Genomic DNA, 56,418 nt, shown 5'->3' with positions numbered 1-56,418 from the left:
AACGGAGGGACTAAGGGCCCGGGAAGCCTTGGCCGCCGCTTGCCGTAATCCATCCTTTAGCCGCATGCCCCGAATGGGCACGCACGTCACATGGAAGTGCTGAGCAGCCGCATACTCCTGCGATCGGCCGACCGGGCCGCGAGCCGCCGCTTCTACCGCGACGTCCTGGGGCTGGCCGTGAGCCGGGAGTTCGGGCCGGCCGAGGACCCTGGGGTGGTGTTCTTCCTGGGGCAGGGGCTCCTCGAGGTCTCCCCGCGCGCCTCCGGCGCAGAACAGGAGGGCGCGGCGATCTGGTTGCAGGTGCGCGACGTCCAGAGGGAGCACGACCGGCTGGTGGAGGCCGGGGTACGGGTGTCCCGGCCGCCCAGGCTGGAGCCGTGGGGGCTGATGGAGATGTGGATCGAGGATCCCGACGGGCTGCCGATCGTGCTGGTCGAGATCCCCGAGGGCCACCCGCTGCGGCGTGACCACCGCTCCTTCACGCCGCGCCCCGCCTGAGCCCGGCTCCGGCCGCGCCACGCGCCTGTGATCTGTTGAATTGAAGAATTTTTCATATTGCGAATATGCTGGCTCCGCCGACGGAGGAGAGGACGACATGCACGAGTTCACGGCGGAGCTGCGCGCCCGGCTCGCGGAGGCGCGAGAGGAGCTACGGCGGGCGCGGGAGAGCGGTGACGAGCACGGCGTCCAGGTCGCCCTGGGCCGTCTGGACAACCTGAACCGCCTGGCCGCCGACCACGGGATCAGCCCGGAGGCGGCGGGGGGAGAGGCGGAGTGAGCCCGATGCCCGTCCCGCTCTACCAGGCCAAGGCCGACTTCTTCCGCACCCTGGGACATCCGGTGCGCATCCGCGTGCTCGAACTTCTGCGGGACGGCCCCCGCCCGGTCCGCGAATTACTCAACGAGATCGAGGTGGAGGCGTCGAACCTGTCCCAGCAGCTCGCCGTGCTGCGCCGTACCGGCCTCGTCAGCGCGGTCAGGGAGGGCGGCTCGGTGGTCTACTCCCTCGCCACCCCCGACATCGTGGACCTGCTCGCGGCGGCCCGGCGGATCCTCACCGACATGATCACCGGCCAGGGCGAGCTGCTGGCCGAGCTCCAGGCGGAGGCGGCCGAGTGACCGGCGTGGCCAGGCAGTTGTACGGCCGGGTCGCGGGGCTGCTGCCCTCGCCCGCCGACTGGCGACCGGCCCGCCGCAGCCCGGGCCGTGACCTGATCGCCGGGCTTACGGTCGCGGTGGTGGCCCTGCCGCTCGCGCTGGCCTTCGGGGTCGGCTCAGGACTGGGCGCGCAGGCGGGCCTGGCGACCGCCGTCGTCGCGGGCGCGATCGCCGCGGTCTTCGGCGGCAGCAACCTCCAGGTGTCGGGCCCCACCGGGGCCATGACCGTCGTCCTCGTGCCGATCGTGCACAGCCACGGCCCGAGTGGGGTGCTCGCGGTCGGCCTGCTCGCCGGGATCGTGCTCGTCGTCCTCGCGCTGGCCCGGGTCGGCAGGTACGCCCGCTACATGCCGACTCCCGTCATCGAGGGCTTCACGGCGGGCATCGCCGTCGTCATCGCGCTCCAGCAGGTGCCCGCCGCGCTCGGCGTGACCGGCGAGGGGGAGCGGGTGTGGCAGGCGGCCGGGAACGCGGTGGCGAACTTCGCGCGAGACCCGAGTCCGGTGCCGATCGCGATGGCGCTCGTGGTCGCCGGGGCCATGCTGCTGGGCGCGCGGTGGCGGCCCGCGGTGCCGTTCTCGTTCCTCACGGTCGTGGCCGCAACGGTCGTGGCCGAGGCCGCCGGGCTGGACGTCGCCCGCATCGGAACCCTGCCGGCCGGGCTGCCCGCGCCGTCGGTGAGCTTCCTCGATCCGGGCGCCGTCACCTCGCTTCTCCCCGCGGCCCTCGCCGTGGCCGCCCTCGGGGCGCTGGAGAGCCTGCTGTGCGCCTCCGTCGCCGACGGCATGAGCGTGGGGGAGCGGCACGACCCCGACCGCGAGCTGTTCGGGCAGGGCCTGGCGAACGTCGTCTCCCCGCTCTTCGGCGGCATCCCCGCCACCGCCGCGATCGCCCGCACGGCGGTGAACGTCCGCTCGGGCGCGCGGTCCCGCCTGGCCGCCCTCGCGCACGCCGTCGTGCTGGCCGTCATCGTGTTCGGCGCGAGCGGCCTCGTCGGGCGGATCCCGCTGGCCGCGCTGGCCGGCGTGCTGCTGGCCACGACGGTCCGCATGGTCGAGGTCGGCTCGCTGCGCGCCATCGCCCGCGCCACGCGGGGCGACGCCGCGGTGATGGTCCTCACCTTCGCCGTCACCGTCGCCTTCGACCTCGTCACCGCGGTCGCGGTCGGCGTCGGCGTCGCGATCGTGCTCGCCCTGCGGGCCGTCGCGCGCAGCGCGCAGATCGAGCAGGTCCCGCTGGAGACCGGCGACCACGGCGACGAGGAACGGCGCCTGCTGGCCGAGCACATCGTGGCCTACCGGTTCGACGGCCCGCTGTTCTTCGGCGCGGCCCACCGCTTCCTGCTGGAGCTGTCGGAGGTCGCCGACGTGCGGGTGGTCATCCTGCGGATGTCGCGGGTGTCCACGATCGACGCCACCGGCGCGGGCGTCCTCGGCGACGCGATCACGCGGCTGGAGGGAAAGGGGATCACCGTGCTGCTGTCGGGCATCCGGCCGGGCCACGACGAGGTCCTCGACGGGCTGGGAGTGGCCGATCACCTCCGCCGTGACGGGCTCGTCTTCCCGGACACGCCGGCCGCGATCGCCCACGCCAGGACACTGCTCGGACTCCGGTCCGCGCCGCCGCCGGCCCCGGTCTCCGGGGCGCGTCACCCGGACGTTCCCGCGCCGACGGTGTGATCGGCACGCGACTGCCCGTAGGCTTCCGAGTGGAAGAACGTTAGCCTTAATTTCCTACCAGATATGTGGGAGACTGGGGTGATGAGCGCCTGGCCCCGCGAGACACCGGTCACCGCCGCCGTCGCGGCCGCGCGCTGGGTGCGGTCGGCGGCGGCCGACGACGAGCTGGGACGGCGATGGCGGGCCAACCCCGATCCCCGGGGGCGGTCGGCCGGAGCCGGCGACGCCTCGTCCCTCTACGCCGGTGCGGCCGGCGTCGTGCTGTTCTTCCTCGAACTCGCGGCCGCCACCGGTCACGAGGTGTACCTGGAGGACGCGCTCGCGGGCGCCCGCAGGCTCGCCGTCACCTGGCCCGAGCAGCGCGACCCGACCTTCTACCACGGGCTCGCCGGTCTGGTCTTCGCGATGGCGGAGACGGGGTGGGCGACGGGCGACGAGGAGGTCTTCGGGGCGGCCCGCGCCGCCGCCGACCGCCTCGTCCGCGCCGCCCGCCCGCTGGGCGACGGCATCGGCTGGACCGGTGACCCGGCGCAGCGCGGCGACGGGGGGATCGTGCTCGCGCTGCTGCACGCGGCCGGCATCCTCGGCGTCCCGGCGTACGAGGAGGTGGCGATCGAGGCGGGGGAGCGCATCGCGGCTCTCGCCGTCCCGGGGCACCGCTTCGGCGGCGACGCCGCCCCCGACCTGCCCGTGGACGCCGTCACGCCCGGGTTCCTGTCCGGAACGGCGGGCACGGCGTTCCTGCTCGCCCGCCTCTACGGCGTGACCGGCGACGCCCGGTTCCTCGCGGGGGCCCGCAGAGGGGCCGACTTCGTCCGCACGGTCAGCGTGGTCACCGACAGATGCGCGCTCGTGCCGCACCACATCCCGCAGGGGCGGCGGCTCAACTACCTCGGCTTCTGCTCCGGCTCCGCCGGGGTGGCCCGCATGTTCCACGAGCTGCACCGGGTCACCGGAGACCCGGGCGATCTCGACTGGATGGAACGGCTCGCGCACGGAATCATGCAGAGCGGTGTGCCCGGGGCGCGGCCCTCGGGGCACTGGGACGTGGCCTGCCTGTGCTGCGGCACCGCCGGGCTGATCGAGTGTTTCGTGGGCCTGTACGCCGCCACGGGGCACGAGCCGTACCTCGGCTTCGCGCGCACGCTCGCGATCGACCTGATCGGGCGGGCGACCGCGGGCGACGAGGCCGGCTTCCGCTGGTATCAGGCGTATCGGCGGCTGCGTCCCGGAGAGGTCACGGCCGACACCGGATACATGGTGGGAGCCGCCGGCATCGGGACGGCCCTGCTGCACCTGGACGCCACGGAGCGCGCCGCCGCGCCGCGCCGGCTGATCCTCCTGCCGGACAATCCCTTCCCGGCCATCCCGATCCCCGCCGCCGTCCTGCGCGGTGACCAGGCATAGCCGCCTGGCGGCGAGCAGGGCGCGGGAGCTGAAAATTTCACCTGCCCGCGGCGGGTACGCCCAGCTCAGCGGGGGTGACGCGCGGCGCGCCGTTGACTTAACCGGTATAGTTCACGACGCTTCGCTCCGGTCTTCTATGGAAGGACGGAGCATGCGACGGAGAGGCGCGATCCTCACCGCACTGGGGCTGCTGGCCGCAGGCGGACTCGCCTTGGGCAACACGCCGGCGGCCCAGGCCGCGGTGGCGTGCAAGGTCACCTACACGGCCAGTCAGTGGCAGGGCGGCATGTCCGCCAACCTGAGCATCCAGAACCTGGGCGACGCCCTGAGCAACTGGACGCTCACGTTCACGTTCCCCGACAGCGGTCAGAAGGTCACCCAGGGGTGGTCGGCCACCTGGAGCCAGTCGGGCAGCACCGTGACCGCGACGGCGATGGACTGGAACAAGTCCCTGTCCACCGGCGGCTCGACGAGCATCGGCTTCAACGGATCCTGGTCAGGAGGCAACCCGGCGCCGGCCGACTTCGCACTGAACGGCGTCGCCTGCAACGGCAGCACGCCGTCGCAGTCCCCGTCGCCTTCCCCCTCGCCCTCGCGCTCGCCCTCGCCTTCCCCCTCGCCGAGCCCGTCGCCGAGCCCCTCGCCTTCGACGTCGCCCAGCCCGTCCACGGGGGCGGCCCCGAAGCTGAAGGTGTCGGGCAACAGGATCGTGAACGCCGCGACCGGCACGCCGTACCGGCTGCTGGGCGTCAACCGGTCGGGCGGCGAGTTCATGTGCGTCCAGGGCCGTGGCATCTGGGACGGCCCGGTCGACAACGCGGCGATCGACGCGATGAAGGCCTGGAACGTCCGGGCGGTCCGCGTCCCGCTGAACGAGGAGTGCTGGCTCGGCCTGAGCAACATCCAGTCGTCGTACGGCGGCGCCGCCTACCAGACCGAGGTCAAGGCGTACGTCGACCGGCTGGTCGCCAAGGGCATCACCCCGATCGTCGAGATGCACTGGAACTACGGCCAGTACACCGGCAACTCCTCGGGCTGCTCCGACGTCCACGCCTCCTGCCAGAAGCCGATGCCGGACGCGCAGTACGCCCCGCAGTTCTGGACGGGGGTGGCGAACGTGTTCAAGGGCCGTGACGAGGTCGTGTTCGACCTGTTCAACGAGCCCTATCCGGAGCGCGCGACCGGCAGTGCCGCCTCCGGGTGGGCCTGCTGGCGCGACGGCGGCACCTGCTCGGGCATCCCCTATCAGGTGGCGGGCTTCCAGTCGCTGGTGAACGCGGTGCGGGCCACCGGCGCGACCAACATCATCATGCTGGGCGGCCTGGCCTACTCCAACGACCTGTCGCAGTGGTTGCAGTACAAGCCCGCGGACTCGCGGAACAACCTGGCCGCGGCGTGGCACGTGTACAACTTCAACTCCTGCGTCAGCACCTCGTGCTGGGACAGCCAGCTCGCGCCGGTTGCCGCCCAGGTCCCGCTGGTGGCCGGGGAGATCGGTGAGAACACCTGCTCGCACGGGTTCATCGACCAGGTCATGAACTGGTTCGACGCGAAGGGTGCGTCCTACCTCGGCTGGACCTGGAACGCCTGGGACTGCTCCACCGGTCCGTCCCTGATCAGCGACTACAACGGCACCCCGACCGCCTTCGGAGCCGGGCTGCGGGCTCGCCTCCTGTCGTCCTGATCCCGAAACGTGGCGTGCCCTCCTTCCCTTCAGCCCCCCTGGGAAGGGGGGGCTCGTCACCTCTGACTTTGCCACCTCATGGGCGGTTAGTCCAAAAAGTAAAATTTTCGTCCGAGATGTCGAGATTTGGGGTGTTCTTGGCTTAGTGTCCGGTTACCCAGCCGTGACCAGTCAGGAGATCCCCCATTTCCAGCTACGCGGACCCCAGCAACGCCCTCCGGGAGCAGGCAAGCCCGGCAGTGGGCGAGACGCACCACGCGGCCGCCGTTCCCCAGCAACGGCAGGACGCCCCTGCCCGCCCCGCCCCGGCGGGCTCCCAGCACATCCCCGCCGACGGCGCCGACGAGGCCACCGCGCCCGTTGTTCCCCACGTCGGCTGCCCGACCGCCGAAGGCAAGACCGTCCTTTACTCCGGCAAGACGACCGCGTCGTACTTCTGGGACGACGGGTCGGGCGTCAACGGCGACACCGGCGCCCCCGCGTCGGGCAAGCCGATGCAGAAGGGCCTGGCCGCCAGCCCGAGCTGGCCGATGGGCACCAAGGGCTACGTGGTCTACCAGGGGAAGAAGGCCGAATTCTTCGTCGGTGACCGCGGCCCCGGCGTTCCCTCGAGCAGCGGGGTCATGCTCGACCTCGACGGCAAGACGTTCGCCGAACTGACCGGCGGCTCCTGGGACCACGACTCGCTCACCGTCGAGGACGCGAGCGGGCTCGGCCACATCCCCGTCAAGTACGTGATCACCGAGTGGGGCAAGGGCCTTGGCAAGACCGGCGCGCCCAAGCCGTTCTCGACGGGCGCGTACGGAGTCAAGGACCACCCGAAGCCCCCGCCGCCCTGCCCCACGGCGGCTCCCGCTCCCTCCGCCGCTCCGGCCGCTCCGCAGGACGCTGCTCCGGCCGCGCCGCAGGACTCCGCTCCGGCCGCCGGGGACCAGGAGAGCCAGGCCCCCGTGGCTTCGCCCTCCGTGGCGCCCTCCGAGGCGCCCGCCCCGCCTACCACGCCTGCCTCGCCGGGCGCGCAGGCCGAGGCGGCGGCGGCCCAGATGTTCCCGCTCTCGGATACGGCACGGGCGACCGCCGCCGCGACCGCCGAGACCGCCCCGAAGGCCGCCACCAAGGCCGCCCCCGAGGCCGCTCAGAAGACCGGCACGGGGACCGCGAAGGCGGCGAGGTCCGGCGAGGTGCTGGCCTCCCCGGCGTTCACCCCCGCGTCGGCCGTGGACGGACAGCCGGATGAGGCGGCCGTTCCCGCCTTCTCGGTCGCGATCGTGGTCTGCGCGCTCGTCGCCGTGGGCGCCAAGGCCGCGCTGAGCCGTCCCGCCCACGCCGCCACGCACCAGCAGGGCCGCCACCGCAAGTCGTAGGGACTCCGGCCGCCCCGCCACGCCGAGGGCGGCCAGGGGGAGCGGTGCGGCCTCACGAGGGCCGGAGCTCCCCCCGCGAGGCCGGCGGACCTTTACCGCTTGCGGCGCTTGAGCGCTCCGGCCACCCGCTTGAGCACGCGGTCCCACTCCGAGCCGAACGGGTTGTCCTGCACCAGATAGGTCCAGGTGGCCGTGGGCCTCTTGAGGCCCTGCTCCGCGAGGTCCCGGGTGACGTCGGCCTTCTCGAAGGTCTCCTTGGAACGCCGCTCGACCTCGTCGAGCATCGCCCGATAGGCCGGAACGGCCTCGCGGTTGAACTCGTCGAGCGGGTTCAACCGCCCGAGGGCCCGCAGGTGGATGCCCTCGCGGAGGTCGGCGAGGAAGCCGAGGTGCTCGGTCCAGCAGCGATCGAGGTGATACAGCACGATCTGCCGGGCTGCCCGCTCGACCACCTCCTCGCCCGCCGTCTCGCACAGCTCGCGGTAACGCTCCGGGCAGGCCTGCTCCAGGGCCCGTGCCCCGGTGTCGCCGTACAGGACGCGGGCGCGCTGCTCCAGCACCTCCGCCCGCTGGCGCTCCTGCAGCCGGGTGTAGCGCCAGGTGTTGCGGTGGATCTCCAGGTTGACGCCCTCGGCCACGCGCTGGGCGTGCGCCACCAGCCCGGCGGCGTTCGCGTCCCGCACCACGCCGTCGCGGCCGGCCGCGGGCAGCGACTGGTCCGGTGCGTACGCGGTGAGGAGCGTGTCCTCGCCGCTGACGAAGAACACCGAGCCGCCGGGGTCGCCCTGCCGCCCGGCACGGCCCCGCAGCTGGTCGTCCAGCCTGCTGCTCTCGTGCTTGCCGGTGCCGATGACGTAGAGCCCGCCGAGCGCGGCGACGTCCTGCTCCTCGTCCGGGTCGCCCGCGCCGAGCCGGATGTCGGTGCCGCGCCCGGCCATCTGGGTGGAGACCGTGATCACGCCGCGCCGGCCGGCCTTCGCGATGATCTGCGCCTCCTCGGCGTCGTTCTTCGCGTTGAGCACGGCCGCGCTCAGCCCCCTGGCCTCCAGGGACTCGGCCAGGCGCTCGGACTCGGCGACGTCGAGCGTGCCGACGAGGATCGGCTGCCCGGTGGCGTGCCGGGTCTCGATCTCCTCCAGCAGCGCCCGCTCCTTGTCCTCCAGCGTGGCGAAGATCCGGTCGGGCTCGTCCACCCGTACGCACGGCTTGTTGGGCGGGATGACCGCGACCCTGAGGTCGTAGAACTCGCGCAGCTGCTCGGCGACGGCGATGGCGGTGCCGGTCATGCCGCACACGCGCGGATAGCGGCGGATGAGGCTCTGCACGGTGAGCGAGTCGAGGATCTCGCCCGTCTCCGACGCCGGCAGGTGCTCCTTGGCCTCGACGGCCGCCTGCAGCCCGTCCGGCCAGCGCTGCAGCACGGCGACCCGGCCGCGCGAGGTGTTGATCAGATGGACCCGGCCGTCCCTCACGATGTAGTCGACGTCCCTGGTCAGCAGCGCGTGGGCGTGCAGGGCGAGGTTGACCTGGGTCACCACGCCGGGGTGCTCGTAGAGATCGATCCCGAGGGCCTTCTCGACCGTGTCGGTGCCCTTGGGGGTGAGGAAGACGCTGCGGCCCTCCTCGTCGATCGTGTAGTGGTAGCCGCGCGACAGCCGCCGCACGAGGGCCGCCATCTCGGGCAGCGCCGTGCCGGGGTCGGCCGCGCCGGCCAGCACGAGCGGCACGCGGGCCTCGTCCACCAGGACCGAGTCGGCCTCGTCGACCAGTGCGACCTCGGGGGCGGGCACGACCAGTTCGGCCGGGTCGGTGCGCAGGCGGTCGCGCAGCACGTCGAACCCCAGCTCGCTGACGGCTCCGTACGTGACGTCGCAGGCGTACGCCGCCCTGCGCTCCTCGGGAGCCGAGGTCTCGGCGATCCACCCGGCCGTGAGGCCGAGCGTCTCGTACAGCGGGCCCATCCACTCGGCGTCCCGGCGGGCGAGGTAGTCGTTGACCGAGACCGCGTGGACCCGGACGCCGCGCAACGCGAACCCGGCCGCCGTCAGCGCGCCGACGAGCGTCTTGCCCTCGCCGGTGGCCATCTGCACGACGTGGCCCTCCAGCATGGCGAGCATGCCCACGAGCTGTACGTCGTACGGCCGCTGGCCGAGCGCCCGGTGGGCGGCCTCCCGCATCACCGCGCAGAAGTCGGCGGAGCCGACCCAACCGGGATCGACGGCGGCGGGGCGAAGATCGGCGCGCCGGGTGACCTCGCTCTCCAGCTCGCCCGCCGCGGCCACGACCCGCTGGAAGGGGGCCAGATCGACGCTTCCTGGTTTGTCCAGAAACCGCCTGATCCATTCGCCTACCCGTGCCACATCCGCTCCAACGACTCGCTTGCCGGACTGGTTCCACATGCCCGGTTCATGGTCCCACTATCGGCGTCGATTTCCGCGAGGGGCTACCTGACACTCCCTGACAGGTATACGCGACACGATGGGGTTCATGACAACGACCGCGAAGCTCATCGCCGTGACCATCGACTGTGCCGAGCCGAAGAAGCTCGCCGAGTTCTACTCCCAGGTCACCGGATTCCCCGTGCAGTACGCCGAGGAGGAGTACGCCGGGATCGGCGACGGCGCGACGAGCATCTACTTTCAGCGCGTGCCCGACCGGAAGGCCCCCTCCTGGCCCGGCCCCGACAAGCAGTTCCACCTCGACTTCCGGGTGCCCGACGTGGCCAAGGCGGTGGAGGAGTACATCGCTCTCGGGGCGACCAAGCCGGAGTTCCAGCCGGGCGACTGGGTGGTGCTCGCCGACCCGGAGGGCCACCTTTTCTGCGTGTGTCCCGAGAGGTCCTGAAGCCGGCGGGGCGGCAGCGAACGCCGGTCAGAGGATCACCAGTGGGGTGCCCGTAAAGCCCCACTTATGTCGCGGGCTCCCGGGGCGCGTGCCGCGTCCCACTAAGCTTGCGTGGTGATTTCTCGACACACCGGCGGGCGCGCATGACCTGGGTGGGAGTGGCCATCGCCCTGGTCGGCGCGCTGGGATACGCCCTGGGCGCGGCGCTGCAGCAGTTCGAAGCGGTGAGCGAGGGGGCGACCCTCGCTCTCGTCAGAAGGCCCCGCTGGTGGATCGGCGGGGTCATCGGTTTCACCGGGGCGTCCCTGCACGCGGTGGCGCTCAGCCTGGCTCCGCTGGTCGTCGTCCAGCCCGTGAGCGTGGCGACCCTCGTGTTCGCGGTGCCGCTCGCCGCGACGCTGCACGGCAGACGCCCGCGCCGGGCCGAGATCGCCGGGTCGATCGCGGTGGCGGTCGGCCTGCTCGGCCTGATGCTGCTGGTCCCGGCGCACAACGTGACCCCGGTCCTGTCCGACGCGCACGCCCTGGAGCTGATCGGCTGTGTCGCGCTGGTGGTCGCCGTCACGTTCACCGCGGCCCGCCGGCTGAAGGGCCCGGCGAAGGCGCTGCTGATGGCGGTCGGCGCCGGAGCGGTCACCGCTACCGTGTCCACCTTCGTCCGGGTCGTCGGCGGAGGGCTCCAAGGAGACCTCGGCCACCTCCTCCACTGGTTCACCCTGGCCATCCCGGTGCTGCTGGTCTGCGCCGTGGTGCTGCTGCAGAAGTCGTACGCCGTGGGCTACTTCGGCATCGCCTACGCCGGGGTCCAGGTCGTCGACCCCATCACCTCGGTGACCGCCGGAGCGGTGCTGCTGGGCGAGTCGCTGCCCACCGAAGCGGGCAAGGCGGTCCCCGCGCTGCTCGCCGCCGGGCTGCTCATCGCCGGGACGGTCACGCTCGGCCGCCTCACCCCCGACCAGTCCAAGCCTGCCGCCGTACCGGCCGAGCCGGACAGGATCGGCGGCTCGGTGGTCGCGTCCGAGGCGGCCTGACCTCCTCAGCTCCGGGGCGACCAGGCGAAGACCCGGTCGCCCTGACGCGACGCGACGTCGGGCCCCAACCGGCCCACCGCCCGCATCGCGCCGTCGCGCAGGGCGACCGCAAGCGGGTTGCGCCACCGGGTGAGCCGGCCGATCGACCGCGACCGCCGCACGATCGGCGTCGTCCGCGCCAGCCGTTCCCTGCTGTAGACGGCGAGCCCCGCGGCTGGGTCGCCGGGGGAGACGCGGTCGGCGAGCACGACGGCGTCCTCCATGGCCTGGCAGGCGCCCTGCCCGAGGTTGGGCGTCATGGGGTGGGCCGCGTCGCCCAGCAGCGCGACCCGTCCCGCGTGGAAGGCGGGCAGCGGGGTGTCGAGGCTGTGGATGTCGTGGCGGAGCACGGCCGCGGGGTCGGCGGCGTCCAGCAGCGCCGGGATCGGGTCGTGCCAGCGGCCGAACAACCGGAGCAGTTCGTCCCTCTCGTCCGCCGCGCGCAGGCCCGGTGGGACCGCCGCGGTGGCGTAGCAGTACACCTGACCGCCCGCGAGAGGCATGACCCCGAAGATCAGCCCGCGTCCCCAGGTTTCGGAGGCGAACACAGTCTCGGACGCGCCGGTCTCTCCGGCCAGCGGCACGATCGCCCGCCAGCTCGTCACGCCCGCGTAGACCGGTTCGGGATGCCCGGGGAACAGCGCGGAGCGGGTGCGGGACCGGATCCCGTCGGCAGCCACGACAAGGTCGGCCTCGATCGTCTCCGCCGTCCCCCGCACGGCGACGCGGCCGGTCGCGGGGTCGACGGACTCGACCCGGCTGTTCACCCGCAGCGCGCCCTGCGGCAGGCGTCCGGCGAGGATGCCGACCAGTGCCGCGCGGGTGAGCAGCACGATGGGGTCGCCATACCGGGCGGCGGCGTCCTCGGCGGTGGTCCGCGCCAGCCATCGGCCGTCCGGCAGCCGGATGCCGCCCCGGCCCTGGATGGCGGAGAGCTTCCTCACCTCGTCCCCGACCCCGATCACGTCGAGCGCCCGCAGCGCGTTGGGCGCGACCGCCAGCCCGGCGCCCACCGGCTCGATCGAGGCCGCCCGTTCCAGGACCGTCACCTCCCAGCCTTTGTGCGCCAGCGCGAGGGCCGCCGTCAGCCCGCCGATGCCCGCTCCCACCACCACCGCGTGCGCCATGCCCGCCTCCCGTTACTACACCTGTAGTGAGCGTACTACAGGTGTAGTCCGCCCCTACGATGAGGGGGTGAGCAGTCAGCGTGCGGTCGTCGTCGCGGACGCGGCCATCGCGATCCTGGCCGAGCGGGGGATGCGCGGCCTCACCCATCGGGCGGTGGACGAGGCCGCGGGGCTGCCGCCGGGCTCCACCTCGAACCACGCGCGCACCCGGGCGGCGCTGCTGGAGCTCACGCTGGCCCGGCTCGCCGAGCGCGAGGAGGCCGTGTTCACCGCCGCGACGCCACCGGACGGCGGGATGCCCGAGGGCGCGGGCGAGGTGGCCCGGCTGGCGGATCTCCTGGCGAGGACGATCCACGCGGCGATCACCGTGCATCGGGAGACCACGATCGCGCGGTACGAGCTGGCGCTGGAGGCGAGCCGGCGCCCCGAGCTGCGCAAGATCTACGACGAGGTGGGGCGCCGGTTCCGGGAGCAGGCCGCCGCGGTGCTGGCCGCCGCCGGCTCGCCCGATCCGGTGCGGCACGGGCGGCAGATGGTCGCCTACGTCGAAGGGATGCTGTTCGACGCGATCGTGGGGGCGGGGGACGAGCCGACCCTCGACGAGCTCGGCGCCGCCTTCAGGGAACTGCTCCGCGTCGTCTCCGGCCGGTGAGCCCCGGCGGCCTCGCCGAAGCGTCCGGCCGCCGGCCGCCGGTCTCCCCCAAAGCGATCGCGCGGATACCCGGGGTCACCGTCCTGCGGGCCGGTACACGGTGGTGATCACTCCCGACCCGGTCGCCGTCGACTCGACCAGCCGGAAGGCCGGCAGGTCCGAGCCCGAGTCCGGGAACAACCGGCGGCCGGAGCCGAGCACAAGCGGGTAGACGAGAAGAACCAGTGTGTCGACGAGGTCGCGCGACAGCAGTGACCGGACCAGGACCCCGCTGCCGAACACCACCAGGTTCTCCGGCACTTCCTCCTTCAGACGGCTCACCGCGTCAGCGGCGTCGCCTCCGAGGAGCACGGAGTTCTCCCAGGCGAGGGGTTCGGTCAGGGTGGTGGACGCCACGTACTTCCGGGCGCGGCCGAGAGCCTCGCTGAACGGGTTCGGCGGCTGCTTGGGCCAGTAGCCCGCGAACTGCTCGTAGGTCGTCCGGCCGGCCAGCAGGGACCACGCGCTCGTCATGTGACGGCTCATGACCTCCTGCATGGCCGGGTCCTGGTGCCGGCTCGCCCAGCCGCCGTGCCGGAAGTCTCCGCGCAGGTCCTCCTCGGGGTTCCCGGGCGCCTGCATCACACCGTCAAGCGTCAGGTGCTCGATCGCGATGACCTTGCCCATGCCGTGTCTCCCTCACCGTCGTCCGTCGGTCTCACCCCTACACGAACGACAGGCCGCCGGATCGACAGGCGCAGAGGGTGTTACTGCCGGGCGGCAAGGAGGCGGGCGCGGTGGGCCGGCCACTCGTCGTCGAGGATCGAATACAGAGGGCTGTCGCGCCAGGTGCCGTCCGCGCGGCGGTACTGCCGCCGGAGCACGCCCTCCCGGACGCCGCCGATGCGCTCGATGGCCGCCTGCGACCGCAGATTGCGGATGTCGGTCTTCAGCACCACGCGGACGAACCCCAGGGCGAAGGCGTGGTCGAGCAGCAGGACCTTGCACTCGGTGTTGACGCCGGTGCGCCAGTAGGCCCTGCCGTACCATGTGGAGCCGATCTCCACGCTCTCGTCGAAGCCGCCGACGTCCCAGTAGCCGGTCGAGCCGATCGCCCGGCCGGTCTCCTTGAGTACCACCGCGAACTGGGTGGTGCGCGGGTCGGCGAGCAGCGTGTCCACCAGGCGGCGCGTGTCGTCCTCGGTATGCGGCATGGGTTCCGGCCGGTGACGCCAGACCTCCTCGTCCTGGGCTGCGAGGAACAGGTCGGGGGCGTGGCCGGGGGCGAGCGGCTCAAGGCGTACGACGTGGCCGTCGAGCACGGCCGGCGTGGGCATCTTCGCGGTCATGCGCCCGACGTTAGCGCCGGTCCGGCGGGCGAGCGGATGGCCACTTCGGGCGGAACGGCGAGGACCACTTCGGGGTGACCGTGTCGACACACATACCGTCTGGTCGGTACGCTGACGGCGTGACTCCTGACCCGCCCGGCCTCGATCTCACCCGCCTCGCCGAGCACCTCCAGCGCGAGGGCCTGACCGAAGGGCCGCTCACGGCGGAGCTGATCGTCGGCGGCAAGTCCAATCTGACGTACGTCGTCAGGGACGGCACGCGCACGTACGTCGTGCGGCGGCCGCCGCTCGGGCACGTCCTGGCGACGGCGCACGACATGGGCCGTGAACATCGGGTCATGAGCGCGCTCCAGGACACCGGCGTCCCGGTGCCCCGCACCTACCACCTCTGCCGGGACCCCGAGGTCGTCGGCGCGCCCTTCTACGTCATGGAGCACGTCGAGGGCGGGCAGCCGCCGCTCACCCCCGACCTCGCCCACGGGCTGGTGGACGTGCTGGCCGCGCTGCACTCGATCACCCCCGAGAGAGTGGGCCTCGGCGACTTCGGCAGGCCCGACGGCTTCCTCGAGCGGCAGGTCGCCCGGTGGAAGCGGCAGCTCGACGCCTCGCGCAGCCGCGAGGTGCCCGGCATCGACGACCTCTACGAGCGGCTCGCCCGCGACGTGCCCGTCTCCGGCTCGCCCGCGATCGTGCACGGCGACTTCAAGCTCGGCAACACGCTCATCGCGGGCGGCGAGGTGCGGGCCGTGCTCGACTGGGAGATGTCCACGCTCGGCGACCCGCTCACCGACCTCGCGCTGTTCCTCCTCTACGGCGAGGTCTCCTCGCTCGACCGGGGCGCGGCCGGGGAGGCGCCGCCCGGCTCCGAGCTCGCCGCCCACTACGGGGAGGCGTCCGGCCGCGACCTGTCCCGGCTCGGCTGGTACGTCGGCCTCGCCTGCTTCAAGCTCGCGGTGATCGCCGAGGGCATCCATTTCCGATACACGAAGGGGCTCACGGTGGGGGAGGGCTTCGCCGAGGTCGGCGACCAGGTCGCCCCGATCGTCGCCCGCGGGCTGATGGAGGTCTGAATGGACTTCGGGTTCGACGCGACCACGAACCGCTATCGCGACCGGCTGCTCGATTTCATGGACGAGTGCGTCTATCCGGCCGAGCACGCCTTCCACGAACAGGCGGCCGGCAGCGGATGGAGCCCGCCGCCGATGCTGGAGGATCTCAAGGCCGAGGCCCGCTCGCGCGGCCTGTGGAACCTCTTCCTCCCGGGTGTCCACGGCGCCGGACTGACCAACATCCAGTACGCCCCGCTCGCGGAGGTCATGGGCAGGTCGCCCGCCATCGCGCCGTCCGCCACCAACTGCGCCGCCCCCGACACCGGCAACATGGAGCTGCTGGCGGAGTTCGGCAGCGAGTGGCAGCGCAAGGAGTATCTGGAGCCGCTGCTGGCCGGAGAGATCAGGTCGGCCTTCGCGATGACCGAGCCCGACGTCGCCTCCTCCGACGCGACGAACATCGCGACCTCCATCAGGAGGGACGGCGGGGAGTACGTCGTCAACGGCCGCAAGTGGTTCATCACCGGCGCGATGAACCCGAACTGCAAGATCTTCATCGTGATGGGCAAGACCGATCCCGAGGCGCCCAAGCATCGCCGGCAGAGCATGGTGCTCGTCCCGAGGGACACCCCCGGTCTCACCGTACGGCGCGGCATGACGGTCTTCGGCTACGACGACGCCGACCACGGCGGGCACGCCGAGGTGGTGTTCGAGGACGTACGGGTGCCGGTGGACAACCTCATCGGCGAGGAGGGCGGCGGGTTCGCCATCGCCCAGGCACGGCTCGGGCCGGGCCGCATCCACCACTGCATGCGGCTCATCGGCATGGCCGAGCGGGCGGTCGAGCTGATGTGCCGCCGGGTGCTGACACGGGAGGCGTTCGGCAAGCCGCTGGCCCGGCAGGGAGTGATTCAGGACTGGATCGCCGAGTCGCGGGTGCGCATCGAGCAACTGCGCCTGCTGGTGCTGAAGACGGCGTGGCTGATGGACACGGTCGGCAACAAGGGCGCGCACACGGAGATCCAGGCCATCAAGATCGCCGGTCCGGCGACGGTGGAGTGGATCCTGGACAAGGCCATCCAGGCGCACGGCGCGGGCGGGATCAGCCAGGACTTCCCGCTGGCGGCGCTGTGGGCGGGCGCGCGGTCGCTACGGTTCGCCGACGGCCCCGACGAGGTCCACAAGCGGTCGCTGGCCTATCGCGAACTCAAGAAATACATGGGGTGATGTGCGGGTGACATGGGATGAGGCGTCGGTCGCCGAGCGCGCCAGAGCCTTCCTCGCGGAGCACGACCCGGCGGCCACGGACCGCCTGGAGTTCCTGCGCGCCCGGTTCGACGCCGGGCTGGCCTGGGTGCACTTCCCCGAGGGCCTCGGGGGGCTCGGCGCGCCCAGGGAACTGCAGGCCGTGGCCGACCGGGAGCTGAAGGGCACGCCCGACAACCAGCCGGGCCGGATCGGCATCGGCCTCGGCATGGCCGCCCCGACGATCCTCGCGTTCGGCACCGAGGAGCAGAAGAAGCGCTTCCTGCGGCCGCTGTGGACGGGCGAGGAGGTGTGGTGCCAGCTGTTCAGCGAGCCCGGGGCCGGGTCCGACCTCGCCACGCTCGCCACCCGGGCCGTACGCGAGGGCGACGAGTGGGTGGTGGACGGCCAGAAGGTGTGGACGTCGAGCGCGCACACCGCGCGCTGGGCCATCCTCGTGGCCCGCACCGACCCCGACGTGCCCAAGCACCGCGGGCTTACCTACTTCGTGTGCGACATGCACGCGCCCGGCGTCGAGGTGCGCCCGCTGCGCCAGATCACCGGTGAGGCCGAGTTCAACGAGGTCTTCCTCACCGGGGTGCGGCTGCCCGACGCGCTGCGGCTGGGCGAGGTGGGCGACGGCTGGCGGGTCGCGCAGACCACGCTGATGAACGAGCGGGTCGCCATCGGCGGCACGCCGAGCCGGCGCACGATGATGGGCGTCGTCGCCGAGACCTGGCGCTCCCGCCCCGAGCTGCGCACCCACGACCTGCACCAGCGGCTGCTCGCGCTGTGGGTCGACTCGGAGGTCATGCGGCTGACCGCCGTACGGCTGCGCGAGCAGCTCGCCGCCGGGCACCCGGGGCCGGAGGGGTCGGGCATGAAGCTGGCCTTCGCGCGGCTGCACCAGCAGCTGTCCGGCATCGAGGTCGAGATGCTGCGCGAGGACGGCCTGGCTTACGACGACTGGACGTTCCGCCGCCCGGACACGGTCGACTTCATCGGCCGCGAGGCCGGCTACCGCTATCTGCGCGCGAAGGGCAACTCGATCGAGGGCGGCACCTCCGAGATCCTGCGCAACATCATCGCCGAACGCGTCCTCGGCCTGCCCGCCGAGCCGCGCGCCGACAAGGACGTCGCCTGGAAGGACCTCCCCCGATGACGCTGCTGTACACGGATGTGGAGGAGGAGCTGCGGGCCGCCGTGCGCGACCTGCTCGCCGACAAGGCCTCGCCGTCCGCCGTGCTCGACCGTGCCGACTCCGCCGCCGCGGGTGGCACTCCGTACGACGCGGAGCTGTGGAAGGCGCTGGCCCGCGACATCGGCGTGGCCGGGCTGCTGATCCCCGAGGAGCTCGGCGGCTCCGCCTCCCACGAGGGCGGCGCCTCGGCCCGCGAGGCCGCCGTCGTGCTGGAGGAGCTGGGCCGCGCCGTGGCTCCCGTGCCGTTCCTCAGCAGCGCCGTCCTCGCCACCCAGGCCCTGCTAGTGGCAGGGGGAGAGGTGGCCGGCGAACTGCTGGGACGCCTGGCCGCCGGGGAGGCGACGGCCGCCCTCGCCGTCTCGTTCGCCGCCTCGCCGTACGCGCCGCCGGCCCCGGTGGCGATCCTCGGCGAGGACGGCACAGTGACCGGCACGGTCACCGGGGTGATCGGAGCGGAGGCCGCCGACGTCCTGATCGTCCCGGTGCGCCTTTCCCAGGGCGTGGGGCTGTGCGCGGTCGAGGTGCCCTCAACCGCCCAGGGGGCCGTCCGGGTGGCGACGGTCGCCTCGCTCGACCTGACCCGGCCTGTCGCGACCGTGTCCTTCGCGTCGGCGCCGGCGCGGATCGTCGCGAGGGCGGAGGGGCTGGAGCTGCCGTGGGTGTGGGAGGCCCTGGTGCGCGGCGCCGGGCTGCTCGCCTCGGAACAGCTCGGCGTCGCCGAGTGGTGCCTCACCACGACGGTCGCGTACGTCAAGGAACGCAGGCAGTTCGCCCGGCCTGTGGGGTCGTTCCAGGCGGTCAAGCACCGGCTGGCCGACCTGTGGCTGGAGGTCGTGGGGGCCAGGGCGGCGGCCCGCAACGCGGCCGCCCGGCTGGCCGAGGCGCCCGCGGCGGGACCGCTCGGCGACGAGGCGGCGGTGGCCGTCGCGGTGGCGCAGGCCCACTGCGGAGCGGTGGCGGTGCACGCCGCCGAGGAGTGCGTGCAGCTCCACGGCGGCATCGGGATGACCTGGGAGCACCCCGCGCACCTCTATCTCAAGCGGGCCAAGGCCGATCAGATCGCGCTGGGCACGCCGGGCGACCACCGTGACGCGCTGGCCGGCCCGGCCGGCCTCCCCGCGCCGCTGTGACTACGGACGCAGCGAGTTGAGCAGGAGGTCGGCGAAGTGACGGCCGACCTCCTGGCCGTTCAGCGGGCCGTCCGGGTGATACCAGGTGCCGAGGTGGTGGACCGAGCCGAAGAAGAAGTCGACCACCATCTCGGCGGGGATGTCGCCGCGGAAGACGCCGTCGCGCTGCCCCTCGACGACGAGGTCGCGGAACCGCTCGTGGTAGCGCCGCCGCTCGGCCCGCACGTTCTTGTACGTCTCCGGCGCGAGCTGGTGCATCGACCTGAAGAAGATCTTGGAGTCGTCCAGGTTGTCGACCGTGGTCACCACCACGTCCATCGCGGCGCCGTGCAGCCGGTCGGCCACCGGGCCCTGCGCGTCGGCGAACCGGTTGAGGCGCTCCATCTGCAGGCGCAGCACCCGGGCGTAGATCTCGTGGAGCAGGTCGTCCTTGGAATCGAAGTAGTGGTACATGGCGCCCTTGGTGACGCCGGCCGCCGCGACGATCTCCTGCACCGACGTGCTCTCGAACCCCCGCTGGGCGAACAGCCGGGTGGCCTCGGCGAGCAGGCGCTGCCGTACGGGCTCCTCCAGGGACCCGTTCACGCGATCCCCCGTTAAGCGGTGCTCTCCAGCTGCGCGGCGGGCCATGCCGACCTCCTTCGTCTCTCGCGTCAAGCATACCGACTGGTCGGTCAAGTGTCGGCACTGGCGTAATTGCGCTACTTCCCTCACCTTAGGAGGGTTGGGATTCCCGCTCGGGTATCCCCGGAGAAAGCCGCATGCCTAGTGTGGGGGGTTCGCGTGCCCAGTGGGTCCATTTACGTCCCGAGGGATGAGAAGTTCACCGGCGCCTCGCCGCAGAACCTATACGAGACGTTCTGGTTCGCCGGACGCAAGAACCGCATCCGGATGCGGGCCGCCGTCGCCTTCGCGGGGTTCGTCATCGGCAACCTGGTGGGTCCGCGACTCGGGCTGAACATGTTCGCCGCCGGTGTCGGCCTGGCCGCCCTCGCGGGCGGCACCGACCTGTTCATCGCCTGGCGCCTGCACGAGCGTACGGCGGTGTGGCGGGGTAAGCGCCGCGGCGAGGTGCGCACCGGACGGCTGCTGCGTTTCTGGCTGCGCCGGCACGGTTACCGGGTGATGGACGGCCGGGCGGTGCCCGGCGAGGCGTCGATCGACCACCTCGTCATCGGGCCGGGCGGCGTCTGGATCGTGGACAACGAGGCGTGGTCGCCCGACACCCTGATCGCGCGCTACGGCGAGCGGCTGTTCTTCGACGAGAAGTTCGGCACCTCGGTCGCCAAGGGCCTCATCTCCGCCGCCGGGTCGATGGCCGCGCTGCTGACCAAGGAGACCGGCATCGAGGTCTCCATCGCCCCGGTGCTCGCCGTGCACGGCGGGAAGATCAAGGCCAGGGGAGGCGTGCTGCACGGGGAGGGGCTGACCGTCGCCTACCCGGGCAGGGTGGCCCGCTGGATCCGTGCCAACGGTTCCGCGCGGTTCACCGAGGACCAGATCGAACTGCTGGCCCGTACGGCGGCCCGCATCCTGCGCCGCATGAGCTGAGCACGCCGGCGCGGGCCGGAATCGATTCGGGCGAAGGGTCTCGATTCAGGCCGGTGTCTATGAAGCCAGCGTCTCGACGAACGCGGCGAGCTGGGCGACGTTGCGGCACTCGTGCATGGGGACGACCGATCCGTACGACGTGGCGAGGGAGTCCCCGGTGTCCCACTGGGCCCGGGGCTCGGGATTGAGCCAGTAGGCGTGCCTGGCCTGCCCGGCCAGCCGCTTCAGCGTGCCCAGCGCCGGGACCTGGTAGTTGGACCTGGCGTCGCCCAGGATCAGCAGCGACGTCCGGGGGCCCACGGCGTCGGGGAAGCGTTCGGCGAAGCGCTCGAAGACGTGGCCGTAGTCGGTGCGGCCGAACCTGACGATGTCGGCCTCGTCGGCGAGGCGGCCGATGGCGTCCAGCACGTCCGCGCCCGGGGCGAACAGGTCCGTGATCTCGTCCACGGTGTCCACGAACGCGAACGCCCGCACCTTGGTGAACTGCTCCCGGAGCGCGAACGTCAGCAACAGCGTGAAGTGCGAGAACGTGGAGACCGAGTCGCTGGCGTCGCACAACACGACCAGCTCGGGCCGATGGGGGCGGGGCGGGCGCAGGTGGGTGGTGAGCGGCACCCCGCCCGTGGACAGCGAGGCCCGCACGGTGCGCCGGAAGTCGAGCCGTCCGCGCCGCCCGCGCTTCTGCCTGATCGACAGCCGGGTGGCCAGGCGGCGGGCGAGGGGGTAGACCTCCCGGCGCAGCCGGGCCAGCTCCTCCTTGGTGGCGCGCAGGAAGTCGACCCGGTCGATCGGGGGCCGGACCGCCGACCTGGCGATCTTCTCGACGCCCGACTCCTCGGAGATCCTGCGGCGTACGTCGGAGGCCACCGCCTCGGTGAACGCCTCGGTCGTCCGCGCGATGTGCCGCCTGGCGACCTTCTCCGGCAGGCCGCCGCGCTCGGCGAGCATGGCCGCCAGCATCCGGGCCACCAGCGTCTCCGGCGACAGCGCGCGCAGCACCGGGAAGGAGAACCACGACTGCCTGCCGGGGGCCGCCTGAACCTGCCCGAACCGCCCGACCATCGCCCGGGCGAACTCCCGGAACGCGGGATCGGCCGGATCCCCCATGAGCAGCTCCGCCAGCCGCTCGCGCAGCTCCGGCAGTTCGGCGTCCTCGGCGTCCTCGGCGACGGCGGTGCCTTCGGCGCCGGTGGTCACCGGCGGGAACCACAGGTCGAAGAGCAGGTCGAACCCCGGCCGGTGCGCGGGCCGCTTCACCAGCGTCGCGGCGTACGCCTCGCGCAGCGTCTCCCGCTCGGCCAGGTCGATGACCATGAGCGCGTGGGCCGCGTCCAGCCCCTCGGCCGGGGAGACCGGCAGCCCGGCCTCCCGCAGGGCGTGGACGAACCCCACGTGCCGGTCCACGAGGGACCCCGGAGTCGTCATGACCGGGACGGCAGGCCGAGCTCCTTGGCGGCCCGCACCTGGTCGGAGTTGTGCTTGAGCACCACGCCCAGCGTCTCGCCGATCAGCGCCTCGTCCAACTCCGTACGGCCGAGGGCGAGCAGGGTGTGCGCCCAGTCGACGGTCTCCGCGATCGACGGCGACTTCTTCAGCTCCAGCGCGCGCAGCGTGGCCACCGTACGGGCGAGCTGGTCGGCGATGCTCGCGGGCAGCCCGGGCACCTGCGCGAGCAGGATGTCGCGCTCCCGCTCCGGGGTGGGGTAGCCGAGGTGGAGATACAGGCAGCGCCGTTTGAGCGCCTCCGACAGCTCCCGGGTCGCGTTCGAGGTCAGCACGACGTACGGCCGGCGCATGGCGGTGATCGTGCCCAGCTCGGGGATCGTGACCTGGTAGTCGGACAGGATCTCCAGCAGCAGCCCCTCGACCTCGACGTCGGCCTTGTCGGTCTCGTCGATGAGCAGCACGGTGGGCTCCTCGCTCCTGATCGCCCTCAGGAGGGGGCGCTCCAGCAGGAACTCCTCGGAGAAGATGTCGTCCCAGGCGCCGTCGTCGGCCTGGATGCGCAGCAGTTGCTTCTTGTAGTTCCACTCGTACAGCGCCCGCGCCTCGTCCAGGCCCTCGTAGCACTGCAGGCGGATGAGCCGCGCTCCGGTGGCCTCCGCCACGGCCTTGGCGAGCTGGGTCTTGCCCACCCCCGCCGGTCCTTCGGCCAGCAGCGGCTTGCCCAGCGCCCCGGCCAGGAACACCGATGTCGCGATGCCGTCGTCGGCAAGGTAGTCGACGGCCGTCAGCCGCCCCCGGACCTCGTCAGGCGAGGCGAACCACATGTGCGCTCCCAACCGCAGAACCGAATGTTGTTCTACTGTAGCCGGATTTTGTCTGATCTGGCCGCTGCGGTAACCTCTAAGAGCTTTCGCGCCGCTAGCTCAGTTGGTTAGAGCAGCTGACTCTTAATCAGCGGGTCCGGGGTTCGAGTCCCTGGCGGCGCACCCTGTCGAAGCCCAGGCCGGTACATCCGGCCTGGGCTTTCGTCATTCGCCGATCGTGCCGGCGGCGGTCGGCGCTCCGAACCGGCCGAAAGTGCTACTCGAGCGGCGCCGACCGCACCTTCGGCTGATGCCGCGCCAGGCCCGGGCCTCGCAGGATCGAACCATGCCATACAGAAATCCGCATGCCGCGCCGAGAGCCGGGGCCCTCACCAGCCGTCGGAGCAGTGGAAAGCCGACGCTCCGGACTCCAATCGTGCGGGCCGGCCTGGCCGCGGTCGCAGGACTGCTCACCCTGACGGTCCCCGCCTCCTGGACGCCGGTGTCCGCCTCTCCCGGATACGCCTCCGCCGGCTCTTCGGTCACGTCGAGCAGCACACCGTATCTGCCCGAGCCGACCGGTCCCCATCCGGTCGGCACGACGTCCCTGTGGCTGAAGGACACCTCGCGCCCCGACCCCTGGGTCCCTTCGGCCAAGTCGAGGGAGCTCATGGTCTCCCTCTGGTATCCGGCGAGGTCCGGGAGTGGACGGCGTGCGCCCTACGTCACGCCCAAGGAGTCGGAGCTCATCCTGAAGGGCAAAGGGGTGACGGGCGTGCCGTCCGACGTGCTGAGCAGAACGCGGACCCACGCGTTCAGCGGCGCCGAACCGGCGGGACGTGCACACACCCTGCCTCTTGTCGTGCTCTCTCCCGGCTTCACCGACCCCCGAAGCTCGCTCACCGCCCTGGCCGAGGAACTCGCGAGCAGAGGCTACGTGGTGGCCGGCATCGACCACACGTACGAGACCTTCGCCACCACGTTCCCCGACGGGCGGCTTGCCACCTGCGCCGCATGCGAACTCGAAGGCGTCGACGACTTCGGTGAGAAGGCGGTGAAGAACCGGGCGGTCGACGTCTCCTTCGTGATCGATCGGCTGACCGGTCCACGTGCCAGGTGGAAGGGCACCTCACTGATCGACGCGTCCCGGATCGCGATGGCGGGCACGTCCCTCGGAGGCGCGAGCGTCGCAGAGACGATGCTGAAGGACTCCCGGGTTCGCGCCGGAATCAACATGGACGGCCTCATGTTCGCCCCGATCCCCGCGAGCGGGGTGGCGCGCCCGTTCCTGTTCCTGGGCCAGCCGCTACATCGACCGGGTGGCGAGGACGCCACATGGGACCGTGACTGGGCACACCTGACCGGTTGGAAGCGCTGGCTGGTGGTGGCCGGAGCGGTGCACCCGTCCTTCAGCGACTACGACCTGCTGGCCCAGCAGATCGGCGTCGACCTCGGCAGTGAGCTCGCTGGAAGCCGCTCGGTGGACATCACCCGCAGGTACGTCCGAGCCTTCTTCGACCTGCATCTGGGCGGTAAGCCCCAGCCCCTGCTGGACAGGCCCTCGGTGCGCTACCCGGAGGTCGGGTTCTGCTCGCCGGAGACGAAGACCTGCACATAGAGACGGCTGGGTTACAGGAGTCGTCGATCAACGGCTCCGGGGTCCGAGTCCCTGGCGGCGCACCACCTCGGGGAGCCCGGGCCGTTCGGCCTGGGCTTTGCGCGATTCCCGGGTGGCGTGCAGGGACGCGAGCAGCCGGAGGCGTTCGTCGTCGGAGGAGCCGGGCTCGGCCGTGTGGACGAGCAGGACCGGGCCGGGGTTGCCGGGCAGGGGATAGACGTCCCAGTCGAGCGTGAGTTCGCCCACCTGGGGATGCCGGAACAGCTTCGTCCCGTGGACCGTCTCACGCACCTCGTGCCGGGCCCAGAGCCGGCGGAAGTCCGCGCTGCGGATGCTCAGCTCACCGATGATCGTCGTGGCGCGCGGGTGGGTGGGATCGGTCGCGACGGCGGCCCGCAACATGCCGATGTACTGCAGGGCGGTGGTCTCCCAGTCGGGGCAGCGCGCCCGGGTCCCGGGATCCTCGAACAGCGCCATGAGCATGTTCCGCCGCCCCGGCGGCAGGGTGTCCGGATCGCCGAGCAGCGCCTCGGCGAGCGTGTTCCACGCGAGCACGTCGAGATGCCGGCCGAGCACGACCGCGGGAGTGTTCATGACGTGCAGCAGGCGCCGCGTGCTGTCCGGCACGCGTTCCGGGGTGCGGCGCGTGCGGACGGCCGCCGGCCGCCGTGCCGCCCGGGCGAGGGTGAACAGGTGGCGGCGTTCCTCGTCGCCGAGGTCCAGCGCGGAGGCGATGGCGTCGAGCACCTCGTCCGAGGGCCGCACCTCACGGCCCTGCTCCATGCGCTGGTAGTAATCGGTGCTCAGCCCGGCCAGCAGCGCGACCTCCTCGCGCCGCAGGCCGGCCACCTTGCGCCGGGGTCCCGGCTCCAGGCCGACGTCCTGCGGGCGCAACCGGCCGCGCCGGGCACGCAGGAAGTCGCCGAGCTCACGAGCGTACGGGTGGTCGACAGCCATGCCGACAGTCTGCCGGTGCGGTCCGCGCCGAAGGTAGGTCTGCGGTTCCCAGGCAGACGCGTACGACCGAATCCCGGCGATCTCGTCCTAGCGTCGCCGCCATGAGCGATTGGAACGCCAGTCACATCCCGGACCAGCACGGCCGGGTCACCGTCGTCACCGGCGCGAACTCGGGGCTCGGCCTGGTCACCGCGACCGAACTCGCCCGGCACGGGGCACACGTCGTGATGGCCGTACGCGACACCGTCGCCGCCGAGCGGGCGGCCGAGACGATCCGGCGCTCCGCGCCGCGGGCCGAGATCGAGGTGCGTGAGCTCGACCTGGCCTCGCTCACGTCGGTGCACGCGTTCGCGAAGGACCTGGCCGCCGCCTTCCCGGCGATCGACCTGCTGGTCAACAACGCCGGCGTGGTCCTCCTCGGCCCCGCCCGCACGACGGCCGACGGGTTCGAGCTTCAGCTGGGCACCAACATGCTCGGGCACTTCGCTCTCACCGGCCTGCTGCTCGGCAGTCTCGGCCGGGCGGAGGCGGCACGGGTGGTCAGCCTCAGCTCGATCACCCACAAGAACGCCCACCTCGACTTCGACGACCTGATGTCGCGGCGGGACTTCAACGCGAGCCGCGCGTACGGCCGGTCCAAGCTCGCCACCACCGTCTTCGGCCTCGAACTCGACCGCCGCCTGCGCGCAGCGGGCTCACCGATCGTCAGCGTCGTCGCGCACCCCGGGCTGTCGAGGAGCAATCTCACCCCCCGGGCCTGGGAATACCGCCCTCGGATCGGGCGGATCTTCGCCCGGCTCGGGCTGCTGGTGACGCAGTCGCCCGAGCGCGGGGCGCTGCCCCAGCTCTTCGCCGCGACCGCGCCCGGCGTGCGCGGCGGCCAGTTCTTCGGACCGGCCCGCCTCCGGGAGACGCGCGGCCCGGTCGTGGAGGTCCGCCCCAGCGCGGAGGCGGCCGACCCGAGTGTCGGGCGACGCCTCTGGACCGCCGCCCAGGCCCTGACCGGCGTCACCTACCTCTGACCCCCGCGCACGCTGAGGGTGCGGATCCGGCCGAACTCGCCGTCGTATCCGGGGTCCTTGGTCACGTCGCCGTTCCGCAGGCGGCCGATCGCCTCGGCGAGCCGCAGTGAGCAATCGGCGATGGCGTCGAGAGGGAGGTCGCCGAGTATCGCGAACTCGGGCCCGAGCGCGGCAACGAGCCTGTCGGTCTCCGCGCCCACCTTCTTGCTCTTCGGGCCCACCCCCAGGGTCTCGGCCACGAGATCCGGGAGCGGGACGAGGTTGCGGAAGCCCGCCGCGCCGCGCGGGCTTCTGCCCGCCGGGCGGTCCGCGAGGTTCTGGACCCTGCTCAGCACGCCGACCGTGAGCTTCCTGCCGCACACCGGGCAGAGGCCGCCGAGCTTGCGCGTCTCCTCAGGATCGAGCCGCACGCCGCACTTGCGGTGGCCGTCGACGTGGTACTTGCCCGCCTCGGGGAAGAACTCGGTCGTGCCGCACAGGCCGGCGCCGGTGCGCAGGTCCCGCTCGATCGCGAAGTAGTCCAGGTCGGTCTCGAAGACGGTGGTCTCGCGGCCGACGATGGGCGGCGAGTGCGCGTCCGAGTAGCTGACCAGCCGATATCCGTCGAGGCCGGAGACCTGCCACATCATGGCGGGGTCGGCGGACAGCCCGGTCTCCAGCGCGAAGACGTGCTCGGTGAGGTCGCCGAAGCACTCCTCGATGCTGTCGAATCCCGATTTCGAGCCGAGCACGCCGAACCACGGCGTCCAGACGTGCGCCGGCACCAGGTAGGCGCCCTCGCCGCAGGCCAGGACGGCCTCCAGCAGGTCGCGGGATGTACCGCACGGGTGCGGCGGCCACGCTGCTCGGCAGCGTCGCCGCGACCTCGCGGTCGAGGTCGTCGCGCAGCCGGAACAGTCCGGGCTCGGCCGGCACGAGAGCCGTACGGAGCCGGTCCAGCCAGGCCGGGTGGGTGAAGTCGCCCGTGCCCATGAGCGTGACGCCCTTGCGCCGGGCCCACCAGGTCAACTGCTCCAGGTCGCTGTTCTTGCTGCACGCGTAGGCGTACCTGGAGTGCATGTGCAGGTCGGCGTGGAAACGCACGGTGACCTCTCCCGTCGGCGTGACCGTGGATCTACCAGTTTGCCGATCAGGAGAGGTCCAAACGCCCGCAAGTCCTCCCGTCCGGATCGCTCGGACGCGGCGCCGGGACGCGGGTCCCGGCGCCGGCGTCAGAGGACGGTCAGGGGATCAGTAGAGCTTGTTGTCCGGCACCGGCAGGTCGATCTGCTGGGGACCGTGCCAGGTGCCCTTGTCCTTGACGATGTCGTCGCCGTTCAGCGCGTGGCCGACGCCGAGCACGAGCGGAATCTCCACCCGGCTCTTGTGCAGGTCGACGGTGACGGTCGTGCCGGTGGCCCGCTCGCCGCTGTAGTTCGAGTCGGTGCCGGCGATCACCAGCCCGATCCTGTGGCCCTTCTTGAAGACGTACTCCTGCGGCAGCGTCTTCCACTTGACCTGCGCGTACGTGCCGGGGGTCAGCGGCGACGACTCGGAGAGCGAGCCGCGGTTCTGCGCGTCGATCCAGCCGCGGGCCACGATCTCCAGCGGACGCGTGGCCAGGTTGGTGACGACCTTCTTGTAGCAGGCGTCGTCGGCGGCGGTGCTGTCGCCGTGGCAGTCCTCCTCGGTGAGGGTCGTGACGCCCTGCCCACGGCGCCAGTCGACCCGGGTGTCCTCGCCGAAGTCGACGAGAAGCGCGGTCAGGTTCGAGGTCGGCTTGTCGAGCGAGACCCGCAGGTCCACCTCGGGCGTGCCCGACATGCGCAGGTCGCGCGGCAGCTCGCCGGTGGTGAAGGCGATCCGCCCGGGCTTGGCCGTGCCGGCGTCGGCGACCATCGCGTCCTCCGACTGGCGGACGTCGGTGAAGCTCGCGGTCTCGCCGTTCTTGCCGGGCTTGAGGTTCAGCGAACCGTCGGCCGACGGACGGAAGAAGTGGGTCGAGGCGGCAGGCGTCGGCCAGTCGCTCTGGGTGACCCACTCGGCCGGGCCGACCTGCACGTCGGCGCGCGGCTCCTGCATGATCCCGTTGTCCACGCCGAGCAGCCAGCGGTCGAACCAGCGGTGCAGCGTGTCGACCCACAGGTCACGACGCCCCTCGAAGTCGAAGGGGTCCACGTGCTGATACTGGCCGACCCAGATCTTGCGCGGCACGTTCCGGTCGGCGAGCGCCTGCCACCACACCGAGAAGTTGTCGGGCTTGACGTTGAGGTCGTTGACCGTGTGCACGACGAAGACGCTGGCGTGCACCTTCGACGCGTCGCCGAGCGACCCGGCGACGTAGTCGCGCTCGGCCCAGAAGCCGTTGTAGTTCCCCGTGGTGTCGTCGGCGTCGACGTCCAGCTGAGCCCGCTTCGCCGCGCACTTGGCGGCCGGGTCGGTGTCGACGGCCCGGGACAGGTACGACATGTAGTTGTAGTTGTAGATGACGCCGTTGGAGCGCTGGTACTTGTACCAGGAGCTGATGGCGGAGATCGGGACGATCGTCTCCAGGCCCTCGACCCCGGTCGCCGCGACCGCGTTGGCCAGCGTGCCGTCGTACGACTTGCCGATCATGCCGGCCTTGCCGGTGCTCCAGTCGGCCACCGCGGGGGAGCCGTCGTCGTGGTAGGCGGGGGCGCGGCCGTTCAGCCAGTCGACGACCGCCTTGCCGCCCAGCACGTCGGCCTTGCCGCCCACGTCGGGGCAGCCGTCGGACTTCGTGGTGCCGACCATGTCGACGTTGAGGACGGCGTAGCCGCGCGGCACGAAGTAGTTGTCGTAGAACAGCGGGAACTTGAGGGGCTCGCCCGCCGCGTCGTACGTCTTGCGCTCGGACTCGTTGCCGCGCCCGGAGTTGTCGTAGTAGGGGCTCTCGTCGATGATCGTCGGCACCTTGAGCCCGGGCCCCGACTCCCTGGGCCTGATGATGTCGACCCTGACCCGGTCGAGGCGGCCGTCGGAGTCGCTGTCGACGCTCGACTCGACGTAGACATGCTCGCGAACGGCGTCGGCGTAGGAGAAGACCGGTTGGGTGCGTCCCTGATCGACGGTGATGGCCGGACCGTCGGCCGCGTGGGCCGGGACCGCGCCGATGGCGGTCAGGGCGACCGCGGCGATGGCTGCTCGTAACAGCACGGAGAGCCTCCAGAAGGGGTGTGGAAATCCTCCGCAAAGTTCCATGCATGCCTGTATGCCGACAAGATCCCTTTATGTGATCGACATCACCTTGATCCTGCTGTGTGACAGAAGTGGTTCACGAGGGGTCGAAGAGCGTTGTGAAGCTGTGCTCAGCTCTCCGGGCTGACGAACACCGGCGTGTCGGAGACGGCCAGGCGCAGCATCCGGTCGCGGACCTCGACGGCGTGCGGCTCGCCGAAGGCGTCCACGGCGGTCGCGGCGGACGCCGGCCAGGGCCAGGAGACGGCGACGGGCGGGTGGTCCTCCCCGTCGGCCGTGTCGCTCCGGTCCCAGAGCACGAGTAGCGGCCCCCGTCCGGCGCGCTCGACCTCGAATGCGTACAGGCCGGGCAGGTCGGCGGACTGGATGCGGGTCACCCGCCGGGCCCCCGCGAGCTGCGCGGCGAGCAGGGCGAAGGTGTCCGCCGCCGGATGCCGGACGGCGAGTTCGCCGTCCCGGTAGCCGAGCATGGCGAGCTTGCCGAACATCAGATGCATGATCTGCAGCGGGTCGGCCGGGCCGGGCACCTCGGGCGCGAGGTTCCAGTAGAGGGTGCGGCGGACCCCGGCGGCGAGCGCCTGAAGGGTGCACGCGACGAGCTGGCGGCAGTTGATCCGGTGGCGTCCGGCCTCCAGCTCCGGCGGGCACCCCTCCATGAACATCAGCAGCCGGGGCGGCAGCTGCGGCATCCGCGCGTACAACGCGGCCATGGCCCGCCGCTCGGGGGTGTCCTGCCGCGCCCTGGCGGCCAGTTCTTCGGTGCTCTGCACCGGTGCTTCGCCGGCGAAGGCCTCGGCGAACACCTCGTACATGACGGCCTGAGCCTCGGGGAACTCGAACGGCACGGGCGCGGCGTACTCGCCCACCACCACCGGCCTGAGACAGCCGTGCGCCCGCATCAGCTCCCGCACGGCCTCGATGTGCGCGGGGACCGCGGCGGCGTCGCCGTACAGGTGCACGTCGAACAGGTCGAAGGCGTCCCGGCCGCCGGACAGCACCTGCGAGAAGAAGCGCCAGGGCTCGCTGCCCGCCTCGCTGCCGAGCACGTCGTAGCCGCACCCGCCCAGCACCACGGCGGCCACGGGGTCGGCCTCCTTCACCGCGGCGTACATGATCCGCAGCTGCGCGACGTACTCGTCGGCGGTCCCCGCCCACAGCAGGTCGGTGTTGCTCGGCTCGTTGTCGCACTGCCAGTAGTGCACCCGCCCGGCGCAGCGGCGCACCACCCGGCGGACGAACTCGGCGTAGGCGTCCAGGTCGTGCGCGGGGGAGGGCGGCAGGAAGTCGGTCGGCGTCCGGGTCGCCCAGGGGGAGCTGGAGCACAGCGTGATCCACACCTCCTCGTCGCCGTCGAGCTGGCCGAGCAGCGCGTCGACCACGTCCCAGCGGTAGCGGCCCGGCTCGGGCTCGACCTGGCTCCAGTACACGTACGCCCGGACGATCCCGGCGCCCAGCGATCGGGCCTGAGGGATGAACGTGCCGGGCGGGCCGAACAGGCCGTAGCTGACGCCCCTCACGACGCCCAGCCGGATCCCCCGCGGTTCGTACGCGTCGGTCGTCGCCTGCGCCATCAGTGCCTCCGGTGTCAGTAAGTTTATGACGTACACATTGAGTGTATGCCGTAAACTTACGGCATGGGAGAGGGAGAGACGAACGAGTTCCCGCTGATCTGGACGCAGCAGCAGACGCAGACGCGCAGGCGTGTGCTGGACCGGGAGAAGGTCGTGGCGGCGGCGATCGGCGTGGCCGACGAGGCCGGACTGGACGGCCTGACGATGAAGGCGGTCGCCGCCCGCCTCGGGCCGTACTCGCCGATGGCTCTCTATCGGCATGTGCACAGCAAGGAGGGTCTGTTCGACCTCATGCTCGACGCGGCCACGGCCGAGATCTCGCTGCCCGGGGAGCCCGGCGGCGACTGGCGTGACGACCTGCGCACGCTCGCCCTGGAAACCCGGCGGATGACGTCGAGGCATCCCTGGTTCGCCGTGCTGGTCCACGCCCGCCCTCCGGCCGGCCCGCACATGATGCGCAGGCTGGAGTTCATGCTCACCGTCCTCGTACGGCAAGGGGCGACCGTCGGCGAGGCCATGACCTATGCGGCCCTGGTCGATCGGCACGTTCTCGGCAGCGCCCTGCAGGACAGCGAGGAGGCCCGTCAGGAGCGGCGCCAGGGCCTGGACGACGACGCCCGGCTCTACGCCGCCATCTCGGCGCTGCGCGAGCTGGCCGCCGCCGACGGCGGCCTGCCCCACCTCACGGAATGGCTCACCCATCCGGCGGGTCCCACGCCGGAGGAACGCTTCGCGATCGGGCTCGACTTCGTCCTCGATGGCATCGCCGCCCGGCTGGCCTGATCGCGGCTACCGCCGGGTGGTGCTCTCCCACCCCAGTTCGCCCTTGACGACCTTCGGCCGCCAGCCGCGGATCGGCCTGCCGGTCTCCAGCGACCTCGTGGTCGCCTTCAGCAGCGCCAGGTAGGACGGCCACACGACGTCGCCCTCCAGGGTGAGCCCCTCCTCGTTGAAGAACTCGCCCGTCTTCCCGGTGCGCGTGTCGACGAAGAGATTGCCGCCGTCGTTCGCGTAGGCGAAGGGGATCAGACGGCCATGCCACCAGGAGTCGTCGAGACCGATGTCGCAGAGCATCTTCCACTCGCTGCGGATGTGCTTGGCGGACATCAGCTCGTAGAAGGGGGCGGGGCCGAACCCCCATGAGCCGGCGCCGTCGTGCCGCAGCAGCGAGGCGCGCAGGTCGTCGGGGAAGCGCAGCCCCATCGCCGCTTCGGACCTGGCGACGTCCAGGGGGCGGGCCGGCGGCAGCAGGCTCTTGTATGTGACGGGCGCCTTCCGGGCCAGCCACCGCTCGATGCGCCGCCACACCGCGTTCACCTCGGCGGTGACGCGCGGCCCCGGCACGCGCGCTCGGGTCGTACGGCCGGGCGTACGGCGGGACGGCAGGCACCCGCCGGCCCGCAACTCCTCGGCCGTCGGCTTCTCCGGGATCGGCTCCTCCGTCGGCGTCGGGGTGGGGGACGGCCGGGGGCCGCCGGCGCAGCCTTGCCGCAGGGGCGCGGGCTCCTCGGCCCAGCGCAGCTCACAGCCCGCGGTGACGACCGGGTACCAGTCCCGCAGCGCCTCGCCCCGCTCCAGTGCGCCGGCCAGCGCCTCCAGCATCGTCAGATGCGACGGCCAGCCCATCGGTCCGTCGTACTCCACCTTGTCCTGCGCCCTGGCCTCGCCGACCCGGCCCGTCCGCGGCTCGATGAACAGCTCCCGTCCGGTGCCGTCGCTGCCGACGGCCAGGAAGCTGCCGTGCCATGTCCCGTTCTCGGGGTCGGCCGCGTCCAGGTCGCCCTCCATCACCAGCTCCTGGCAGTACCCCCAGTTGATGGAGTCGATCTCGAAAAGACCGAGCAGGCCGTACGAGGGCGGGAGCTGGAACCCCGCGCCCAGGTTGCCGTCGGCGCCGTCATGCCGGAGATAGGAGACGTACAGGTCGTCGGGAAGGCGGCGGCCGTTGTCCGTCTCCCATCCGGCGAGGTTCTGCGGGTCGGCGCCGAACTTGAGCTTCCGCAGCGTGGCCGAGGCGTGCGCGCCCAGCCAGCGTTCGATCCGGTCCCACGCCTGGTTCACCCGCGCGGCGGTCGCCGGGTCGGGCGTACGCGGGGTGTACGTGGGTTCGGCGCTCACGAGGCTCGGGTCCTGCCCCATATCGGGGCCGAGCTCGGCCTCGTCGTCCCACTGCACCGGCGGGCACCCGATGCTCTTCGCCTCCTCGGGGGTGAGGGCGTTGGCCTTCATCTCGGCTTCGAACTCGGGGTCGTCGCAGGTCAGCGACACGGTGTCGCCCATGGACATGGAGGAGCACAGCACCGTCTTCCCCATGAGGTCCGGTTCGCCCGCTAGCCCTGCCATCAGGAGCGCGGCCACGAGCGCCGGCCATAAGACACGTGCCCACCGTGATCTGATCACCGGCGCACTGTATCGATCTTGCTGGTCAGCCACAGGTGCCAGATGATCCGTTCTTGGAGGTCCTCGCCGGCCGGGCTCGAACCGGCGCCGTCCAGCCCGGCTTCTCCGGATCGAGCCCCGCCGTACGGCAGGCCGCCTCGACGACCGCACGGGAGCAGGACGCCGTGCGGTGCTTCATGCCAGCCATGATGTCCGCCGTGCCCGCCGGGATTTGATCGGTTTAAGCAGTTGGGCGTACGGGCCGGGACAGGGGAGACTTCGGCATATGGAGACCATCTCAGCGGCGCGGCTCACACTCCGGCCTCTGACCGCGCAGGACGCGGACGAGATGGCGGAGGTGCTGGCGGGGGAGGAGCTGTACGCCTTCATCGGCGGAGCCGCGCCCACCCCGCCGGAACTCCGCGCCCGGTACGCCGCGCTCGAAGCCCGCCGCTCTCCGGACGGGCGGCAGGAGTGGCTCAACTGGATCATCCGTCGCGACACCGATGGGCGGGCGGTCGGCTACGTGCAGGCGACCGTGGCGGACGAGGGGCGGCGGGCCGAGGTCGCATGGGTCGTGGGAACCGCCTGGCAGGGCCGGGGCTACGCCTCGGAGGCGGCGGCGGCCCTCGCCGGGTGGCTGCGTGCGCGCGGCGTCGCCCGCATCGAGGCCCACATCCATCCCGATCACCACGCGTCCATGGCGGTGGCCGGCCGGATCGGCCTGCTGCCCACCGACCGTATCGAGGACGGCGAGCGCCTGTGGACCTGGGACCGCCTGGTTCCATGAAGTCTTCGGCGTTCCTCAAGGAGGCGGCATGGAGACGGCGGAGTGGTACAGATACTTCGCGGAGCGGGAGGTCAGGGGGCACAGCGCGGCCTACGAGGCGCTCGCTCTCGGGATCGCGGCCGACCCGGGGCTGCTCGAACTGATCGACGGCCTGCCGGAGCCGAAGCGGCAGCCGAACCTGCTGCTGGCCGCCGTACGCTTCCTCGGCGGGCCGTACAACGAGTTCGGCCGCTTCCGGGAGTGGATCGTGAGCCACTGGGCCGAGGTACGGGAGACGATGCTCGCCCGGCGGACGCAGACCAACGAGGCGGGCCGGTGCGCGAGCCTGCTGCCGGTGCTGGCGGCGCTGCCGCAGCCGCTGGCCCTGGTGGAGGTGGGCGCCTCGGCGGGGCTGTGCCTCTACCCGGACCGCTACCGCTACCGGTACGACGACGGGCCCGAGATCGGGCCGGCCGGAAGCCCGGTGCTGCTCACCTGCCGGACGAACGGGAAGGTGCCGGTGCCGGAGCGTCTCCCCGAGGTCGTGTGGCGGGCCGGGCTGGACCTCAACCCGATCGACGTACGCGACGACGAGGCGGTGCGCTGGCTGGAGTGCCTGGTGTGGCCGGAACAGCGGGACCGGCTCGCGCGGCTGCGCGGTGCGGTGCGGATGGCGCGGCAGGACCCGCCGCGCCTGGTGCGGGGGGACGCCGCGGCGGCCCTGCCCGATCTCGTCGCCGCCGCGCCCGCCGGGGCGACGGTCGTCGTCTTCCACAGCGCGGTCATGCCCTACCTGGACGCCGAGGCGCGGGACCGCTTCGTCACGCTCGTGCGCGGTCTCCGAGCAGGCGGCCTGCCCGTGCGGTGGATCTCCAACGAGGGCTCGCCCCGGCTGCCCTTCCTTCTTCCGAAGCTGACGGCCGATCTGCCGGAGAGGCGGCTGGCGTTCCTGCCCGCGCTCGACGGCGAACCGCTCGCGATGGCCGGGCCGCACGGCGAGTGGCTGGACTGGCTCGCCTGAGCAGCCCTCAACCGGCGCGGCGGATACTGGCGGCATGACCGTTTACGACCAGATCGGCAGGACCTACCGCGCCGCCCGCAGGCCCGATCCGAGGCTCGACGGCCAGATCACCGCCGCGCTCGGGGACGCCGCGACGGTCGTCAACGTGGGGGCGGGCACGGGATCGTACGAACCCCCGGCGACCCTTATCGCGGTCGAGCCGAGCACGGTGATGATCGCCCAGCGGCCGCCGGGGTCGGCGCCCGTGGTGCGCGCCCAGGCCGAGGCCCTTCCCCTCGCCGACGGCGTGGCCGACGCCGCGATGGCGATCCTGACCGTGCACTACTGGACGGACCTCGGGGCCGGGATCTCAGAGTTGCGCAGGGTCGCGCGGCGCCGCGTGGTGATCCTCACCGGTCGAGCCGGTCCCCATCCCGCACGACTGCACCGACGGGTTCGGCGCCGCCTATTGGCGCAGACCCGAGGGCTATCTCGATCCCGTGGTCCAGGCGGGCATGTCCGTGCTCGCCCAGCTCGATCAGTCGGTCGTACGGCCGGCCCTGGACCGGCTCGCGGCCGACCTGGAGTCGGGCCGATGGCACGAGCGCCACCGCGACCTGCTCGGCCTGGAGGAGGACGACGCCGGATACCGGCTTCTCGTCGCCGATCTATGAGCCGATCCGTGAGCCGATCTGTGAGCCGGGGCGTGGGATCCGCACCGCGGGGGGTAAGGACAGACCGGGAGGAGAAGGCATGCCTGACCCTGCGGAGACGGAGACGGAGCGACTGCGCCAGGTCGTGGACGAGCTCTTCCACGACCGTCTTCGCGTGACGCGCCGCGACCTCTACTCCGCCGCCGCGGCGGACATCCACGTGCCGGCCGAGACCCTCGCCCTCCTGAACGAGATCGCCGAGGGCTCCTACAGCCGGCAGGAGATGCTGGAGGCCATCGAGGGGGCCGTCCGGGACCGGGAAGAGGCGGAGCGGGAGGCGCGGCGACCCGAGCGGATCGTCGCGCTGGAGGACACGGCCGAGGCAGAGCACGCCGTCGCCGACGACACCACGTTGAACGCGCTGATCCAGGAGTCCTCCGGCCCTCCGCCGGACGCGCCGCGGTTCCGGGAGCCGGGCGAGTGAGACGCCCCCCGCACCAGAAGGCGCACGACCAGGCGCACGAGAAGGAGGAGGGGTGACGCCATGCGATCTGGCCCGGTGACGATGCGGGTGCGGCGCTACCTGCCCGACGGCAATCCGTTACGGCGCGGCACCGACCGCGTCGAGTCCGTGGCCGTCCTGGCCTTCCTGATCTTTGCCGTGCTGAGCCTGGGCGCGGCGTTCGCCGTGGGCGCCGCCGTCTATCGCGCCGGCCTGGCCGAGGAGCATTCCGGGCGGTGGGTGACGGCCACCGTCACGCGGGACGCGCCGGCGGCCACCTGGGTCGCGGTCGAGGGCACCGCCGCGCGGCTGCGCACGGGCGTCGCCTGGACGACCGCCGACGGCCGTACGGTGACGGGGCAGGCGCCGGTTCCCTCGGCGGCCAAGGCCGGCTCGCCCGTGCGGATCTGGCTGGACCGCGAGGGCAGGCCCGGCGACGGCCCGCGGAGCCGGATCGACACGGTCGCGGACGGCGTCGCGTCCGGAACGGCTACGGCGGCGCTGTCGCTGACGGCCCTGCTCGCGTGTCTCGCCCTCGTCCGCCGCCGTCTCGATCACCGCAGGTACGCCGCCTGGGACGCCGGGTGGCTCGCGATGAACCGGCGGCGCAAGCCCAAGGACGCGTGAGCAGACACAGGAGGCGCGTCGTGCTGACAGTCACCGACCACGCTGTTCGGGCGATCCGCGATCTGATGGTGGGGGAGTACCTTCCCGAGGAGGCGGGCCTGCGCATCGCGGCCAAGCCGGGCGAGCCCGCCTCACTGGAGCTCTCGCTGGTGAGCGCGCCGTTCTCGGGCGACGAGGTGATCGAGAGAGCGGACGTGCGCGTCTTCCTCGAACCGGAGGTCGCCGAGACCGTCGGCGGGAAGACGCTGGACGCCGAGACCGGTCCCGGTGGCCGCCCGACCTTCCGCCTGAGCTGAGGTCTACTGGTCGCCCTCGTCCTCCTCGTCGTCGAGTCGTCCGGTGGGCGGCTGCCCGAGGGTTTCTCCTCCGGACGCGCCGCCGCCCGAGATCCCCTTGCCGCCGACGATGCCGGCGGCGTCCTGGTCCGCCTGCTCCACCGACCCCCGCCGGGTGGCCCGGATGCCGGGCGTCCGGTTCTTGAACCGCGGGTCGTCCTGCGCGTTGGTCGCCAGCTCCTCGGCGAGCTGCTTCGGGTTCATCTTCTTCTCGTTCATACGGGCCGCCGTACCCGGCGGCCCGTATGCCATTCACCTGCTCACAGCTCGGATGGAACCCGCTGCGGCGGGACGTGCCGCTGCTCCTGACGGCTGCGCAGCGCCTCCAGCCCGACCAGGTCGTCCGGCTCGGCGTCCGGGGTCTCCTGGTCGAACCTCGCCAGGGCCGGGTGCCGCAGGGCCAGCGTGATCGTGAGCGCGATGGCCAGGCCGCACACGATGTACAGCAGGCCGATGCCGCGGCCCTCGCCGACCCCGATCACCTTCCCGACCGTGCCGGCCAGCGGGCCGTCCGGCCGCATCAGCGGCTCGAAGACCAGCCCCACCAGCCAGGCCTGTACGGCGAGGCCGACCGGCTGGGTCGACAGCGCGAGCATCCGGTTGATCGCGATGACCCGGGCGTGGTAGCGCTGGGGCACCTTCGAGTGGATGATCGTCAGCCAGATGCCGTCGCTGATCGTCATCATCAGCGACATGCCGAAGGCGCCGACCGTGATGAGGATGAGCGACGGGCGCAGACCGGCGATCGCGCAGAAGATCCCGAGCACGCCGGCGGCCGCCAGCATGCCGAACATCCGGCGGTCACGCGGGCCGCCCCACAGCGTGATGATCAGGCCGCCGCACACCGCCCCGATCCCGGCGAGCAGCGCCACCCGTCCGGTGTCGGCCAGCTCGCCGACCGACAGCACCAGCGGCGAGATCATGATGAACCCGGTGAACAGGAAGAAGTTCACGATGAACATCGTGAAGGCCATGGCCCGCAGGCCCCGCCGCCGCAGCAGGTAGCGGAAGCCGTTGCGGATCTCGGCGGAGACCGTCTCGCGGCGCCGCCAGGCCATCGTGGCCGGGAAGCGCACGAGCAGGGTCACGGCGAACGCGATCGCGTAGCAGACCACGTTGGCGGTCAGGATGCCCTCGATGCCGATCAGCGCCAGCACGGCGACGGAGAACAGCGGGACCATGAGCTGGGCCACCGCGTTGCCGAGCTGGACGACGCCGCCGACGTGATGCAGATAGTGCTTGGGCGCGAGCTGTGGACCGGCGGACTGCCAGGCCACCCGTTGCAGGGTCACCGATATCGACAGCACCACCAGCAGGCCGTACAGCAGGGGCATGTTCAGCACGTCGCCGGCCATCAGGGCGAGCAGCGCGGCCTGCACGGCCAGAGACAAGCCGTCTGCCGCCAGCATCGCCCGCTTGCGGTCGTACCGGTCGACGAGCGCGCCGATCAACGGCGCGAGGACGAGCCCCGGCACCAGCCCGATGATGGCGAACAGGCCGAACTGCACCAGCGAGCCGCTCTTCAGGTACGCCCAGATCGGCACGGCGAACTCGGTCATCACGGCGCCGATCATGGAGACGATCTGACCGCTCGCCACCGTGAAGAACCGGCCCAGGCTGGGCTGCGGCCCGGCGACGTCGGCCCGCCGATCGGTGGACAGCGCCTGCCGCCACCACGTCGCCGGGTCCTCGGGCGGGCGCGGCCGCCACTCCTCGGGACGGTCGACGGTGGTGTGGGCGGTCGTGACGATCGCGGCCAGTTCCTCGGTGCGATACCGGAGGAAATAGTGGCCGGCCTCGGCCATCACGACCAGCGCCGTGGTCTCGGAGACGCAGTGCCAGTCGCGGTAGCGCTCCTGGTAGAAGTCGGTGAGCGCGTCGCGGTCGCCGACGATCGAGATCACCGGGGCGCGCAGCTGCGGGCTCTGCCGCTCCACGAGCTCGCTGAAGTAGTCCTCACCGGCCCGCGCGTCCACCCGCATGGTGCGGATGATGTGGTCGACCTGCTCGGGGTCGAGGTCCTGCAGGTCGGCGCCCATCGCGCGCAGCCAGTTGGCGTGCGCGTTGGCGTTGTCCAGCGCCTTGCTGCGGAAGATCCGCCCGAGCAGGCCGTTGAAGCCCTTGCTCGGGGTGGCGAACGGGAAGCTGCCGCCCGTGTAGACGGCCTCGACGCGCCGTCCGGCCGCCTCAAGCCGCCGCGCGATCTCGGCGGTCAGCGCGCTGCCGACGCAGTGGCCGTACAACGCGACCGGGCCGCGCACCCGCTCGACCACCTCGTCGCAGACCCGCTGGGCGGCCTCGTGGAACGGGATGGTGCTCTCCTCGACGCCCAGCTCGTGACCGGGCAGAGCGACCGCGAACAGCGAGTGACCGTCCGGCAGCGCGTCGGCCAGCGGCTGGTAGACCATCGCGCTGGCCCCGCCGTACGGGATGCAGACGAGCGACAGCGTCGGCGTCTTGACCGGCCGGGTGAGCTCGACCAGCAGGCCGCGCGGGCCGTCGTCGCTCTCCTCCGGCGCCTGCCCGGCGGCGTCGATCAGCGCGGCCAGCTCCCGCACGGTGCGGTTGGCGATCGCGTCGAGCACGGTCACCGGGTAGCCGTCGGCGGGCAGCGCCTGGCGCAGCTTGGCGACCATGCGGATGAGCAGCAGCGAGTGGCCGCCGAGCGCGTTGAAGTCGCTGTCGATCGAGACGGCCTCGATGCCGAGGACCTCCCGCCAGACCCCGGCCACCACGATCTCGGTCTCGGTCGTCGGCTCGGCGAGGTCGTCGCCCACCCGTACGACCGGATCGGGCAGCGCCTTGCGGTCCACCTTGCCGTTGGCATTGAGCGGGATGGTCTCCAGCGGTACGAACACCGACGGGACCATGTATCCCGGCAGCCGTTCCGCGCAGTGGTCCGCCAGCTCGGACAACTCAGGACCGGTGGGGACGTAGTAGGCGACGAGCCGCTTGTCCTCGGGGGTGAACGCGTGCACGGCGACGACCGCGTCGCGCACGCCGGGGTGATCGAGGACGGCCGCGCGCACCTCGTCCAGCTCGATGCGGTAGCCGCGGATCTTCACCTGGTCGTCGAACCGGCCGAGGAAGGCCACGATCCCGTCGCGGGTCCAGGTCACCCGGTCGCCGGTGCGGTACATCCGGCCCCCGGGATTGAAAGAATCCGGCAGGAACCGCTCCTCGGTGAGGTCCGGCCGGTTCATGTAACCGCGGGTGACGCCCACGCCGCCGACGTACAGCTCGCCCGGCACGCCGACCGGCTGCAGCCGCCGGTTGGCGTCCAGGACGTACATCTTCATGTTGGGCAGCGGGCGCCCGATCGGGACGACCTCCACGAGCTGGGCGTCCCGCACGGGATAGATACAGGTGCCGACCGACGCCTCGGTGGGGCCGTACTCGTTGATCAGCCGGCCCGGTCCGAGCATCTCCAGCCACCGGTTGGCCATGGAACCGGGCAGCGCCTCACCCGCGACGACGATCTTGCCGGCGAGCGCGGCGGCCTGCCGAGCGTCGATCTGGTGACCGAGCACCTCCAGGTGCCCGGGGGTGCACTTGATGAAGCCGTACGGCCCGCCCGCCACGAGCAGCGCGCCCAGCTCGCCCATGTCGAAGTCCTGCGGCAGCACGGTGACCCGCTGACCGGTGACGAGCGGCGCCCAGAGGTTGGGCACCACGAGGTCGAACGCCACCGAGCCGAACAGCGGCGCGCCGCCGTCGCCCTGGGAAGCCAGGTCCTCGACGGCCCACCACACGTGGTTCACCAGCCCGCGGTGGGTGACCTGCACGCCCTTCGGCTTGCCGGTCGACCCCGACGTGAAGATCACGTAGGCCAGCCGGTCGATGTCGTACGGCACGCCCACAGGGTCGCTCGGCCGGTCGTCGAGCACGCCGCTCTCCACGTCCACGACGTCGTCCAGCGCGTCGGCGCCGTCGAAAAGGTGCGTGTAGCCCGCCGAGGTCAGGACCAGCGGGGTCGCGGCGATCGACAGCATGTCGCGGACGCGCTGCGCGGGGAACTTGGGATCCATCGGCAGGTAGGCCGCGCCCGCCTTCCATACGCCCAGCAGGCAGGCGATGAGATCCGGGCTCCGGTCGAGCAGCACGCCGACCGTGTCCTCCGGGCCGATGCCCCGCTCGCGCAGCAGGTGGGCGACCTGGTTGGCGCGGGCGTGCAGCTCGGCGTACGTGGTCGTGCGGCCCTCGAAGGAGACCGCGACCGCGTCGGAGCCCGCGTGGCGCTCCAGCAGCTCGGGCAGGGCCGCGTCCGGGTACGGCCGCGCCGAGTCGTTCCACGTCCCGAGGACGAGGTCGCGCTCGGCGTCGGTGAGCAGTTCCAGGCCCGCCAGCGGGGTGTCCGGGGCGGCGGCGATCCGCTCGGCCAGCGCCCGGTAGTGCCCGGCCATCCGGGCGACGGCGTCCGCGTCGAACCGGTCCTTCTGGTAGGTCAGGTAGAGCTCGGGGTCGCCGGCGCCGTTCAGGTGCACCAGCAGCGCGAGGTCGTAGGTGAAGTCGTCGACCTCGTGCTCCCAGACCGACGCCTCCAGCTCGGGCCAGCTCCCGCGCTGGTCGCGGAAGACGCGCAGCGAGAAGCCGACGGTCGACAGCGAGAAATTGCGGGCGTCCCGGTCGCTCAGCGCCCCGGCCAGCTCCGAGAACGGCAGGTGGTTGGCGAGCGCCTCGCCTAGCCTGCGCCGGACCCCGGCCGCCGCCTGCCGGAACGAGGGGTCGCCGGACAGGTCGGCGCGCAGCGGCAGGGCGTTGACGAAGCAGCCCAGCACGGGCTCCAGCTCCACCCGGCGGCGCCCGCCGTTCACCGTGGCGATCGTCAGGTCGCCCTGCCCGGTGTAGCGCGCGAGCAGCATCGAGAAGACCGTGAGCAGGGCCACGAACGGGGTGGTTCCGGGGCCGCCGGCCTCCTGCAGCGCCCGCAGGACCTCGTCCGGCAGCGTGAACAGGTGGCAGTCGCTCCGGTTGCCCTCGGTGGCGGCCTGGCCGTCCCGCGCGATGGGCAGCTCCACCGCGCTCGCGCCGTCGAGCCGGTCGCGCCAGTAGTCGAGCCGCCGCTCGCGCTGCTCGCCGGTCAGCTCACGTCGCGACCAGGCCGCGTAGTCGGCGTACTGGAGCGGGGGCGTGGCCACCTCGGCGGGCCGTCCCTCGTGGGCGGTCGCGTACACGCTGGTCAGCTCGTCCACGATGATGCCGACCGACCACCCGTCGCACGCGATGTGGTGGCAGACGAACATCAGCACGTGGTCCTCGTCGGCCAGCCGGACCAGCGTCGTACGGTGGACCGGCCCGGCCTCCAGGTCGAAGCGTTCGACGGCGGCCCTGGACGTGATCTCCCGGGCCCGGGCCTCCCGCTCGGCCTCCGGCAGCTCCCGCAGGTCGACGACGTCGAGCGGCGCGGGCCCGGGGTCGAGGACGATCTGCCGGGGTTCGTGCCCGTCGCCCTCGTAGACCGTGCGCAGGATCTCGTGGCGTTCGACCAGGCTGTCCAGGGCGACGGTCAGGGCCCGGACGTCGAGCGGGCCGGTGAGCCGCAGGCCGATCGTGGCGTTGGGCGCGGGTGCGCCCTCGGCGAACCGTGCCCCGAGCCACATCTGGGTCTGCTCGTAGGAGCAGGGGGCGGGCCCTCCGCCGCGCGGGGCGATCGCGGTCGCGGCGGCGGCCCTGGCGGCCTTGGCGGCCAGGAGCCGGCGCAGGGCCTCCTGCCTGCGTGGGGAAAGCGAAGCTATTAGATGCTCGTTCTCAGTCGTCGGCGTTATCGTCACCGAGCGTTCTCCTCTCTGCGCCAAACAATGCGCAGGACCAGCTGACCACGCAGAAAAGTGGTTGAACCAGAAAACGCTTGATCGTCGATTCCGCAGGACGTCACCGCGTATCTCGCCGCGTTTCGAGCCGAGATGCGTGGGAGCGCTCCCACGAAAGTGATTATTTTACGATACGGGACGCACGCTGGGTAACGCAAGCCTCACTTCCACCTGCGATCAATTGCGCTGGGTATTGGGAAATCGACCTTCCGTCATCGCTCCCGGGTGGCGAAACATGAGTAGCCGTCGGCATTGCCGGCAGACACAGATCAATGTCGGAGAATTTGACTGACGCCGTCGAGCGAACCGATGAAACATGTTTCTTGCGCGTAACCCGATCCGGGTTCTATGTTGGCCGCCGGAATCTCTATCCGCAGGAGCGCCGCTTATTCGAGGGCCCGCCTGCCTCCTTAATTCGACCTTTTCCCCGTGCTCGGCCGCGGCCGGATCCCGCGCAGAAGGAGGACGCATGGACGACTTCTGGAAGCCCCTGGAAATAGCCCCGGACGGCTCCGCCGCCACGCCTGAGGGGCTGATGGAACGGCTGCGCGAACTGCCCGTGGGCGACCTGCTGGTCCGCGAGAAGGCGCTCGTCTTCCGGGGGTTCGGCGTCACGCCCGAGACCCTCGATCCCGTCATGGACATGCTGCTGCCCAGCCGCCTGGCGTACGTCCACGGCAACTCGCCCCGCACCAAGGTCGGCGGCAACGTCTACACCTCGACCGAGTATCCGCCCGAGTACACGATCTCCATGCACAACGAGCTGTCGTACTCCGCCACCTGGCCCTCCCGGCTGCTGTTCTACTGCGAGAAGGCGGCCGAGACCGGCGGGGCCACCCCCGTCGTGGACGGCGTGCGCTGGCTGGAGTCGCTCGACGACGAGGTCAGGGAGGCCTTCGCCAAGGGCGTGCGCTACACCCAGAACCTGCACGCCGGCCGGGGGCTCGGCAAGAGCTGGCAGGAGACCTTCGAGACCGAGGACCGCGACGAGGTGGCCGGATTCCTCGACGGCATCGGCGCGGACTGGCAGTGGCGGCCCGACGGCGGCGTGCGGATCTCTCAGGTCAGGCCGGCCACCACCCGGCATCCCGTGACCGGTGCCGAGGTGTGGTTCAACCAGGCCGACCAGTGGCACCCCGCCTCGATCGGCGACGAGGCCGCCGCCATGCTCGCCGAACTCATGCCGCCGGAGGAGCTGCCCCAGTCGGTGGCGTTCCCCGACGGCGCCCCGATCCCCGGCGAGTACGTGATCCAGGTGCGCGACCGGGGTCTGGACAACGCGGTGGACGTCGACTGGCGGGAGGGCGACCTGCTGTTGATCGACAACGTGCTGGTCGGGCACGGCCGCAGGCCCTTCACCGGCTCCCGCCGCATCCTCGTCGCCATGTCCGACTGACCGCGTCCGACTGACCGCGCTCTCGAAAGGGACACCGCAGTGAACAAGATCGGGGTTGGGGTCGCCGCGACCTTCACCGCCGAGCCGCTCGGGGACGCCCTGCGGTTCTGGCTCGCCGAACTCGACGCCGAGGGAGACGCCGAGGAGGCCGTCGCCTTCGCTCCGTACGACCAGGTCTTCCCCTCGCTCCTCGACTCGGGCAGCGTGCTCGGCCGGGCCGGCGCCGCCGTCGTGCTGGTCCGGGCGGAGGACATGGTCGCTGAAAACATGGTCGCCGGGCAGGACGGGCTCGACGAGGTGGAGGCCGTCGCCACCGACCTCGCCGCCGCCTTGCGCACCTCGGCGCGCGCGTCCGGCACGCCGCACGTGCTCGTCGTCTGCCCTCCCTCACCCGAGCACGGCTCTCCCGAGGCGCACGCGCGCCTCGCCTCCAAACTGGCCCGGGCGTTCGAGGGCGACCGGGCCGTCTCCGTGCTCACCTCCGCCGAGCCGTACGAACCGGCGCCGGAGGCCGTCCACGACGCCTTCGCCGACCGGACCGGCAACGTGCCCTACACCGACCGCTACTTCGCCGCGCTGGCCGCCGCGGCCGTCCGCCGCCTGCACGCCATGACCACCCCCCGTCCCAAGGTCGTCGCCGTGGACTGCGACGGCACGCTCTGGGATGGCGTGGTCGGCGAGGACGGCCCCGACGGCGTGGTCATCGGCCCGGAGCGGATGGAGATCTGGCGGGAGCTGGCCCGCCAGGTCGCCGCGGGCAGGCTGCTGTGCCTGTGCAGCAAGAACGAGGAGAAGGACGTCCGCGAGGTGTTCGCCCGGCACCCGGAGCTGCCGGTCGGCCTGGACGACGTCGCGGCGATGCGCGTCGGGTGGGAGGCCAAGTCGCAGGCGCTGCGGTCGCTCGCCGCCGAGCTCGACCTCGGGCTCGACTCCTTCGTCTTCCTCGACGACAGCCCGGTCGAGTGCGCCGAGGTCCGGGCCGGCTGCCCCGAGGTGCTGACCCTCAGGCTCCCGGCGGACGCCGCGGAGGCGGCGGCCTTCCTGCGGCACTGCTGGCCTCTCGACCTGCTCGCGGTCACCGAGGCCGACCGCGAGCGCACCCGGCGCTACCAGGAGGAACGGCAGCGAGAGCAGGCCAGGGGCGAGATGTCCCTCGCCGACTTCTTCGCCACGCTCGATCTGCGGGTGACCATCACCCCGGCCGGTCCCGAGCACGAGGCCCGGGCCGCACAGCTCGCCGAGCGGACCAACCAGTTCAACCTCTCCGGGGTGCGTCGCCTGGACGGCGACGAGAAGTTCGTCGTGGACGTGAGCGACCGTTTCGGGGACTACGGCGTCGTCGGCCTCACCGACGTGCGTACGGAGGGGGACACGCTGGGCGCCGGCGCGTTCCTGCTCAGCTGCCGGGCGCTCGGGCGCGGGGTGGAGCACCGCATGCTCGCGCACCTGGGGGCGCTCGCGCGCGAGCGCGGCCTCGCCCGGGTGGCCCTGGCGTTCCGGGCGACCGAGCGCAACCAGCCGGCCAGGGACTTCCTCGCCGCTCTGCCGGCGACGGTGGAGCCGTACGACGGCGAGGAGGCGGCCTGGTACGTCCTCGACGCGGCCGACGCGGCCGCCGTCGTCCACACGCCGGGCCCTGCTGAGGAGAGGGCAGCGGGGCCCGCCGGGACCACCGGACCCGCCGGATCCGTCGACGCCGCCGCCTCCGCGGGATGGGCGGCCGTCGAACGGATCGCGACCCGGCTGACCGGCGCCGACGCGATCCTCGACGCCATGCGGGCCGCCCGTCCCGTGACGGAGGTGGCGGGAGCGAGCCCCGTCGAGGCGACCGTCATGCGCATGTGGGCCGAGCTGCTCGACGTGGCGCCGACCTCGGTGAGCGACGGCTTCTTCCAACTCGGCGGCCACTCGCTGCGGCTGGTGCAGTTCATGGCGCGGGTGCGTGCCGAGTTCGGCGTCGAGCTGCCCTTCGACACCCTCTACACCACCTCGTTCACCGTCGCGGAGGTCGCCAAGGCGATCGAGGAGCGGCAGCTGGCCGACGCCGACGACGAGGAGCTGGCCGGGCTGCTCGACGAGCTCGCGGGCCTGTCGGACGAGGAGATCGACGCCCTGCTCGACTCGGGGAACGGCTGATCCGCGTGGCCACGATGCTGCTGAGCACCCACGGCACCAACGGCGACGTGCTCCCGTTCGTACGGATCGGGCGCGAGCTGGCGGAGCGGGGCCACGACGTCGTCGTGATGACGCACTCCTGGTTCGCCGACCGGCTCGCGGCCGCGGGTCTTCGGCACGTGCCGATCGACACGGCGGAGGGCTACGACCGGCATCTGGACGACGCCCGGCGCTACATGCTCGATCCCCTCAAGGACCCCGAAGGCGTGCTGGCGCTCTACCGGCGCAACGGCCTGTTCGAGTTGCTCGCGGACGAGGTCCGCATGATCGAGGCGCACTACCGGCCGGGGGAGACCGTGGTGGTCGCCCGGCACACGTCGGGCATCGCCGCGCTGATGGCCGCCGAGCGTCGCGGGGTGCCGGTGGCGCTGGTGTCCGTCACGCCCCACCAGTACGTCTCGCTGCCGGTGCTCGCGAACCTCTTCCGGCGCGTGCTCGGGCAGGGATACGACGAAGTCTTCCAGGAGTTCGGCCTGCGGCCGGTCCGCGACTGGAACTCCTACCTGACGAGCGCCAAGACCCAGCTCGCGCTGTGGCCGGAATGGTTCGACGCCGCGGGCCAGCCGGCGCCGGCGGGCGTCGTCCGCTGCGGGTTCGTGCTCGGCGACACGGCGCAGGGGCCGGTGCCGGACTGGGCCGAGCCGCCCGTGCTGATCACCGGCGGCACCGGGCAGGTGCTGCACGATCGGTTCTACGACGTGGCGGCGCGGGCATGCCGGCGGATCGGGAGGAAGGCCCTGCTGGTGAACCGGCACCCGGCGTTCCAGCCGGAGTCGCTGCCCGACGGGATCGAGTGGATGCCCTCGGCGCCGTTCGCCACGGTCATGCCCCATGTCGCCGCGGTCGTCCACCACGGCGGGATCGGCACGCTCGCCCGTGCGCTGTCGTCGGCGACCCCGCAGGTGCTGCTGGCGCACGGCGTCGACCGTCCGGACAACGCCGAGCGGCTGGAGCGCGCCGGGGTGGCGACCTGGCTGCCCGTGACGCACTGGACCGAGGACCGGGCGGCCGACCTGCTGGCCCGGGCCCTGGAGGATGGGGGGGAGGACGGCGGATACCGGGAGCGGATCGCGCCGCTCGCGGCCGACGCCGCGTCGGAGGACTCCGTGCGCGTCGCGGCCGACCACGCCGAGGCGCTGATCGGCACCGACGCGGTCACGACGCGGCCGGATCCGCGTGAGCGGCTGGCGCGCCTCACCCCGGAGCAGCGCACGCGCCTGGCCGCCATGGCGCGCGCCCGGCGCGGCGTGTAGAGGGGGGTCTTCCGGGTACGCCGGGCCCATGGCGGACACGACGGCGCCGATCTCGCGCTTCGACTACGACAAGGTGGCGATCGTCACCGGGGCCGACTCGGGGATCGGGCGGGCGACCGCGGTGATGCTCGCCGCGCACGGCTTCGACGTCGGCGTCACCTATCACCGGGATGAGAAGGGCGCGCGGGAGACGGCCCGCCAGGTCGTGGATCAGGGACGCCGGGCCGCCGTGCGGCAGCACGACCTGACCGACCCGGTGGCCGCGGCGGCCGTGGTCGACGAGCTCGCCGACGAGCTGGGCGGCCTCGGCGTGCTGGTGAACAACGCGGGCACCGGCACGACCGAGCCGCTGCTGGAGATCGGCTACGACCGATGGCGGTCGGTCCTCGCGGTCGACCTCGACGGGCCGTTCCTCTGCTCGCAGCGGGCGGCCCGCCGCATGATCGAGCGCGGCGCCGGCGGCCGGATCGTCAACGTGACCAGCGTGCACGAGGACTATCCCCGCCTCGGGGCCGGGCCCTACTGCGCGGCCAAGGGCGGCCTGCGCATGCTCAGCCGCACGCTGGCGCTGGAGCTGGGCAGGCACGGCATCACGGTCAACACCGTGGCTCCCGGGGAGATCGCGACTCCCATGACCGGGCAGGAGGACCGGCCGCCCCGGCCGGACAGCCGGCCCGGCTACCCGCTCGGCCGTCCCGGCGACGCCCGCGAGGTCGCCGCGGTGATCGCCTTCCTGGCCGGACCCACCGCGTCGTACGTCACCGGCGCGTCGCTGTTCGTGGACGGCGGGCTCGGCCTGATGGGCCCGCAGGCCGCGGGCGACATCGACAAGGACGTCTGGGCCTCCGCCTGACCCGTCACCCGCCGGGGAGCGCGGCGGCCAGGCCGTCGAGCACCTGCCGCAGGCCGGAATCGAAGAGCCGCTCGTTCTGGTCGGCGCGGTGCGGCCCCTCGGCCTCCACCATGATCCGGATCAGCGTGGGATGGGCGCCCGAGGCGATGATCGAGTCGCCGTACGCGCCCTGGGCGGACAGCCAGGTCTTCGCGTCATAGCCGGCGGCCCGCTGCGCCACCTCGTACGCCACCGAGCCGTGCACGAAGATCTGGATCGTGCTCACGGCCGCCGTCATCCGGTGCCGGCCGGTTGCACGGCCGCGTGGCGCCCGATCTCGTGCTCGACGACGGCAGCCGCCTCGCCGGTCACTGCCGCACCGCCCGCTTCCTGCTCGTCACACGCGACCCGGGGCTCGCCGCGCGCGCCGGGGGCTTCGCCGACCGTCTCACCGTGCTCCCCGGCCCGGACATGCTCGTCCGGCCGGACGGGTACGTCGCCTGGGCGGGCGAGGCGCCCGCGGATCCGTTGACGCCGTGGCTCGGCTGACGGGCCTTGTCGCGCGACGCGGCGTGGGTGACGATGGCGCCTGAAGACGCGGAGAGTGAGGCGCCGTGACCAATCCATGGCTCGCGCTTGAGTCCGGGGCCGACGCGGCGGAGCGCACCGGTGAGCTGCGCCGCGCCCATGAGCGCTATCTATCGGCCGGAACGATCGACGGTCCGGTGCGGGCGGTGGTCGCCGAATCATGGCGGCGGTCGGCCCGCGCCGTCGACCCCGACGCGCTCGCGCCGCTGGAGCTCACCGACGCCGAGCTGGAGGAGTATCGCGACGCGCACCCGCTGGCCCGGGTGCTGCCGCTGTTCCGCGACCTGCTGGGCGGCATCGCCGACGACGGGCGGCACCTGCTCGCGGTGTGCGACGCGGCCGGCCGGCTGCTGTGGGTCGAGGGCCATCGCGGGGCGCGGGCGCGGGCCGAGCGGATGAACTTCGTCGCCGGGGCCCGGTGGGACGAGTCGCACGCGGGCACCAACGCCCCCGGCGTCGCGATCACGGTCGACCATCCGGTGCAGATCTTCGCGGCCGAGCACTTCGCCGTGCCGGTGCAGCCGTGGACCTGCGCCGCAGCGCCGATCCACGACCCGCACACCGGCCGCCTGCTCGGCGCGGTCGACGTCACCGGCGGCGACAATCTGGCCAGCCCGTACAGCCTGGCCCTCGTGCAGGCGGCGGCCCGCGCGGCGGAGGCCCATCTGGCTACCCTCCCCGCGCCGGCCCTGGCACCAGCCGTGACGCTCACGGCCCTGGGGCGGGACGACGCCGTGCTCGGCGAGGGCCCGCGCCGCATCAGGCTCGGCCCCCGGCACAGCGAGATCGTCGTGCTGCTTTCCTGTCACCCCGAGGGACTGAGCAGCGACCAGCTCAGCGCGGAGCTGTACGGCGACCGCATGCTGAACCCCGTCACGCTCCGCGCGGAGCTGTCCCGGCTGCGCCACCGGCTCGGTCCGCTGCTCGACTCCCGTCCGTACCGGCTGCGGGTGCCGGTGCGGGCCGACTTCCAGGCGCTCGCCGAGCACCTGGCCGCCGCGGACGCCGACGCCGCGCTGCGGTCCTACCGGGGGCCGCTCCTGCCCGGCTCGGACGCGCCCGGCGTCGTCTGGCAGCGCCGCCTGCTGGACGACGGCGTACGCGACCTGCTGGTGGCCCGGCGCGACCCCGCGCTGCTCGAACGATGGACGCGCGCGCCGTGGGGGAGGGACGACATCGTCGCCTGGCAGGCGCTGCTGGCCGCGCTGCCCACCGGGTCTCCGGCCCGGGCGCGGGCCGCCCGGCGGGTGCGGGACCTCGACGCGGAGTACGGCCTGCCGGTCCTGTGAGGAGGCTCAGGCGAGATTCTTGAACCAACGGAGGGCGACGGCCGCCGCCAGGCGGGGCGGCACGGTGCCTGCCCCGAGCCCGACGTCGACGAGCAAATCGAACACCTCGGTGCGGCGGGCGGCGACGTCGATCGCCGCGTCGATGAAACCGGGGGAGCGGGCGGCCAGGGCGAGCACGTCGGTGGTGCGCAGGTGCCGCCCGAGCGCCCGGCGCAGCCCGCGCCGGTAGGCCCGCAGCGGGTCGTCCGGCGACCCGATCGCCGCCTCGGCGGCGAGCCGCCCCGACAGCAGCGCGTAGTAGATGCCCTCGCCGGTCAGCGGGTTCACGAGGCTCGCCGCGTCGCCGGCCAGCAGCACCCGGCCCGCCCCCGGCACCGGCCGCCCGCTCGACAGCGGCAGGTGATGCGCCCGCAGGTCGCGGACGGGCGAGCCGATCTCCCCCAGCAGAGGGAGGAGCCGGGCCAGCCGCCCGTGCAGGATCTCGCGGCCCGGCAGTCCGATCTCGCGCATGCGGGGCAGCAGCAGGCCGTAGCCGACGTTGGCCGTGCCGTCGCCCACGGGGAACGACCAGCCGTAGGCCGGCCACGCCTCGCTCCGCATGACGATGACCTGCACGTCGTCGTCCGGCGGCACGTCGGCGTACCCGCGGACCGCGATGGCGGTGTGCCGGTCCGGGCTCGGCGGCACGCCGATCAGCCGCCGTACGGCCGAGTTGGCACCGTCGGCGGCGACGACCGCCCGGGCGACCAGGTGGCCGTCGACCACGACGTGCTCGCCGAGGGCGGTCAGCGTACGCACCCGGTGGCGGCGCACCTCCACGCCGCGCGCCCGCGCCGCCTCCACCAGCCGGGCGTCGAAGACCCGGCGGGGCACCACGTGGTTGGGCCGCGCGACGACGGCCGAGACGTGGGCTCCGCCGGGCGACGTCACCGACAGGCGCGGCGTCGGCCGGTGGTCGTCGAGCAGGCCGGGCAGCCCGAGCAGCGCGAGCTCCTGCCGTGCGTGCGCCGCGATGCCGTCGCCGCAGGCCTTGTCGCGCGGGAAGGCCGCCCGGTCGAGCAGCAGCACCCGGCAGCCGGGGTCGAGCTGTCTGGCCCGCAGCGCGGCGGCCGAGCCCGCCGGCCCGGCGCCGACGACCACCAGGTCCCAGACGTCCTCCACATCTACAGACCGTACGTGGAGAAGAGGTTCGTGGTGGGCCAGGACTTCACCGAGTTGGCGGCGGTGTGGAGAAGGGGGTCGATGTCCCCGTAGGTCAGCCCCGAGGCGTCGTCGCGCTGGTCGAACAGGACCACCCAGCTCAGCCCGTCGTAGCGCCGGACCATGAGCGTGGAGGTGCCGGCCAGCGACCCCGTGTGCCAGGTGTTGCGGCCCCCGGTGACCGGGCGGACCTGCCAGCCGAGGCCGTAGTACCAGCCGTCGGAGTTGACGCCGATCGACGGCTTGGCGAACGCCTTGGAGATCGAGGCCGAGGTCAGCACGCCGGCCGCGTCGAAGAGGGTGGTGAACTTCGCCAGATCGACGGCCGTGGCGAGCCACCCGCCGTGGGCGGCCATGTTCTCCAGGTTGAACCCGCCGTAGGGGAAGGGCATCACGGAGCCGGAGGTGTCGATCACGCTCTTGCCGGTGTACTGCGAGAAGTACGGCACCTCGCCCGACTTGCGGAGACCCTTCGCCGTCCTGCCGAGCGCCATCCGCTTGATCTTGAGGGGCGTCAGGATCTTGCTCTGGACGTAGCTGGCGTAGGAGACCCCGCTCGCCTTCTCGATGACCTTCTGCAGGAGAAGGTATCCGTAGTTCGAGTACGCGTACGTCGTGCCCGGCGCGTGGTCGAGCTTGAGGCCGGACGTGTGCTTGATGATGTGCGCCTGCGTGATCGGCAGCGGGACGCCGAGTGCCGAGGCGATGACCCGGTCCTTGAACATCGGGTCGCCCGAGACGTCGGAATCCCACCCGCCGAGGTGCTGCAGCAGGTGGGTCACGGTGACGTTGGCGAGGCGCGGGTCGGCGGCCGTGCTCAGCCCGAGCAGCGGCGCGACCTTGGCCGACAGGCTGAGCTTGCCGTCCTGCGCCAGCTTCAGCACGGCGGCGGCGGTGACCGGCTTGCTCAGGCTCGCGATGCGGAACAGCGAGGTGGGCCCGGCCGCGAACGAGGTGTCCGCCGTCCAGTTGTAACCCCGGGCGAGCACCAGCTTGCCCTTGCGGACCACGGCCAGGGACGCGTGCGGGATCGCCCGCGCCTGCATGAAGCGCTTGAGCGTGTCGTCGAAGGGCTTGAGCGACGTCGCGCTGCTGCCGGTGACACTCCACGCGCGGGCCGCCGCGCTCGCCGGTGACGCGGGCAGCCCGGCGGCGAGTCCCGCCGCCGCGCCGCCCGTCAGCAGGCGCAGGGCGCTCCTGCGGGAGACGGAAAACGTTTCCGGAATCATGACGGCCGATCTTAGGGGAGATTTGACCGTCCATAACCGCATTTCTGACTACACGGACCGGAGGCTGTGTGCGGAAGGACGCAACATGTCGGCAACGTGCCCGCGACTAACGTCCGGGGCGTCAGACCAACACCCTGTCCGGGAGGTCCATCCCATGACCCGTTACGCCGCGCCGGGACAGCCGGACGCCCTCATGGCGTACGAGCAGCGTTACGACCACTGGATCGGCGGGGAGTACGTCCCGCCGCAGCGGGGGCAGTACTTCGAGAACCCCACGCCGGTGACCGGTCAGACCTTCACCGAGATCGCGCGCGGCACGGCCGAGGACGTCGAGCGCGCGCTGGACGCCGCGCACGGCGCCGCCCCGGCCTGGGGACGTACGCCCGCGGCCGAGCGGGCGAACATCCTCAACCGGATCGCCGACCGCATGGAGCAGAACCTGGAGCGGCTCGCCGTCGCCGAGACCTGGGAGAACGGCAAGCCGATCCGGGAGACGCTGGCCGCCGACATCCCGCTGGCCATCGACCACTTCCGCTACTTCGCGGGAGCGATCAGGGCCCAGGAGGGCAGCCTGTCGGAGATCGACGCGGACACCGTCGCCTACCACTTCCACGAGCCGCTCGGCGTCGTCGCGCAGATCATCCCGTGGAACTTCCCGATCCTGATGGCCGCCTGGAAGCTCGCGCCGGCGCTGGCCGCCGGCAACGCCGTGGTCCTCAAGCCGGCCGAGCAGACCCCGGCGTCGATCCACTACTGGATGAGCCTGGTCGCCGACCTCCTCCCGCCGGGTGTCCTCAACATCGTCAACGGGTTCGGCGTGGAGGCGGGCAAGCCGCTGGCCTCAAGCGCGCGGGTCGCGAAGGTCGCGTTCACCGGGGAGACCACCACCGGGCGGCTGATCATGCAGTACGCCAGCGAGAACATCAAGCCGGTCACGCTTGAGCTCGGCGGCAAGAGCCCCAACGTCTTCTTCGACGACGTGTCCTCCGCCGACGACGAGTTCTTCGACAAGGCGCTGGAGGGCTTCACGATGTTCGCGCTCAACCAGGGGGAGGTGTGCACCTGTCCCTCCAGGGCGCTCATCCAGCAGGGCCACTACCGGAGGTTCCTGGAGGCCGCGGTCGAGCGTACGGAGAAGATCGTCCGTGGTCACCCGCTCGACCTGGCCACGATGGTCGGCGCCCAGGCGTCCAACGACCAGCTGGAGAAGATCCTGTCCTACCTCGACATCGGCCGGCAGGAGGGCGCCAAGGTGCTCACCGGCGGGCACCGCGCCGACCTCGGCGGCGAGCTGTCGGGCGGCTACTACGTCGAGCCGACGATCTTCGAGGGCGCCAACCACATGCGGGTGTTCCAGGAGGAGATCTTCGGGCCGGTCGTGTCGGTGACCTCGTTCACCGACTTCGACGACGCCATAAAGATCGCCAACGACACGTTGTACGGCCTCGGGGCGGGCGTGTGGACCAGGGACGTCAATAAGGCGTACCGGGCCGGCCGGGCCATCCAGGCCGGGCGGGTCTGGACGAACTGCTACCACGCGTATCCCGCCCACGCCGCCTTCGGCGGCTACAAGCAGTCGGGCATCGGCAGGGAGACGCACAAGATGATGCTCGACCACTACCAGCAGACCAAGAACCTGCTGGTGAGCTACTCGCCCTCGAAGCTCGGCTTCTTCTGATGCCCGAGGTGTCCCGAGTGGACCTCACCCCCGCGGCCGCCGACCTCATCCGGCGGCTGCGGGCGGCCCACGGCCCACTGATGTTCCACCAGTCCGGCGGCTGCTGCGACGGCAGTGCCCCGATGTGCTACCTGGAGGGCGAGTTCCGCACCGGCTCCTCGGATGTGCTGCTCGCCTCGCTGACCGTCGAGGGCGTCGACGAGCCGGTCACGTTCTGGATGTCGTCGAGCCAGTTCGAGCGCTGGCGGCACACCCACCTGACCGTGGACGTCGTCCCCGGCCGGGGCAGCGGCTTCTCCCTGGAGGCGCCCGAGGGTGTGCGTTTCCTGATCCGTTCCCGCCTGCTCACCGAGGCGGAACGCGCCGCCCTCGACGGCTGACGATCGACTGAACGACCGGCTCGGAGGCTTGCCCAACCCGCGGGAGGCCCAGGAGATCTGGTCCCGCATCTGGAGGTCCTCACGTAAGTCCGTGGTTGAGACGCGGCGGAGGCCGCGGCGGGGGTGCCGCGGCCTCCGGGACTGCTCTCGGACTCAGATCTTGCCGGTGCCCGCGTTGGCGAGGACGTTCGCCTTGACGCCGCTGGGGTTGTCCACCGTGTACGAGTACGGGATGGAGGCGACGCTGCCGGAGGTCTGCGGCGTGCCGGAGTTCACGAAGTAGTTGTTGCGGGCGACGATCGACCCGCCCGGCGACGAGCCTTCGGCGGTGTGGGTGGGCTCGGCGATGTTCTCGAAGTAGTTGCCCTCGACGAGCACCCCGGCGCCGCAGGTGGAGGCGATGCCGTAGCTGTAGTCGGTGTAGGACGGGTCCTTGTAGTAGTAGTTGTTGAACACGTGCACCGGGTTGCCGAAGCGCACCCGCGGGTTGCGCTGGGCGCAGGTCTGGAACGCGTTGTGGTGGTACGTCACGCGCAGGTGCCCGGTGTCCTCGGAGCCGTTGTTGTCGCTGTGGCCCACGAGCGAGCACTTGACGTGGTCGTGCAGCTTGTTCCAGGAGACGGTGACGTAGTCGGAGCCGTGCGTGATGTCCAGCAGGCCGTCGTAGTAGTCGGTGCCGTGGCCGGTGTCACTCGACAGGTCGTTGTGGTCGAGCCACACGCGCCTGGCGTTGTCGAGGTGGATCGCGTCGCCGTTGCCGTTGCCGGCCTGGACCTTCGAGATCTTCATGTTGCGCACGATGACGTTGCCGACGTCACGGATGTTCAGGCCGCAGCCGGTCAGCCCGGAGTTCGCGCCTACGCCGAGGATGGTGGTGTTGCCGCCCACCCGCACGTCCTCCGAGCAGGTGAAGTTGCCGTTCACCTGGACGACCTTCGCCGAGTCGCCCTTCACGGCGCTGGTGAGCGCGGTCAGGGAGGTGACCGTCGTCGTGGCGCCGCCCGCGCCGCCTGTCGTGCCGCCGCCCTGGGTCGCCCAGCCGACCAGCCCGGTGGTGGGCGGGGTGGTCGGGCCGCCCGTGGGCGTGGTGCTCGGTGTGGGCGACGGGCTCCTGGTCGGTGTGGCGGTGGGGGTGGATGAGGGCTGGGAGCCGGCCGGCTGGAGCGACCACTGTTTGGTGGACACCGAGTCGCAGGAGTTCTGCTGTGCCAGTGCGCCG

Annotated in this window: 52 protein-coding genes, 1 tRNA gene and 1 pseudogene; 35 read left to right on the top strand and 19 right to left on the bottom strand. The window is 72.1% G+C overall.

Annotation, left to right across the window (positions count from 1 at the left end; genetic code table 11):
• Positions 1-90: 90 nt before the first annotated feature.
• The 7 genes from BXA11_RS26620 (at position 91) to BXA11_RS44860 (ending at position 7,292) form a co-directional block, all read left to right on the top strand.
• On the top strand, positions 91-498 hold the full coding sequence (locus BXA11_RS26620) for a VOC family protein (RefSeq protein WP_076438889.1): 408 nt from the start codon (positions 91-93) through the stop codon (positions 496-498).
• Between the two features lie 97 nt (positions 499-595).
• Positions 596-778: a hypothetical protein gene (locus BXA11_RS26615; RefSeq protein ID WP_030505920.1), complete on the top strand. Its 183-nt coding sequence runs from the start codon at positions 596-598 to the stop codon at positions 776-778.
• A gap of 5 nt (positions 779-783) precedes the next feature.
• On the top strand, positions 784-1,119 hold the full coding sequence (locus tag BXA11_RS26610; protein WP_030505919.1) for an ArsR/SmtB family transcription factor: 336 nt from the start codon (positions 784-786) through the stop codon (positions 1,117-1,119).
• Positions 1,116-2,837: a SulP family inorganic anion transporter gene (locus tag BXA11_RS26605; RefSeq protein WP_076438887.1), complete on the top strand. Its 1,722-nt coding sequence runs from the start codon at positions 1,116-1,118 to the stop codon at positions 2,835-2,837. The genes BXA11_RS26610 and BXA11_RS26605 overlap by 4 nt, the downstream gene beginning before the upstream one ends.
• Before the next feature lie 81 nt (positions 2,838-2,918).
• On the top strand, positions 2,919-4,244 hold the full coding sequence (locus BXA11_RS26600) for a lanthionine synthetase LanC family protein (protein ID WP_076438884.1): 1,326 nt from the start codon (positions 2,919-2,921) through the stop codon (positions 4,242-4,244).
• Positions 4,245-4,395: 151 nt separating this feature from the next.
• Complete coding sequence (locus tag BXA11_RS26595) at positions 4,396-5,928, top strand: cellulose binding domain-containing protein (protein ID WP_076438881.1); 1,533 nt, start codon at positions 4,396-4,398, stop codon at positions 5,926-5,928.
• A 239-nt stretch (positions 5,929-6,167) separates the two neighbouring features.
• On the top strand, positions 6,168-7,292 hold the full coding sequence (locus BXA11_RS44860) for a hypothetical protein (RefSeq protein ID WP_239105103.1): 1,125 nt from the start codon (positions 6,168-6,170) through the stop codon (positions 7,290-7,292).
• Positions 7,293-7,384: 92 nt separating this feature from the next.
• Here BXA11_RS44860 and secA2 read toward each other — a convergent pair whose 3' ends face one another.
• The gene (gene secA2 / locus BXA11_RS26585) at positions 7,385-9,652 is read right to left on the bottom strand and encodes an accessory Sec system translocase SecA2 (RefSeq protein ID WP_030505914.1); all 2,268 of its coding nucleotides are present in this window, start codon (positions 9,650-9,652) and stop codon (positions 7,385-7,387) included.
• Positions 9,653-9,779: 127 nt separating this feature from the next.
• Here secA2 and BXA11_RS26580 point away from each other — a divergent pair, with 127 nt between their 5' ends.
• Both BXA11_RS26580 and BXA11_RS26575 read left to right on the top strand, forming a co-directional pair.
• Entirely contained in the window at positions 9,780-10,136 is a 357-nt protein-coding gene (locus tag BXA11_RS26580; RefSeq protein ID WP_030505913.1) for a VOC family protein, read from the top strand.
• Between the two features lie 143 nt (positions 10,137-10,279).
• Complete coding sequence (locus BXA11_RS26575; protein WP_051761282.1) at positions 10,280-11,167, top strand: DMT family transporter; 888 nt, start codon at positions 10,280-10,282, stop codon at positions 11,165-11,167.
• 5 nt (positions 11,168-11,172) lie between these two features.
• On the opposite strand, the gene BXA11_RS26570 is transcribed toward BXA11_RS26575, so the two are convergent.
• Entirely contained in the window at positions 11,173-12,333 is a 1,161-nt protein-coding gene (locus BXA11_RS26570; RefSeq protein ID WP_076438878.1) for an FAD-dependent monooxygenase, read from the bottom strand.
• Between the two features lie 67 nt (positions 12,334-12,400).
• Here BXA11_RS26570 and BXA11_RS26565 point away from each other — a divergent pair, with 67 nt between their 5' ends.
• A complete protein-coding gene (locus BXA11_RS26565; protein WP_076438877.1) occupies positions 12,401-12,985 on the top strand; it encodes a TetR/AcrR family transcriptional regulator in 585 nt (194 codons plus the stop codon).
• A 75-nt stretch (positions 12,986-13,060) separates the two neighbouring features.
• Here the strand turns inward: BXA11_RS26565 and BXA11_RS26560 are convergent, their stop codons facing one another.
• Together BXA11_RS26560 and BXA11_RS26555 are read right to left on the bottom strand one after the other, a co-directional pair.
• Entirely contained in the window at positions 13,061-13,651 is a 591-nt protein-coding gene (locus BXA11_RS26560; RefSeq protein WP_076438875.1) for a dihydrofolate reductase family protein, read from the bottom strand.
• An 80-nt stretch (positions 13,652-13,731) separates the two neighbouring features.
• Complete coding sequence (locus BXA11_RS26555; protein ID WP_076438873.1) at positions 13,732-14,313, bottom strand: GNAT family N-acetyltransferase; 582 nt, start codon at positions 14,311-14,313, stop codon at positions 13,732-13,734.
• A 119-nt stretch (positions 14,314-14,432) separates the two neighbouring features.
• Here BXA11_RS26555 and BXA11_RS26550 point away from each other — a divergent pair, with 119 nt between their 5' ends.
• The 4 genes from BXA11_RS26550 to BXA11_RS26535 are packed head-to-tail and all read left to right on the top strand — an operon-like array spanning position 14,433 to position 18,938.
• A complete protein-coding gene (locus tag BXA11_RS26550) occupies positions 14,433-15,383 on the top strand; it encodes a phosphotransferase family protein (RefSeq protein WP_076438871.1) in 951 nt (316 codons plus the stop codon).
• Positions 15,384-16,589, top strand: coding sequence for an acyl-CoA dehydrogenase family protein (locus tag BXA11_RS26545; RefSeq protein WP_076438869.1), 1,206 nt, complete (start codon positions 15,384-15,386; stop codon positions 16,587-16,589).
• A 7-nt stretch (positions 16,590-16,596) separates the two neighbouring features.
• Positions 16,597-17,769, top strand: a complete 1,173-nt coding sequence (locus tag BXA11_RS26540) for an acyl-CoA dehydrogenase family protein (RefSeq protein WP_076439070.1) — start codon at positions 16,597-16,599, stop codon at positions 17,767-17,769.
• Positions 17,766-18,938 (top strand): acyl-CoA dehydrogenase family protein, encoded by a 1,173-nt coding sequence (locus BXA11_RS26535; protein ID WP_076438867.1) that lies wholly within the window; start codon positions 17,766-17,768, stop codon positions 18,936-18,938. The genes BXA11_RS26540 and BXA11_RS26535 overlap by 4 nt, the downstream gene beginning before the upstream one ends.
• On the opposite strand, the gene BXA11_RS26530 is transcribed toward BXA11_RS26535, so the two are convergent.
• The gene (locus tag BXA11_RS26530) at positions 18,939-19,568 is read right to left on the bottom strand and encodes a TetR/AcrR family transcriptional regulator (protein WP_083744601.1); all 630 of its coding nucleotides are present in this window, start codon (positions 19,566-19,568) and stop codon (positions 18,939-18,941) included. It abuts the gene before it with no gap.
• 153 nt (positions 19,569-19,721) lie between these two features.
• Here BXA11_RS26530 and BXA11_RS26525 point away from each other — a divergent pair, with 153 nt between their 5' ends.
• On the top strand, positions 19,722-20,489 hold the full coding sequence (locus BXA11_RS26525; protein ID WP_076438863.1) for a nuclease-related domain-containing protein: 768 nt from the start codon (positions 19,722-19,724) through the stop codon (positions 20,487-20,489).
• A gap of 57 nt (positions 20,490-20,546) precedes the next feature.
• Here BXA11_RS26525 and BXA11_RS26520 read toward each other — a convergent pair whose 3' ends face one another.
• Together BXA11_RS26520 and BXA11_RS26515 are read right to left on the bottom strand one after the other, a co-directional pair.
• Positions 20,547-21,914 (bottom strand): vWA domain-containing protein, encoded by a 1,368-nt coding sequence (locus BXA11_RS26520; protein ID WP_076438861.1) that lies wholly within the window; start codon positions 21,912-21,914, stop codon positions 20,547-20,549.
• Positions 21,911-22,759 carry an AAA family ATPase gene (locus tag BXA11_RS26515; protein ID WP_076438859.1) on the bottom strand — a complete coding sequence of 283 codons (849 nt, stop codon included), beginning with the start codon at positions 22,757-22,759 and terminating at the stop codon, positions 21,911-21,913. Before BXA11_RS26515 ends, BXA11_RS26520 begins: the two co-directional genes overlap by 4 nt.
• 88 nt (positions 22,760-22,847) lie before the next feature.
• On the opposite strand from BXA11_RS26515, the gene BXA11_RS26510 reads away from it, so the two are divergent.
• Positions 22,848-22,921, top strand: a tRNA-Lys gene (locus BXA11_RS26510).
• A gap of 253 nt (positions 22,922-23,174) precedes the next feature.
• Complete coding sequence (locus tag BXA11_RS26505) at positions 23,175-24,356, top strand: alpha/beta hydrolase family protein (protein WP_076438857.1); 1,182 nt, start codon at positions 23,175-23,177, stop codon at positions 24,354-24,356.
• A gap of 27 nt (positions 24,357-24,383) precedes the next feature.
• Here the strand turns inward: BXA11_RS26505 and BXA11_RS26500 are convergent, their stop codons facing one another.
• A complete protein-coding gene (locus tag BXA11_RS26500; protein ID WP_076438856.1) occupies positions 24,384-25,313 on the bottom strand; it encodes a helix-turn-helix transcriptional regulator in 930 nt (309 codons plus the stop codon).
• Between the two features lie 101 nt (positions 25,314-25,414).
• On the opposite strand from BXA11_RS26500, the gene BXA11_RS26495 reads away from it, so the two are divergent.
• Positions 25,415-26,335 carry an oxidoreductase gene (locus BXA11_RS26495; RefSeq protein WP_076438854.1) on the top strand — a complete coding sequence of 307 codons (921 nt, stop codon included), beginning with the start codon at positions 25,415-25,417 and terminating at the stop codon, positions 26,333-26,335.
• On the opposite strand, the gene BXA11_RS26490 is transcribed toward BXA11_RS26495, so the two are convergent.
• Complete coding sequence (locus BXA11_RS26490; protein ID WP_076438853.1) at positions 26,326-27,099, bottom strand: endonuclease Q family protein; 774 nt, start codon at positions 27,097-27,099, stop codon at positions 26,326-26,328. The two genes, BXA11_RS26495 and BXA11_RS26490, sit on opposite strands and share 10 nt — an antisense overlap.
• A gap of 50 nt (positions 27,100-27,149) precedes the next feature.
• Between BXA11_RS26490 and BXA11_RS44855 the strand changes: the two genes are divergently transcribed.
• Positions 27,150-27,377, top strand: coding sequence for a hypothetical protein (locus tag BXA11_RS44855; protein ID WP_076438851.1), 228 nt, complete (start codon positions 27,150-27,152; stop codon positions 27,375-27,377).
• 188 nt (positions 27,378-27,565) lie between these two features.
• On the opposite strand, the gene BXA11_RS26480 is transcribed toward BXA11_RS44855, so the two are convergent.
• Both BXA11_RS26480 and BXA11_RS43325 read right to left on the bottom strand, forming a co-directional pair.
• Positions 27,566-29,491, bottom strand: coding sequence for a Xaa-Pro dipeptidyl-peptidase (locus BXA11_RS26480; protein WP_239105102.1), 1,926 nt, complete (start codon positions 29,489-29,491; stop codon positions 27,566-27,568).
• 152 nt (positions 29,492-29,643) lie between these two features.
• Complete coding sequence (locus BXA11_RS43325) at positions 29,644-31,104, bottom strand: glycoside hydrolase family protein (protein ID WP_076438848.1); 1,461 nt, start codon at positions 31,102-31,104, stop codon at positions 29,644-29,646.
• Positions 31,105-31,167: 63 nt separating this feature from the next.
• On the opposite strand from BXA11_RS43325, the gene BXA11_RS26470 reads away from it, so the two are divergent.
• On the top strand, positions 31,168-31,887 hold the full coding sequence (locus BXA11_RS26470; RefSeq protein WP_076438846.1) for a TetR/AcrR family transcriptional regulator: 720 nt from the start codon (positions 31,168-31,170) through the stop codon (positions 31,885-31,887).
• 6 nt (positions 31,888-31,893) lie between these two features.
• Here BXA11_RS26470 and BXA11_RS26465 read toward each other — a convergent pair whose 3' ends face one another.
• Both BXA11_RS26465 and BXA11_RS43320 read right to left on the bottom strand, forming a co-directional pair.
• Positions 31,894-33,504 carry an SMI1/KNR4 family protein gene (locus tag BXA11_RS26465; protein ID WP_143734531.1) on the bottom strand — a complete coding sequence of 537 codons (1,611 nt, stop codon included), beginning with the start codon at positions 33,502-33,504 and terminating at the stop codon, positions 31,894-31,896.
• A gap of 25 nt (positions 33,505-33,529) precedes the next feature.
• A complete protein-coding gene (locus BXA11_RS43320; protein WP_159454846.1) occupies positions 33,530-33,682 on the bottom strand; it encodes a hypothetical protein in 153 nt (50 codons plus the stop codon).
• An 87-nt stretch (positions 33,683-33,769) separates the two neighbouring features.
• Here BXA11_RS43320 and BXA11_RS26460 point away from each other — a divergent pair, with 87 nt between their 5' ends.
• The 7 genes and pseudogenes from BXA11_RS26460 to BXA11_RS26435 all read left to right on the top strand — a co-directional run bounded on the left by BXA11_RS26460 (position 33,770) and on the right by BXA11_RS26435 (position 37,330).
• Positions 33,770-34,273, top strand: a complete 504-nt coding sequence (locus tag BXA11_RS26460) for a GNAT family N-acetyltransferase (RefSeq protein WP_076438842.1) — start codon at positions 33,770-33,772, stop codon at positions 34,271-34,273.
• Positions 34,274-34,301: 28 nt separating this feature from the next.
• Positions 34,302-35,273, top strand: coding sequence for a DUF2332 domain-containing protein (locus BXA11_RS26455; RefSeq protein ID WP_076438840.1), 972 nt, complete (start codon positions 34,302-34,304; stop codon positions 35,271-35,273).
• A 34-nt stretch (positions 35,274-35,307) separates the two neighbouring features.
• Positions 35,308-35,640 (top strand): annotated as a pseudogene (locus BXA11_RS45810) (class I SAM-dependent methyltransferase); the annotation flags it as partial.
• Between the two features lie 112 nt (positions 35,641-35,752).
• On the top strand, positions 35,753-35,926 hold the full coding sequence (locus BXA11_RS44850) for a hypothetical protein (protein WP_239105101.1): 174 nt from the start codon (positions 35,753-35,755) through the stop codon (positions 35,924-35,926).
• A 79-nt stretch (positions 35,927-36,005) separates the two neighbouring features.
• Positions 36,006-36,389: a hypothetical protein gene (locus BXA11_RS26445; protein WP_076438838.1), complete on the top strand. Its 384-nt coding sequence runs from the start codon at positions 36,006-36,008 to the stop codon at positions 36,387-36,389.
• 60 nt (positions 36,390-36,449) lie between these two features.
• Positions 36,450-37,034 carry an Rv1733c family protein gene (locus tag BXA11_RS26440; RefSeq protein ID WP_143734530.1) on the top strand — a complete coding sequence of 195 codons (585 nt, stop codon included), beginning with the start codon at positions 36,450-36,452 and terminating at the stop codon, positions 37,032-37,034.
• Between the two features lie 20 nt (positions 37,035-37,054).
• Positions 37,055-37,330: a HesB/IscA family protein gene (locus BXA11_RS26435; protein WP_030505886.1), complete on the top strand. Its 276-nt coding sequence runs from the start codon at positions 37,055-37,057 to the stop codon at positions 37,328-37,330.
• Between the two features lie 3 nt (positions 37,331-37,333).
• Here BXA11_RS26435 and BXA11_RS26430 read toward each other — a convergent pair whose 3' ends face one another.
• Together BXA11_RS26430 and BXA11_RS26425 are read right to left on the bottom strand one after the other, a co-directional pair.
• Complete coding sequence (locus tag BXA11_RS26430; protein WP_076438836.1) at positions 37,334-37,588, bottom strand: hypothetical protein; 255 nt, start codon at positions 37,586-37,588, stop codon at positions 37,334-37,336.
• Positions 37,589-37,629: 41 nt separating this feature from the next.
• Positions 37,630-43,140, bottom strand: a complete 5,511-nt coding sequence (locus tag BXA11_RS26425; RefSeq protein WP_076438834.1) for a non-ribosomal peptide synthetase/MFS transporter — start codon at positions 43,138-43,140, stop codon at positions 37,630-37,632.
• A 508-nt stretch (positions 43,141-43,648) separates the two neighbouring features.
• On the opposite strand from BXA11_RS26425, the gene BXA11_RS26420 reads away from it, so the two are divergent.
• The 4 genes from BXA11_RS26420 to BXA11_RS26405 are packed head-to-tail and all read left to right on the top strand — an operon-like array spanning position 43,649 to position 48,856.
• The gene (locus BXA11_RS26420; protein WP_030505883.1) at positions 43,649-44,575 is read left to right on the top strand and encodes a TauD/TfdA family dioxygenase; all 927 of its coding nucleotides are present in this window, start codon (positions 43,649-43,651) and stop codon (positions 44,573-44,575) included.
• A gap of 39 nt (positions 44,576-44,614) precedes the next feature.
• On the top strand, positions 44,615-46,711 hold the full coding sequence (locus BXA11_RS26415) for an HAD-IIIC family phosphatase (protein ID WP_076438832.1): 2,097 nt from the start codon (positions 44,615-44,617) through the stop codon (positions 46,709-46,711).
• A 14-nt stretch (positions 46,712-46,725) separates the two neighbouring features.
• A complete protein-coding gene (locus BXA11_RS26410) occupies positions 46,726-48,003 on the top strand; it encodes a glycosyltransferase (protein ID WP_239105109.1) in 1,278 nt (425 codons plus the stop codon).
• Between the two features lie 28 nt (positions 48,004-48,031).
• Entirely contained in the window at positions 48,032-48,856 is an 825-nt protein-coding gene (locus tag BXA11_RS26405) for an SDR family oxidoreductase (RefSeq protein ID WP_076438829.1), read from the top strand.
• 4 nt (positions 48,857-48,860) lie between these two features.
• Here the strand turns inward: BXA11_RS26405 and BXA11_RS26400 are convergent, their stop codons facing one another.
• Positions 48,861-49,121, bottom strand: a complete 261-nt coding sequence (locus BXA11_RS26400; protein ID WP_159454845.1) for a TetR/AcrR family transcriptional regulator C-terminal domain-containing protein — start codon at positions 49,119-49,121, stop codon at positions 48,861-48,863.
• Between the two features lie 38 nt (positions 49,122-49,159).
• On the opposite strand from BXA11_RS26400, the gene BXA11_RS26395 reads away from it, so the two are divergent.
• Positions 49,160-49,384 (top strand): aromatic-ring hydroxylase C-terminal domain-containing protein, encoded by a 225-nt coding sequence (locus BXA11_RS26395; protein ID WP_143734529.1) that lies wholly within the window; start codon positions 49,160-49,162, stop codon positions 49,382-49,384.
• 65 nt (positions 49,385-49,449) lie between these two features.
• The gene (locus BXA11_RS26390) at positions 49,450-50,712 is read left to right on the top strand and encodes a GAF domain-containing protein (protein ID WP_076438823.1); all 1,263 of its coding nucleotides are present in this window, start codon (positions 49,450-49,452) and stop codon (positions 50,710-50,712) included.
• A gap of 6 nt (positions 50,713-50,718) precedes the next feature.
• Here BXA11_RS26390 and BXA11_RS26385 read toward each other — a convergent pair whose 3' ends face one another.
• Together BXA11_RS26385 and BXA11_RS26380 are read right to left on the bottom strand one after the other, a co-directional pair.
• Positions 50,719-51,873, bottom strand: a complete 1,155-nt coding sequence (locus BXA11_RS26385; RefSeq protein WP_239105100.1) for an NAD(P)/FAD-dependent oxidoreductase — start codon at positions 51,871-51,873, stop codon at positions 50,719-50,721.
• A 2-nt stretch (positions 51,874-51,875) separates the two neighbouring features.
• Positions 51,876-53,141: a serine hydrolase domain-containing protein gene (locus BXA11_RS26380; protein WP_076438822.1), complete on the bottom strand. Its 1,266-nt coding sequence runs from the start codon at positions 53,139-53,141 to the stop codon at positions 51,876-51,878.
• A gap of 154 nt (positions 53,142-53,295) precedes the next feature.
• Here BXA11_RS26380 and adh point away from each other — a divergent pair, with 154 nt between their 5' ends.
• Both adh and BXA11_RS26370 read left to right on the top strand, forming a co-directional pair.
• A complete protein-coding gene (gene adh / locus BXA11_RS26375; RefSeq protein WP_076438820.1) occupies positions 53,296-54,819 on the top strand; it encodes an aldehyde dehydrogenase in 1,524 nt (507 codons plus the stop codon).
• Positions 54,819-55,199, top strand: coding sequence for a DUF779 domain-containing protein (locus BXA11_RS26370; RefSeq protein ID WP_076438818.1), 381 nt, complete (start codon positions 54,819-54,821; stop codon positions 55,197-55,199). Before adh ends, BXA11_RS26370 begins: the two co-directional genes overlap by 1 nt.
• Before the next feature lie 153 nt (positions 55,200-55,352).
• Here the strand turns inward: BXA11_RS26370 and BXA11_RS26365 are convergent.
• Positions 55,353-56,418: pectate lyase family protein (locus BXA11_RS26365; protein WP_208865579.1), on the bottom strand; the 1,066-nt coding region annotated here is incomplete at its 5' end.

The sequence above is a fragment of the Microbispora rosea genome, assembly GCF_900156315.1.
GTDB lineage: Bacteria > Actinomycetota > Actinomycetes > Streptosporangiales > Streptosporangiaceae > Microbispora > Microbispora rosea.
The sequence above is the reverse complement of the archived record's forward strand: the minus strand, read 5'-3'. Positions and strand labels throughout refer to the sequence as shown.

Excerpts from the sequence above, each read along its gene's own strand:
- BXA11_RS26460 (WP_076438842.1), top strand. The coding sequence starts at position 33,770 with ATGGAGACCATCTCAGCGGCGCGGCTCACACTCCGGCCTCTGACCGCG.
- BXA11_RS26520 (WP_076438861.1), bottom strand. The coding sequence starts at position 21,914 with ATGACGACTCCGGGGTCCCTCGTGGACCGGCACGTGGGGTTCGTCCAC.
- BXA11_RS43325 (WP_076438848.1), bottom strand. The coding sequence starts at position 31,104 with ATGGCGCAGGCGACGACCGACGCGTACGAACCGCGGGGGATCCGGCTG.
- BXA11_RS26380 (WP_076438822.1), bottom strand. The coding sequence starts at position 53,141 with ATGATTCCGGAAACGTTTTCCGTCTCCCGCAGGAGCGCCCTGCGCCTG.
- BXA11_RS26555 (WP_076438873.1), bottom strand. The coding sequence starts at position 14,313 with ATGACCGCGAAGATGCCCACGCCGGCCGTGCTCGACGGCCACGTCGTA.
- BXA11_RS26580 (WP_030505913.1), top strand. The coding sequence starts at position 9,780 with ATGACAACGACCGCGAAGCTCATCGCCGTGACCATCGACTGTGCCGAG.
- BXA11_RS26500 (WP_076438856.1), bottom strand. The coding sequence starts at position 25,313 with ATGGCTGTCGACCACCCGTACGCTCGTGAGCTCGGCGACTTCCTGCGT.
- BXA11_RS26410 (WP_239105109.1), top strand. The coding sequence starts at position 46,726 with ATGCTGCTGAGCACCCACGGCACCAACGGCGACGTGCTCCCGTTCGTA.
- BXA11_RS26370 (WP_076438818.1), top strand. The coding sequence starts at position 54,819 with ATGCCCGAGGTGTCCCGAGTGGACCTCACCCCCGCGGCCGCCGACCTC.
- BXA11_RS26445 (WP_076438838.1), top strand. The coding sequence starts at position 36,006 with ATGCCTGACCCTGCGGAGACGGAGACGGAGCGACTGCGCCAGGTCGTG.
- BXA11_RS26440 (WP_143734530.1), top strand. The coding sequence starts at position 36,450 with ATGCGATCTGGCCCGGTGACGATGCGGGTGCGGCGCTACCTGCCCGAC.
- BXA11_RS26620 (WP_076438889.1), top strand. The coding sequence starts at position 91 with ATGGAAGTGCTGAGCAGCCGCATACTCCTGCGATCGGCCGACCGGGCC.
- BXA11_RS26570 (WP_076438878.1), bottom strand. The coding sequence starts at position 12,333 with ATGGCGCACGCGGTGGTGGTGGGAGCGGGCATCGGCGGGCTGACGGCG.
- BXA11_RS26610 (WP_030505919.1), top strand. The coding sequence starts at position 784 with ATGCCCGTCCCGCTCTACCAGGCCAAGGCCGACTTCTTCCGCACCCTG.
- adh (WP_076438820.1), top strand. The coding sequence starts at position 53,296 with ATGACCCGTTACGCCGCGCCGGGACAGCCGGACGCCCTCATGGCGTAC.
- BXA11_RS26615 (WP_030505920.1), top strand. The coding sequence starts at position 596 with ATGCACGAGTTCACGGCGGAGCTGCGCGCCCGGCTCGCGGAGGCGCGA.
- BXA11_RS26575 (WP_051761282.1), top strand. The coding sequence starts at position 10,280 with ATGACCTGGGTGGGAGTGGCCATCGCCCTGGTCGGCGCGCTGGGATAC.
- BXA11_RS26600 (WP_076438884.1), top strand. The coding sequence starts at position 2,919 with ATGAGCGCCTGGCCCCGCGAGACACCGGTCACCGCCGCCGTCGCGGCC.
- BXA11_RS26495 (WP_076438854.1), top strand. The coding sequence starts at position 25,415 with ATGAGCGATTGGAACGCCAGTCACATCCCGGACCAGCACGGCCGGGTC.
- BXA11_RS26545 (WP_076438869.1), top strand. The coding sequence starts at position 15,384 with ATGGACTTCGGGTTCGACGCGACCACGAACCGCTATCGCGACCGGCTG.
- BXA11_RS26560 (WP_076438875.1), bottom strand. The coding sequence starts at position 13,651 with ATGGGCAAGGTCATCGCGATCGAGCACCTGACGCTTGACGGTGTGATG.
- BXA11_RS26430 (WP_076438836.1), bottom strand. The coding sequence starts at position 37,588 with ATGAACGAGAAGAAGATGAACCCGAAGCAGCTCGCCGAGGAGCTGGCG.
- BXA11_RS26455 (WP_076438840.1), top strand. The coding sequence starts at position 34,302 with ATGGAGACGGCGGAGTGGTACAGATACTTCGCGGAGCGGGAGGTCAGG.
- BXA11_RS26595 (WP_076438881.1), top strand. The coding sequence starts at position 4,396 with ATGCGACGGAGAGGCGCGATCCTCACCGCACTGGGGCTGCTGGCCGCA.
- BXA11_RS26535 (WP_076438867.1), top strand. The coding sequence starts at position 17,766 with ATGACGCTGCTGTACACGGATGTGGAGGAGGAGCTGCGGGCCGCCGTG.
- BXA11_RS26470 (WP_076438846.1), top strand. The coding sequence starts at position 31,168 with ATGGGAGAGGGAGAGACGAACGAGTTCCCGCTGATCTGGACGCAGCAG.
- BXA11_RS43320 (WP_159454846.1), bottom strand. The coding sequence starts at position 33,682 with ATGAAGCACCGCACGGCGTCCTGCTCCCGTGCGGTCGTCGAGGCGGCC.
- BXA11_RS26515 (WP_076438859.1), bottom strand. The coding sequence starts at position 22,759 with ATGTGGTTCGCCTCGCCTGACGAGGTCCGGGGGCGGCTGACGGCCGTC.
- BXA11_RS26530 (WP_083744601.1), bottom strand. The coding sequence starts at position 19,568 with ATGGCCCGCCGCGCAGCTGGAGAGCACCGCTTAACGGGGGATCGCGTG.
- BXA11_RS44855 (WP_076438851.1), top strand. The coding sequence starts at position 27,150 with ATGTACCGCACGGGTGCGGCGGCCACGCTGCTCGGCAGCGTCGCCGCG.
- BXA11_RS26420 (WP_030505883.1), top strand. The coding sequence starts at position 43,649 with ATGGACGACTTCTGGAAGCCCCTGGAAATAGCCCCGGACGGCTCCGCC.
- BXA11_RS26405 (WP_076438829.1), top strand. The coding sequence starts at position 48,032 with ATGGCGGACACGACGGCGCCGATCTCGCGCTTCGACTACGACAAGGTG.